Origin of the sequence: Pseudomonas sp. FP1740 (assembly GCF_030687165.1) — a bacterium.
In the GTDB taxonomy this organism is placed as follows: domain Bacteria; phylum Pseudomonadota; class Gammaproteobacteria; order Pseudomonadales; family Pseudomonadaceae; genus Aquipseudomonas.
This window is the reverse complement of the sequence record NZ_CP117461.1, coordinates 2,087,838-2,145,508: the sequence shown is the minus strand read 5'-3', so window position 1 is coordinate 2,145,508 and position 57,671 is coordinate 2,087,838. Positions and strand designations below refer to the sequence as shown.

At 58.3% G+C, this 57,671-nt stretch carries 44 protein-coding genes and 9 pseudogenes (2 of these 53 cut by a window edge); 25 read left to right on the top strand and 28 right to left on the bottom strand.

All coding sequences use genetic code 11. The features are described from left to right. The 11 genes in view from sctV to sctU are tightly spaced (at most 18 nt apart) and all read left to right on the top strand, a layout consistent with a single transcriptional unit that may run on beyond the window. A protein-coding gene (gene sctV / locus PSH69_RS09580) for a type III secretion system export apparatus subunit SctV (protein ID WP_305411779.1) crosses the window boundary here: on the top strand, nucleotides 1–1,589 show its 3' portion. 520 nt of this gene lie to the left of the window's left edge; the window shows 1,589 of its 2,109 coding nt (coding positions 521–2,109); its start codon lies beyond the left edge, outside the window; it ends in the stop codon at nucleotides 1,587–1,589. An 18-nt stretch (nucleotides 1,590–1,607) separates the two neighbouring features. Next, a complete protein-coding gene (sctD, locus tag PSH69_RS09575; protein ID WP_305411778.1) occupies nucleotides 1,608–2,585 on the top strand; it encodes a type III secretion system inner membrane ring subunit SctD in 978 nt (325 codons plus the stop codon). After that, nucleotides 2,582–3,931, top strand: coding sequence for a FliI/YscN family ATPase (locus tag PSH69_RS09570; RefSeq protein WP_305411777.1), 1,350 nt, complete (start codon nucleotides 2,582–2,584; stop codon nucleotides 3,929–3,931). The genes sctD and PSH69_RS09570 overlap by 4 nt, the downstream gene beginning before the upstream one ends. Before the next feature lie 4 nt (nucleotides 3,932–3,935). Continuing rightward, a complete protein-coding gene (locus PSH69_RS09565) occupies nucleotides 3,936–4,382 on the top strand; it encodes a YscO family type III secretion system apparatus protein (RefSeq protein ID WP_305411776.1) in 447 nt (148 codons plus the stop codon). Between the two features lie 6 nt (nucleotides 4,383–4,388). Then, nucleotides 4,389–4,940, top strand: coding sequence for a type III secretion system HrpP C-terminal domain-containing protein (locus tag PSH69_RS09560; protein ID WP_305411775.1), 552 nt, complete (start codon nucleotides 4,389–4,391; stop codon nucleotides 4,938–4,940). Further along, nucleotides 4,937–5,683, top strand: coding sequence for a type III secretion system protein (locus PSH69_RS09555; RefSeq protein WP_305411774.1), 747 nt, complete (start codon nucleotides 4,937–4,939; stop codon nucleotides 5,681–5,683). Before PSH69_RS09560 ends, PSH69_RS09555 begins: the two co-directional genes overlap by 4 nt. Then, nucleotides 5,673–6,104 carry a FliM/FliN family flagellar motor switch protein gene (locus PSH69_RS09550; protein ID WP_305411773.1) on the top strand — a complete coding sequence of 144 codons (432 nt, stop codon included), beginning with the start codon at nucleotides 5,673–5,675 and terminating at the stop codon, nucleotides 6,102–6,104. Before PSH69_RS09555 ends, PSH69_RS09550 begins: the two co-directional genes overlap by 11 nt. After that, entirely contained in the window at nucleotides 6,101–6,754 is a 654-nt protein-coding gene (gene sctR, locus PSH69_RS09545; protein WP_305411772.1) for a type III secretion system export apparatus subunit SctR, read from the top strand. Before PSH69_RS09550 ends, sctR begins: the two co-directional genes overlap by 4 nt. A 7-nt stretch (nucleotides 6,755–6,761) precedes the next feature. Then, on the top strand, nucleotides 6,762–7,028 hold the full coding sequence (sctS, locus tag PSH69_RS09540; protein WP_305411771.1) for a type III secretion system export apparatus subunit SctS: 267 nt from the start codon (nucleotides 6,762–6,764) through the stop codon (nucleotides 7,026–7,028). Beyond that, a complete protein-coding gene (gene sctT, locus PSH69_RS09535) occupies nucleotides 7,029–7,823 on the top strand; it encodes a type III secretion system export apparatus subunit SctT (RefSeq protein WP_305411770.1) in 795 nt (264 codons plus the stop codon). Beyond that, a complete protein-coding gene (sctU, locus tag PSH69_RS09530; protein WP_305411769.1) occupies nucleotides 7,820–8,896 on the top strand; it encodes a type III secretion system export apparatus subunit SctU in 1,077 nt (358 codons plus the stop codon). Before sctT ends, sctU begins: the two co-directional genes overlap by 4 nt. Before the next feature lie 174 nt (nucleotides 8,897–9,070). On the opposite strand, the gene PSH69_RS09525 is transcribed toward sctU, so the two are convergent. The 13 genes and pseudogenes from PSH69_RS09525 to PSH69_RS09465 all read right to left on the bottom strand — a co-directional run. Continuing rightward, nucleotides 9,071–9,433, bottom strand: a complete 363-nt coding sequence (locus PSH69_RS09525) for a type III secretion protein HrpV (protein ID WP_305411768.1) — start codon at nucleotides 9,431–9,433, stop codon at nucleotides 9,071–9,073. Nucleotides 9,434–9,435: 2 nt separating this feature from the next. Then, nucleotides 9,436–9,639, bottom strand: a complete 204-nt coding sequence (gene hrpT / locus PSH69_RS09520) for an HrpT family type III secretion system protein (RefSeq protein WP_305411767.1) — start codon at nucleotides 9,637–9,639, stop codon at nucleotides 9,436–9,438. Then, nucleotides 9,636–11,753, bottom strand: coding sequence for a type III secretion system outer membrane ring subunit SctC (gene sctC, locus PSH69_RS09515; protein ID WP_305411766.1), 2,118 nt, complete (start codon nucleotides 11,751–11,753; stop codon nucleotides 9,636–9,638). Before sctC ends, hrpT begins: the two co-directional genes overlap by 4 nt. Before the next feature lies 1 nt (nucleotide 11,754). Beyond that, nucleotides 11,755–12,183 (bottom strand): type III secretion protein, encoded by a 429-nt coding sequence (locus PSH69_RS09510; protein WP_305411765.1) that lies wholly within the window; start codon nucleotides 12,181–12,183, stop codon nucleotides 11,755–11,757. Continuing rightward, on the bottom strand, nucleotides 12,170–12,394 hold the full coding sequence (locus tag PSH69_RS09505) for a type III secretion protein (protein ID WP_305411764.1): 225 nt from the start codon (nucleotides 12,392–12,394) through the stop codon (nucleotides 12,170–12,172). The genes PSH69_RS09510 and PSH69_RS09505 overlap by 14 nt, the downstream gene beginning before the upstream one ends. Nucleotides 12,395–12,487: 93 nt before the next feature. Continuing rightward, nucleotides 12,488–13,069 (bottom strand): type III secretion system stator protein SctL, encoded by a 582-nt coding sequence (gene sctL / locus PSH69_RS09500; protein ID WP_305411763.1) that lies wholly within the window; start codon nucleotides 13,067–13,069, stop codon nucleotides 12,488–12,490. 38 nt (nucleotides 13,070–13,107) lie between these two features. Continuing rightward, the gene (locus tag PSH69_RS09495) at nucleotides 13,108–13,650 is read right to left on the bottom strand and encodes a type III secretion protein (protein WP_305411762.1); all 543 of its coding nucleotides are present in this window, start codon (nucleotides 13,648–13,650) and stop codon (nucleotides 13,108–13,110) included. Then, entirely contained in the window at nucleotides 13,650–14,450 is an 801-nt protein-coding gene (gene sctJ, locus PSH69_RS09490) for a type III secretion system inner membrane ring lipoprotein SctJ (protein ID WP_305411761.1), read from the bottom strand. The genes PSH69_RS09495 and sctJ overlap by 1 nt, the downstream gene beginning before the upstream one ends. A gap of 9 nt (nucleotides 14,451–14,459) precedes the next feature. Continuing rightward, nucleotides 14,460–14,834 (bottom strand): type III secretion system inner rod subunit SctI, encoded by a 375-nt coding sequence (sctI, locus tag PSH69_RS09485; protein WP_305411760.1) that lies wholly within the window; start codon nucleotides 14,832–14,834, stop codon nucleotides 14,460–14,462. 40 nt (nucleotides 14,835–14,874) lie between these two features. Next, nucleotides 14,875–15,924, bottom strand: a complete 1,050-nt coding sequence (locus PSH69_RS09480; protein ID WP_305411759.1) for a type III secretion protein HrpZ — start codon at nucleotides 15,922–15,924, stop codon at nucleotides 14,875–14,877. Between the two features lie 56 nt (nucleotides 15,925–15,980). Beyond that, on the bottom strand, nucleotides 15,981–16,442 hold the full coding sequence (locus tag PSH69_RS09475; protein WP_305411758.1) for a hypothetical protein: 462 nt from the start codon (nucleotides 16,440–16,442) through the stop codon (nucleotides 15,981–15,983). Continuing rightward, nucleotides 16,443–17,354, bottom strand: coding sequence for a sigma 54-interacting transcriptional regulator (locus PSH69_RS09470; RefSeq protein WP_305411757.1), 912 nt, complete (start codon nucleotides 17,352–17,354; stop codon nucleotides 16,443–16,445). A 79-nt stretch (nucleotides 17,355–17,433) separates the two neighbouring features. Next, a pseudogene (locus PSH69_RS09465) lies at nucleotides 17,434–18,289 on the bottom strand (sigma-54-dependent transcriptional regulator); the annotation flags it as partial. 161 nt (nucleotides 18,290–18,450) lie between these two features. Here PSH69_RS09465 and PSH69_RS09460 point away from each other — a divergent pair. The 6 genes and pseudogenes from PSH69_RS09460 (at nucleotide 18,451) to PSH69_RS09440 (ending at nucleotide 24,229) form a co-directional block, all read left to right on the top strand. After that, the gene (locus tag PSH69_RS09460) at nucleotides 18,451–19,236 is read left to right on the top strand and encodes a TetR/AcrR family transcriptional regulator (protein WP_305411756.1); all 786 of its coding nucleotides are present in this window, start codon (nucleotides 18,451–18,453) and stop codon (nucleotides 19,234–19,236) included. A 79-nt stretch (nucleotides 19,237–19,315) separates the two neighbouring features. Then, nucleotides 19,316–20,478 (top strand): annotated as a pseudogene (locus PSH69_RS09455) (IS3 family transposase). A 455-nt stretch (nucleotides 20,479–20,933) separates the two neighbouring features. After that, nucleotides 20,934–21,078 (top strand): annotated as a pseudogene (locus tag PSH69_RS30235) (type II toxin-antitoxin system RelE/ParE family toxin); the annotation flags it as partial. A gap of 155 nt (nucleotides 21,079–21,233) precedes the next feature. After that, nucleotides 21,234–21,386: pseudogene (locus PSH69_RS09450) on the top strand (Tn3 family transposase); the annotation flags it as partial. Nucleotides 21,387–21,536: 150 nt separating this feature from the next. Further along, nucleotides 21,537–22,619: pseudogene (locus PSH69_RS09445) on the top strand (transglycosylase SLT domain-containing protein); the annotation flags it as partial. Nucleotides 22,620–23,317: 698 nt separating this feature from the next. After that, complete coding sequence (locus PSH69_RS09440; protein WP_305412807.1) at nucleotides 23,318–24,229, top strand: sigma 54-interacting transcriptional regulator; 912 nt, start codon at nucleotides 23,318–23,320, stop codon at nucleotides 24,227–24,229. 235 nt (nucleotides 24,230–24,464) lie between these two features. Here the strand turns inward: PSH69_RS09440 and PSH69_RS09435 are convergent. The 11 genes and pseudogenes from PSH69_RS09435 to PSH69_RS09385 all read right to left on the bottom strand — a co-directional run. Then, nucleotides 24,465–25,030, bottom strand: a pseudogene (locus PSH69_RS09435) (transposase); the annotation flags it as partial. Nucleotides 25,031–25,184: 154 nt separating this feature from the next. Continuing rightward, complete coding sequence (locus tag PSH69_RS09430) at nucleotides 25,185–26,219, bottom strand: HlyD family secretion protein (protein ID WP_305411755.1); 1,035 nt, start codon at nucleotides 26,217–26,219, stop codon at nucleotides 25,185–25,187. A gap of 6 nt (nucleotides 26,220–26,225) precedes the next feature. Next, nucleotides 26,226–27,722: an MFS transporter gene (locus tag PSH69_RS09425; protein ID WP_305411754.1), complete on the bottom strand. Its 1,497-nt coding sequence runs from the start codon at nucleotides 27,720–27,722 to the stop codon at nucleotides 26,226–26,228. A 71-nt stretch (nucleotides 27,723–27,793) separates the two neighbouring features. Next, nucleotides 27,794–29,320: an efflux transporter outer membrane subunit gene (locus PSH69_RS09420; RefSeq protein ID WP_305411753.1), complete on the bottom strand. Its 1,527-nt coding sequence runs from the start codon at nucleotides 29,318–29,320 to the stop codon at nucleotides 27,794–27,796. A 113-nt stretch (nucleotides 29,321–29,433) separates the two neighbouring features. Next, a complete protein-coding gene (locus PSH69_RS09415) occupies nucleotides 29,434–29,835 on the bottom strand; it encodes a cupin domain-containing protein (protein WP_305411752.1) in 402 nt (133 codons plus the stop codon). Between the two features lie 199 nt (nucleotides 29,836–30,034). Next, on the bottom strand, nucleotides 30,035–30,514 hold the full coding sequence (locus PSH69_RS09410) for a carboxymuconolactone decarboxylase family protein (protein ID WP_305411751.1): 480 nt from the start codon (nucleotides 30,512–30,514) through the stop codon (nucleotides 30,035–30,037). 80 nt (nucleotides 30,515–30,594) lie between these two features. After that, on the bottom strand, nucleotides 30,595–30,843 hold the full coding sequence (locus PSH69_RS09405) for a hypothetical protein (RefSeq protein WP_305411750.1): 249 nt from the start codon (nucleotides 30,841–30,843) through the stop codon (nucleotides 30,595–30,597). A gap of 228 nt (nucleotides 30,844–31,071) precedes the next feature. Continuing rightward, nucleotides 31,072–31,722: a response regulator transcription factor gene (locus PSH69_RS09400; protein WP_305411749.1), complete on the bottom strand. Its 651-nt coding sequence runs from the start codon at nucleotides 31,720–31,722 to the stop codon at nucleotides 31,072–31,074. Nucleotides 31,723–31,805: 83 nt separating this feature from the next. Further along, complete coding sequence (locus PSH69_RS09395) at nucleotides 31,806–32,387, bottom strand: lecithin retinol acyltransferase family protein (RefSeq protein ID WP_305411748.1); 582 nt, start codon at nucleotides 32,385–32,387, stop codon at nucleotides 31,806–31,808. Between the two features lie 114 nt (nucleotides 32,388–32,501). Then, on the bottom strand, nucleotides 32,502–37,985 hold the full coding sequence (locus tag PSH69_RS09390) for a trifunctional serine/threonine-protein kinase/ATP-binding protein/sensor histidine kinase (protein ID WP_305411747.1): 5,484 nt from the start codon (nucleotides 37,983–37,985) through the stop codon (nucleotides 32,502–32,504). A 301-nt stretch (nucleotides 37,986–38,286) separates the two neighbouring features. After that, nucleotides 38,287–39,189, bottom strand: coding sequence for a LysR family transcriptional regulator (locus PSH69_RS09385; protein ID WP_305412806.1), 903 nt, complete (start codon nucleotides 39,187–39,189; stop codon nucleotides 38,287–38,289). 338 nt (nucleotides 39,190–39,527) lie between these two features. Here PSH69_RS09385 and PSH69_RS09380 point away from each other — a divergent pair, with 338 nt between their 5' ends. The 5 genes from PSH69_RS09380 to PSH69_RS09360 all read left to right on the top strand — a co-directional run bounded on the left by PSH69_RS09380 (nucleotide 39,528) and on the right by PSH69_RS09360 (nucleotide 47,074). Then, nucleotides 39,528–39,914, top strand: coding sequence for a response regulator transcription factor (locus PSH69_RS09380; protein ID WP_305411746.1), 387 nt, complete (start codon nucleotides 39,528–39,530; stop codon nucleotides 39,912–39,914). A gap of 244 nt (nucleotides 39,915–40,158) precedes the next feature. Next, a complete protein-coding gene (locus PSH69_RS09375; RefSeq protein ID WP_305411745.1) occupies nucleotides 40,159–41,361 on the top strand; it encodes an NAD(P)/FAD-dependent oxidoreductase in 1,203 nt (400 codons plus the stop codon). Between the two features lie 1,264 nt (nucleotides 41,362–42,625). Then, nucleotides 42,626–43,189, top strand: coding sequence for a hypothetical protein (locus PSH69_RS09370; protein WP_305411744.1), 564 nt, complete (start codon nucleotides 42,626–42,628; stop codon nucleotides 43,187–43,189). 426 nt (nucleotides 43,190–43,615) lie between these two features. Beyond that, a complete protein-coding gene (locus PSH69_RS09365) occupies nucleotides 43,616–45,070 on the top strand; it encodes a hypothetical protein (protein WP_305411743.1) in 1,455 nt (484 codons plus the stop codon). Between the two features lie 462 nt (nucleotides 45,071–45,532). Next, nucleotides 45,533–47,074, top strand: a complete 1,542-nt coding sequence (locus PSH69_RS09360) for a hypothetical protein (protein ID WP_305411742.1) — start codon at nucleotides 45,533–45,535, stop codon at nucleotides 47,072–47,074. A gap of 67 nt (nucleotides 47,075–47,141) precedes the next feature. Here PSH69_RS09360 and PSH69_RS09355 read toward each other — a convergent pair. From PSH69_RS09355 to PSH69_RS09340, 4 genes and pseudogenes are all read right to left on the bottom strand, one after another. After that, nucleotides 47,142–47,613, bottom strand: a pseudogene (locus PSH69_RS09355) (IS481 family transposase); the annotation flags it as partial. A 359-nt stretch (nucleotides 47,614–47,972) separates the two neighbouring features. Then, a complete protein-coding gene (locus PSH69_RS09350) occupies nucleotides 47,973–49,514 on the bottom strand; it encodes a hypothetical protein (protein ID WP_305411741.1) in 1,542 nt (513 codons plus the stop codon). A gap of 366 nt (nucleotides 49,515–49,880) precedes the next feature. Beyond that, a complete protein-coding gene (locus PSH69_RS09345) occupies nucleotides 49,881–51,152 on the bottom strand; it encodes a hypothetical protein (RefSeq protein ID WP_305411740.1) in 1,272 nt (423 codons plus the stop codon). Nucleotides 51,153–51,536: 384 nt separating this feature from the next. Continuing rightward, nucleotides 51,537–51,700 (bottom strand): annotated as a pseudogene (locus PSH69_RS09340) (IS630 family transposase); the annotation flags it as partial. Between the two features lie 137 nt (nucleotides 51,701–51,837). Here PSH69_RS09340 and PSH69_RS09335 point away from each other — a divergent pair. The 3 genes and pseudogenes from PSH69_RS09335 to istA all read left to right on the top strand — a co-directional run. Continuing rightward, nucleotides 51,838–51,984: a hypothetical protein gene (locus PSH69_RS09335; protein ID WP_305411739.1), complete on the top strand. Its 147-nt coding sequence runs from the start codon at nucleotides 51,838–51,840 to the stop codon at nucleotides 51,982–51,984. Between the two features lie 3,424 nt (nucleotides 51,985–55,408). Next, nucleotides 55,409–56,203 (top strand): hypothetical protein, encoded by a 795-nt coding sequence (locus PSH69_RS09330; RefSeq protein WP_305411738.1) that lies wholly within the window; start codon nucleotides 55,409–55,411, stop codon nucleotides 56,201–56,203. A 399-nt stretch (nucleotides 56,204–56,602) separates the two neighbouring features. Then, nucleotides 56,603–57,671: pseudogene (gene istA / locus PSH69_RS09325) on the top strand (IS21 family transposase); it runs 437 nt beyond the window's last position.

Here is a 57,671-nt window from a genome sequence, read left to right as displayed (position 1 = left end):
AAGCACGCAAACGTCGTGCGGAACTGGGCAAGGAAAGTCAGCTGTTTGGTGCCATGGATGGGGCGATGAAGTTCGTCAACGGCGATGCCATCGCCAGCCTGATCATTGTCGCCATCAACATGATCGGCGGCATCGCCATCGGCGTGGTGCAGCATGGCATGACCGCTGGCGACGCCTTGCAACTTTACACGGTACTGACCATCGGCGACGGCCTCATCGCACAGATCCCGGCACTGCTGATTTCGGTCACTTGCGGCATGATCATTACCCGCGTCCCCAGCGGAGAGAACGGCGTTGAGCCGAACATCGGCCGGGAAATCGCCGAGCAGATCACCAGCCAGCCCAAGGCCTGGATTATCGCTGCGGTGGCGATGATCGGTTTCGCTGCCCTACCCGGAATGCCAACTGTTGTCTTCATCGTCATTGCGATCATTTGCGGCGGTGGCGGACTGCTGCAACTGCAACGGGCCAGACCCTGGACCGAGCAGGCACAGGCTGCGGCGATTGCCCCGGAAATGAACGGACGTGAGGACTTGCGTACATTCTCCCCCAGTCGGCAGTTCGTTCTGCAATTTCACCCCAGCCAGAATTCGGCACAGATCGAGGAGCTGGTCAGCGAGATTCGTCAGTGTCGAAACCGTCTGGTGGTGCAGTACGGACTGACGCTACCCTCCTTCATTATCGAGCAGGCCGAACATCTACCGCCGGACGAATTTCGCTTTTCGGTGTATGAAGTACCGCTGCTCAAGGCCACCTTTACCCAGAGTCACGTCGCAGTGGATGCAAGCATGCTCGAAGAGCCCCCGGAGGCTTCAGTGTACGGCAGCGCCGAGCGTCATGAAGAACAGTGGCTGTGGCTACCGACCGATGACCCGCAGTTGCAGGATGGTCACATCGAATGGGTCGATGCCAAGACGCTGATAATCGAGCGCATGGAGCGCTCGCTGCAATCTTGCGGCCCGCAATTCATCGGCCTACAGGAAACCAAAGCGATTCTCGGCTGGCTGGAAACCGAACAGCCGGAACTTGCCCAGGAAATGCAGCGGGTGCTACCACTCGCACGCTTTTCGGCGGTACTGCAGCGGCTGGCGTCGGAATGCGTACCGTTGCGGGCGATCCGGGTCATTGCCGAAACCCTGATCGAGCACGGCCAGCACGAACGCGAAGTGACGGTTCTGACCGACTATGTGCGCATCGCGCTGAGATCACAGATCTACCATCAGTATCGCGGAGCCGAAGGGCTACTGGTCTGGGTGCTGAGTCCGGAAAGCGAAGGAATTTTGCGCGATGGACTGCGCCAGACCCAGACCGAAACGTTCTTCGCTCTGGACAACGAAATTAGTCAGTTGCTGGTTCAACAACTGCATATCGCCTTCCCATTGCGTACCGCAGAACAGGCCGTGCTCCTGGTTCCTCAGGATCTGCGCAGCCCGTTGCGGACCTTGTTGCAAGAAGAGTTCCATCACGTACCGGTGCTGTCTTTTGCCGAAGTCAGCAACGCCGCGCTAGTCAAGGTGCTGGGCCGATTCGACCTGGAAGAAGACCTGGAAGAAGACTTGGAAGCGCTGGATTACGAGTACGACGCCTGAGTCCCTGGAGAGCCGCACATGTTTGAGTTACGGGTATTGACCGGCTTGCACCAGGGAGCCGTACTGCCATTGGTGGGCGAGCAGTGGGCAATCGGTTCGAACGCTGAACAGGATCTGGCCTTGCACGACCCCGGCATCGAGCAACTGCACTGTCTCCTGCAGCGTCAGGGCGAAAGCTGGGTACTAAATGCCGCCGACGGCAGTATCTGCGACGAAGACGGCCATAGCCATGCTGCGACCGAGCTAATACCCAATGCAGCGTTCATGCTGGGTTCGGTGTGGCTTTGCGTGTCCCCGGCCGAAGACGTCTGGCCCTCGTTGCCAGCAGTCATTGGCAAACCCCGGCCTGACCTTGAGCCCGAGCCACAGGCGGATACCGTGGCCAGCACACCACCGCTGGAAAAGATCGAGTCACGCTCACGCCTGCTCAATCGCACTACCGGTGTCGTCATCAGCATGTTGCTCGGCATCGCTGGCAGCGCCTGGAGCCTGACCCGTAGCGCGTCTTCGGCACCTGAGCAACTGGCGATGAGCGCTGCCGCACAAAACATCACTCAATCAGTCAGCAGGGCGAAACCGGTAACGCAGGCAACGCACAAGCGCGTCCAGCTGGCCGATGTCGATGACATCAAACATCAGCTCAACATCATGCTCAGCGATCGTCTGATCAGCGACATCTACGTGCAGCAGACGCCCGAAGGCCTGACTTTGAGCGGTAACCTCAAGGCCGAGGCACAACTGGTTTATCAACGCATGCTCCAACGCTTCAAAGACCGCTACGACTTCCCTATAGCGCTGATTGATAACGTCACCGTCACCAGCAATGGTCTGCCATTCACCATCGTGCAGATCATCTCCGGCCCCCATGCTCATCTGGTCACCGCCGATGGTCATCGTCTTTACGTTGGCGACGAACTGGAAGGTTTACGTCTGACGCGTATCGATGACAACCGTATTCAGTTCGATGGTGAACGCCGTTACGAGGTGAACTGGTGAACTCTGCTCTCGCCCAATGGAAAAATGCGCACAGCAATCGCCTGAACAACTTTTCCGCAGTGCGGGTCAGCGGCCGCGTCAGCGCGGTCAGCGGCATTTTGCTGGAGTGCCAGATCCCTGCGGCCAAGGTGGGCGACCTCTGTGAAGTGAGCAAATCCGACGGCAGTACCATGCTCGCCGAGATCGTCGGCTTCACTCGCAATTGCACCTTGCTCAGCGCGCTCGGCACCCCGGACGGGATTCAGGTCGGCGCGCACATCCGTCCACTGGGCATAGCCCATCGCATCGGTGTCGACGACAGCCTATTGGGAAGCGTGCTCGACGGATTCGGCAGACCGCTGCTGGAAAATTCGCAGGGCGCGTACGCCCGTCCCGGTGATCGTCGGGTGACCCTGCCGGTGATCGCCGATGCACTGCCGCCGACCCAGCGTCCACGCATCACCAAAGCCCTGCCCACCGGCGTGCGCGCCATCGACAGCGCAATTCTGTTGGGCGAAGGCCAGAGGGTTGGCTTGTTTGCCGGTGCCGGTTGCGGCAAGACCACGCTGATGGCCGAACTGGCGCGCAACATGGCATGCGACGTGATCGTCTTCGGCCTGATCGGCGAGCGAGGCCGTGAGCTGCGCGAGTTCCTCGATCACGAACTGGACGCCACCCTGCGCGCCCGCTCAGTGTTGGTCTGCGCCACCTCGGACCGTTCCAGCATGGAGCGCGCACGCGCGGCATTTACCGCCACCGCAATTGCCGAGGCATATCGCGATCGAGGGATGAAAGTGCTGTTGCTGCTGGACTCGCTGACCCGTTTCGCCCGAGCTCAAAGGGAAATCGGTATTGCTGCCGGGGAGCCGCTTGGGCGCGGCGGCCTGCCCCCGTCGGTGTACACCTTGCTGCCGCGTCTGGTGGAGCGCGCCGGCATGAGCGAAACCGGCTCGATCACCGCACTCTATACCGTTCTCATCGAACAAGACTCGATGAACGATCCGGTGGCCGATGAAGTGCGCTCTCTGCTCGACGGCCATATCGTCCTGTCGCGCAAGCTGGCCGAGCGTGGCCACTATCCAGCCATCGACGTGCAAGCCAGCATCAGCCGCGTTCTCAGCAACGTCACGAGCCGCGAGCACCAGCAGGCGAACAACCGTCTACGCCGTCTGATGGCTGCTTATAGTCAAGTCGAAATGCTTCTGCGCTTAGGCGAGTATCAACCCGGTGGCGACCCCGTGACCGATTGCGCGGTACAACTGAACAAGCCAATCAACGCTTTTCTGCGCCAGGACCTGCGCGAGCCGGAGCCCTTGCAGACCACCCTCGATGCGCTTATGCAACTCACCTCGCAACTACCGGAGTGACCCTATGGAAGAAGAACTTGAAGTCGACCCCCAGACCCTGGCTATGGAACACGTGATCAGTGTGTTGACGCCATTGCGCCAACACCGCCAGGCGAGCGCAGAACGAGCGCAATGGCGGGCGCAGAAAGAGTTGGAGGAGATGCATGAACACTTGCAGCAGACTCGCGCCTCCTACTCCCAGGAGCGCGATAACCAGCGTGAACGGCGCCAGGCGCTCAACGATGCACACCTGAACAAAGCCATGGTCTTGAATGACCTCGACCGCTGGCACGAGAAGGAAAACCGCATGCTTGACCGCCTGGCTTACATCCGTCAGGACGTCGCACAGCAACGCCTGAGTATCGACGAACAGCAACAACGTCTGGAGCAAGCCAGAGACGACGCGAAAGCCTCTCAACGCGCAGTGGAAAAACTGGCCTGCTTGGCTGAAGCCATCAACGAACAAGGCTGAGTCTCGATGAATACACCTATCAAAAACACGCGGCGCCCTCAACCTCAAGCACAGCCGCACCCCGTTCAACCACAGCCTGCGCCACAAGCCGACAATCACCCGGCTCTGACCAGCCTGCGACGGGGCGACGTCGAGCGTGTGCGTCCTCTATGGAGCAAGCCGTGCCCGAATGACTCACTGAATGCCGATGGAATGTTCTTTTCCCAACTGCTGGTACCGCTGATAAGCGAAGAGACGGATCATTCCGGATTTGCTGGCAGCGGTTTCAGTAGGTTGCCACTGAGCGAAAGCGTGCCGACACAGCTGATTGACGAACTGGCACAACGACTGCCATCGCAACCGGACGGACCATTCAGCATTACCTTGCTGATGCCCAACATGGGCAAAGTCCAGGTAAACGCCAACAAACGCGACAACCAGTGGAATATCGAACTGGGCTTCACCAGACGTGGCGTACTCAAACGTATGCAACCTCATCAGCGTGCCTGCGAGAACGCGCTGACTGAAGCACTGGGGCTCGACGTCGACCTGTTTTTCCATGAAGAGCAGCAGGCATGAATGCCCTGAGATTGCGCAAAGTCGATGGAGTCGTGGCTCAGGCCACCCGCCTGCTGGGCGCTGGCGTCAGTCTGGCCTTCAGTGCTCAAGGCCTGATCGGCGAACTGACCCTACGGCCTTTACTTGATGACATTGCCGGCGAACGTCCGTTGACGTGGTTCGACAGCGCAATCGGCCCGATTGGCCTGAGCGAGGCCGAAGCCATGCTCAGCCGGCTGGGCGAACTCCCTGTCACCCTCGGCGGCGAATACCAACCCTGGTATTGGCAAGTGCTCAATCAGCGTTTGAGTCCGACCATAATGGAACTACTTTGCCCTCTGCAGCCACTCAGCGTCGTCAATGCAGCATCCGTTGCTAATGCGTCTGCTACCAGTGCTGCTGCGATCACCTGCCGGATTCAGCTACGACTGGGCGATCGATCATTGCACGGCCTGTTCAGCGCCGATGCCGTTGTCATGCTGCGGTTGCTGGATGGCCGCGGTTGGGATTTACATCGACAACCCCTCGCCGAGGACTGGCCGATCAGCCAGCCCTTGGAGTTGGGTGAATTGTCGCTGAGCCTCGATCAGCTGGCGTCGCTGCAAGCGGGTGATGTGCTGTTGCCGCTCCGCTGTCACTTCGATAGCTACGGTAACGGTCGGCTGCCACTGGCTGGCAGGCAATGGGCAGTGCAGACAGACCGTCACGAACAGCAGCTATATGTACGGCTCAGCCACGAGGAAGACCTGGGACATGACCAATGAAGAGTTGTATGAGGACGAGATCGAAACGCCTCCGGATAAGTTCGCAGCCTCTCGGGATTTGCATAAGGAACACAACAGCGAGCACGATCAGGCTGAGGAACAAGCCGAATCGCAATGGCAGGATGAAGTCGACGATGTTCACGCCGATGAGCCAGTGCTTGCCCCTCAACCCTTTGAGCAACAGCGGTTGTTGGACTCGCTGGACGAACTGCCAATGGCACTCACCCTGCGCTGCGGCAGTCTGAATCTGACTTTGGGTGACCTGCGTCGAACGGCTGCCGGAACCATCCTGCAAGTCAGTGGCATCACCCCGGGTCACGCCACTCTTTGCCATGGCGAGCGCGTGGTGGCCGAGGGTGAACTGGTGGATATCGAGGGGCGCCTCGGCCTGCAAATCACCCGGATGGCGTCTTCCGCATGATCATGGAAGGGATGAACCCAGTAATGCTGGCGCTGTTTCTAGGCGCCCTGTCGTTGATTCCATTTTTACTGATCGTCTGCACGGCCTTTCTGAAAATCTCCATGACCCTGCTGATCACGCGCAACGCCATCGGTGTGCAGCAGGTGCCGCCAAACATAGCCATGTACGGCATCGCGCTGGCAGCGACCATGTTCGTCATGGCTCCAGTGGCTCACGAGATCCAGCAACGGGTTCACGATCAGCCTCTGGAAATGGGCAGCACCGAAAAACTCCAGACTAGTGCCAACACGGTCATCGAGCCGCTGCAACGTTTCATGACCCGTAATACTGACCCGGACGTGATCGGCCATTTGCTCGATAACACTCAACGCATGTGGCCCAAGGACATGGCCGATAAGGCCAGCAAGAGCGATCTGTTGCTGGCCGTACCGGCTTTTGTACTGTCGGAGTTGCAGGCCGGATTCCAGATTGGTTTTCTGATCTACATCCCGTTTATCGTTATCGATCTGATCGTCTCCAATCTTTTACTCGCGCTGGGTATGCAAATGGTCTCGCCCATGACCATCTCCCTGCCGCTCAAGCTACTACTGTTCGTCCTTGTGCAGGGCTGGACGCGCCTGCTCGACAGCCTGTTCTATTCTTATATGTGAGGCGGTCATGGAAGCGTTGACGTTGTTCAAACAGGGCATGTTTCTAGTGGTGATCCTCACTGCCCCGCCGCTCGGAGTTGCCGTGATTGTTGGCGTGATCACCTCGCTGCTGCAAGCCCTGATGCAGATTCAGGATCAGACCCTGCCATTTGGTATCAAGCTGGCGGCGGTCGGTTTGACACTGGCGATGACCGGCCGCTGGATCGGCGTTGAACTCATCCAATTCATTAACATGGCCTTCGATCTGATCTCTCACTCCGGGGGGGCGCACTAGATGCCCTTCAACACCCAGGAACTGTTCGAACTGCTGCTCGGCATGGGTCTGGCGGCTGCCCGCCTACTGCCGTGCATGATTCTGGTTCCGGCGTTCTGCTTCAAATACCTGAAAGGCCCCTTGCGTTATGCAGTAGTGCTGGTGGTTTCGATGGTGCCTGCACCGGCCATCAGCAGTGCATTATCCTCGCTGAATGACGACTGGTTTTCCATAGGTGCGCTACTGCTCAAAGAGGCGGTGCTGGGCACCCTCCTTGGCCTGCTACTGTACGCGCCGTTCTGGATGCTCGCCTCGGTTGGCGCACTGCTCGACAGCCAGCGCGGTGCCTTGAGCGGCGGTCAGCTCAACCCCGCGCTAGGGCCGGATGCCACACCGCTGGGAGAGTTGTTTCAGGAAGCCCTGATCATGCTGGTGATTCTTTCCGGCGGGATTTCGCTGATCACCCAGGTGATCTGGGACAGCTATCAGGTCTGGCCGCCCACCGCATGGCTGCCTGGCATGACCGTAGATGGCTTGAGTGTCTTTCTTGAGCAACTGAACCAGACCCTGCAACACATGATGCTTTACGCGGCGCCATTCATTGGTTTGCTGTTGTTGATCGAGGCGGCGCTAGCGATCATCGGCCTGTATGCGCAACAACTGAACGTGTCGATTCTGGCCATGCCAGCGAAGAGCATGGCCGGTATCGCCTTCCTGCTGATCTATCTTCCGACGCTGCTGGAGCTGGGTAAAGGACAGATCCTGCAACTGGCGGATCTCAAGCATTTGCTCAGTCAGCTGGTGCGCATGCCGTGAGCGAAAAAACAGAAAAGGCCACGCCCAAACAGCAGCGCGATGCTCGCGAAAAAGGTCAGGTCGGGCAAAGCCAGGACTTGAGCAAACTCCTAGTGTTATTAGTCGTCAGCGAAATCACCCTGGGGCTGGCCGACGAAAGCGTAGCTCGCCTGCAGTACCTGATGTCGCTGCCGATCCAGGGCATTGGCAAGCCATTCATACACACCATTGAGCAGGTGGCCAGCGAAAGTATGACGGTGTTGATTGGATTCGTTCTGAGCAGCGTCGGCATGGCCATGTTGATGCGCTTGGTCGGTAGCTGGATGCAGATTGGTTTCCTGTTCGCACCCAAAGCACTGAAGATAGACATCAACAAGATCAACCCCTTCGCTCACGTCAAACAAATGTTTTCGACCCAGAACCTCACCACTCTGCTGCTCAGCATACTCAAGGCAGTGGCGATTTCGGCAACATTGTACTCGGTGGTCAAGCCATCGCTGGGCACGCTGATTTTGCTATCCAATACCGACCTGACGACCTATTGGCATGCGCTTCTGGAGGTGTTCCGGCATATTCTGCGCGCCGCGCTCGGCTTGTTGCTGGTGATCGGCCTGGTCGACTTCGCCCTGCAAAAATACTTCCACGCCAAAAAGTTGCGCATGAGTCACGAGGACATCAAGAAGGAATACAAGCAGTCCGAAGGCGACCCCCACGTCAAAGGCCATCGTAGGCAACTGGCCCACGAACTGTTGAACCAAGCGCCGACCGCTCCACCCAAGCCAGTTGAAGACGCTGACATGCTGGTGGTCAACCCGACCCACTACGCCGTGGCCCTGTACTACCGACCGGGACAAACGCCATTGCCATTGATTCATTGCAAGGGTGAAGACGACGATGCACTGTCATTGATCGCCCAAGCCAAAAAGGCCGGCATCCCGGTGGTGCAAAGCATCTGGCTGGCGCGCACGCTGTACAAGGTCAAAGCTGGCAAATACATCCCCCGCCCAACACTCCTTGCCGTGGCGCACATCTACCAGATCGTGCGCCAACTGGAGGAGGTTACCGATGAGGTGATTCGGATTGAGGAGGAGTAGTTGCGACGACGAGCCCGTTATCAATCCGTTTCCACCAAAGGCAAACCGATCATCGACCCACTTCTGCCGGACACCTAGCCTCTGAGGAATTGAGAGTGACTTGAGTTCGGTAACCAAGCTGCCTTGGGTATATAGCGCACTCATCGATTTTCCAGGCGCCCGTGCCGCAAACAGCTACTGATGATCCACATCACTCAAATGATCCAAGCCAGCCAGCATCAACTCATGCTGTCGAATGCTGTCAAGGCTGGTTTGCGAATCCGCGGCTTGAGACACGGCATGCCAGACCACAAAGTCGCGTTGCACGTCCAGGAACAGGAAGTAGTCGTTGAACAACTCTGCTTGAGAAAAGCGTCGCTCTAGAGCATCGCGCAATTGTTCCGGATGCAGGACCCGACTTTCGATATGCAAGGCGATGCCCCAGTCTTGATGTTCGCGTCGACTGACGAATGCCACCCCGGTCGCCACCGGCCAGATTGCTGCGCGCTCTGCCACGACATGAGCGTAGAACGCCGCTTTATCCGATACCCAGATCATGCTCAATCCTTCAATGGCACAACGGTGAAATCCAACTCATGATCGCGCTCGTCGATACCCTGGCGCATGTCCTCCGGCCACCAAACCACTAGCTCGCGATCGTTGGAGTCCGGGCGTTTGCAGGAGTAGCCCGAGCAGCCCCGGGTCGCGCAGCCGGCCAGGGTGGCGAAAAACAGAAACAGCATCAGAAAACCACGCAGATTCATTGTGTTGCCCCCTTGAGCAGCGAAGGTCGGTTCTGGTTGGCTTGGCTGGCGATCTGCGGCTGACGCAAGGCGATGTAGATTTCGCTCTCCGCTCCCGGCTGCAGCCAGGAATGGGGCCAGGCGCTGACACCCATGACCCAGCGCCCACCGCAACGGCTTTCGTCGATGCGCACGGGTTTGCTGGTGGTGTTTCGCGCGACGACCACAGCGATGCCCCAGTCCTTCTTCGTAAACCATTGGAAACTCTGGTTGTCAAGCACCACACCTTCGCCCGGATCACACAGACTGTTGGCTTCGAACGGCAGTGTTTCGCCACTACTGAAACCCTGAGGGGTCAGGCCATCGAGCAAATGGGTGAAAGCATCCTGCACCTCGCCACGAGTGGGTTCTTCACCACCATCGCGGCGATCCTTGATACGTTTCAACTGGTCATCAATGTCGTGAGGATTACCCTTCTCCACATAGCGCGCCGGGTTGACCTGATCGCCAATCAGGCGCGGGGTCAAGATGAACAGACGCTCGCGCTTGTTCAGCTCACGGTTACGCGACTGGAACAGCAATTTACCGATCACCGGGATGTCGCCTAGCAGAGGGATCTTGTTGACCTTGTCAGTGGTTTCCAGGCTATGCAGACCACCGACCACCAATGATCCATGCTCGGCAATTACCGCCTGAGTACTGACGTTGCCTTTGCGTACCGCAGGTTGGTCCTCGTTTATCTGCGAGGTATCGATTTGGCCGTCTTCGATGTCGACAATCAGTTGCACTTGGGATTTGCCATCCTTGTCCAGCAACCTCGGAATTACCTGCAAACTGGTGCCTGCCGTGATCGGCTGAATATTGGCTACTCGCTCGGCAGTGGCTGTCAGGTACTCGGTACGACTGAAATCGATCACCGCCGGCTGGTTTTCCAGGGTCAGGATCGACGGGTTGCCGATCACCGACGCAGCACCGTTACCTTCGAGTGCGTGAAGATCGGCAGAAAATTTGCCAGCATCCTGAATGAATAGCGTCGAGCTGGTTTGCTCCAAAAGGTTGGCGCCACCGCTGACACTTCCCGAGTTGAAGTTCCAGCGGCTGGACAGCTGCGCCAATTCGTTGCGGTCGATGTCGAGAATCACCGCGTCGATCTCGATGAGGTTACGTGGCGCATCCAACTGTTTTATCAGTTTCTGATACATCTCCATGCGCTTGGGCAGGTCATAGATCAACACAGCGTTGTTGCGCACGTCGGCACTGACACGAATCTTCGACTTATTCGAAGAACTACCGCTACTACCTTTGTTTTTTCCGGCCCCCCCCAACACCCGATCGACGTTTTGCTGCAATTGAGTGATGTCTAGGACGTTGTCGTCGGCGCCACCGTAGTTCACCCCGCCGAGGCCCGAACCTGCAAGACCGGTGCTGCTGCCCAGCCCACTGGCGGTGCCGCTACCACCTTGTAAGAGACTAACTCCGTTAATAGATGCGCCACGGGAGCGGCTTTCCAGCAGTTCCTGCAGGATACTCGCCACACCGGATACGGCGAGCTCCTGATCGCGATAGCGTATGGTGCGGTCTGCGGCGTTGGCATATTTGAGCGGGAACACCAGTACATCCTGCTTCTCGGCCTTCTCCGGTGCATCGACTTTCTTGCTGTAATTGCGCACAAAGTCAACGTACTTCACTGGCCCTTGTACCAACACCACGCCCTCATTGGGCAGCACGCCCCAGCCGAATCGCTTGTCCAGCAAGCCAACGTCGGTGAGCGCCTGCTGTAGGTCGTCCACGGCGTCGGGAGAGACCTCAAGACGTGCCGAGGTTTGTTCGTTGGTAGGGCTGACGAACAGCGTTTCATTGTAGACGAACCACTGGAAATGATACTCCTGTCCGAGACGGTCGAGGAGCTCCTGCGGATTCCGCGCTCGGATGCGCCCGTCGAGGGTGCCCTGCAAAGGTGCCATGTCCAGGCTGATGCCAAATTCCTTGGCGAAATCGCCCAACGCTGTGGCCAGATCTGTCTGCCGCGCATCGTAGGCGTAGGCTGTGTGCTTCCAAGTCTCGGGGACGGCTGCCAGCGTCGGCCCAGAAATCCCAATCATCAGCAAAGGCAACCATATAAAGGCCTTGCACATTTTACACTCCCGGTTGCCAGATATTGAGGGTCACGCGGGGCGGAAACGCCGTCACGCTGAACATCGAGGTTTGCATCAGGCTGCGCATCGCGGCACGTTGGTTGGCTAGGCTCTCCAGGCGATTGAGCAAGTGGGCCGGATCGCATGGATTGGGAAGCCAGCTGAGAAGCACCACACAGCGTGTTTCAGGGTCGATGGCCAGCGCACCATCACAGGCACAGGCCACACTCGCTCCGCCCTGCCCCAGCACTGCTTCAAGCCGCTGCGGATCACTATCGTCGTAGGGACCGAGCACATCGAGGCTCAGACGCACGCCGTTGCCAGCTGACACCAGACGCGCACTGGCTTCATCGATCCAGCACTCCAGTGGTGTAAGAGGACGCTGCTCACACCACTGAGCGAGGACCGCTGTGAATTCACTGAATTCCATCGATGATCGCTTTAGTGATGCTGTGACTGGCACGCAGACTTTCGTTATTGATGATATTGGCGATGCTGGCCTGTTGCGAGGCGTCGTTGAATGCCAACAGGTCTTCCACCGAAGGGTTTTCTGCCGCGTCTTCGATGGCATCGTCCATGTCCGATCTGGCACGGCTGTACGCGTTGTCGACGTGGCTTTCCATGGTTTTGAAATTAATCATGACAGCTGCTCTAAGTGAGGAATTCTCCTCCTGAGTGGGATCAGTCCGCGCTCGGGTTCCATAGACCGTCACGACATATCAAGGAAAAAGTCATCACTCCGCCGATATTGCGCCCAGCAGACCGCGGCGCAGGCTTGGCCAATCGATATCGAACGCGCCATTGGCATCGCTCAGGCGCAGCGTCAGCGGGGCCAGAGACTGATCGGCCTTGAGCTGCCAGCGCTCGGCGAACCGGCTGTCGGACAGCCACTGGAGTAGACTACCGTGCATCTCGGGATGGTAGCTCAACGTAGCAACTGCCTCACTGGCCTGACTGGCGGCAAGATTTCTTACTAGCGCTCGCGTACGCTCGGGAAGCGTGGTTTCATCGAGCAACTGCGCCATTGCACTGTTGAACAGATCCTCCACCGCGCTGATCGCTTCACGCTCCAGTGCCAGACGTTGCCGCTCCAGACGCTGCAAAAAAATGTTGGCGCTGTCCCAAAACTGAGCGAGCGCCTGATCCTTCTCCTGCTGCGCCTGCTCCCTAGCATCGGCCAGCAGTTGACTGGCCTGCTCTCGGGCATTGCCCAATACCTCGGTTGCCAGTTGCATATCGGCCAAGTCATCTCGTCGTAGGATCGTTTGGGTCAGCACGGCTGAAGAAGACAAGGCAAGGCTACGTTTGGCGAGCATGGTAAAGACCTGCAAAAGAGGGGAAAAACAGCCGACTGTTACGGTGTCGCAATACGCCAGAGCACCGACTGCCAGATTGTCTGTAATTTGTTTGCCGGCATGTCGATAAACGTCAGGGTTGACTCATCGGGCGACCACTGTAGTCGTAATCGCGACCAACACACTTCACCCACCCAAGCTGCCAACAACAGACGCGGATCGTAAATATCAGGATCCAACCAGAGCCCCGGTCGCAGCGCCTTGGTCACCGCACGACACCAAGCCTCATGAGCCGCCTCTACGTCTTCGACTACAACTTCGCGATGAGGGGGCAAGCAGAGTCTCCCGACCAGGGACAATGCCTGTCGTTGTCGCCCAGCATCCAGTTCAAGCCATTGCAAGAGCGGAGCAACCGGCGCCGGCGGCTGACTCGGAGCGATGCCGGCGTACTGCAAAAATACACTGTGGTAACTGCTCAACACTGCGTCACAATCGCCGGCGGAAAACCCGCATCTCTCGACAAACCGGATCTTCCAGTCGGGATGCGCCCAATGCCATGGCGCACACCACCATTGAATCCAGCGCTCGTCAGAGCCTTGCATCAGACCTCCACCGGCAGACCCGAACGCTCAGCCCGACGCAGACGAAGCAGCCGCAGCACCGCTCCGCGCCAGTCGCTGCGTACGCCAAGCAATATAAGAAATATCAGTAGCAGGCCAGCTAACGGCGCGACCCAAAGCATGATGTTCCAGAATTCCAGATGTTCGCTGCCCACCAGGAACGGCCCAAAATCAACCAGGCGTTCGGCGTCCTGGAATTCCGCGGCGGGAACAAAGACGATGACTGTTTTCTTGGAATCCAGCGCTCCCGACATACCTGGAATACTACTGGCAACCATTTGCTGGATCCGCCCGCGCACGCTGTCAGGGTCAAGCACCGAGGTATGCTTGATGAATACCGCGGCCGAAGCCGGTTGTACCGGTTCGCCAGGCGCGATACGCTCCGGGAGTACTACATGTACCCGCGCCAAGATCACCCCGTCGATCTGCGAAAGCGTCGACTCCAGCTCTTGGGATAACGCATAGATGTACCGCGCGCGCTCCTCCAGAGGCGTTGAAATCACTCCTTCTTTCTTGAATATCTCACCCAGACTGGTGCGCGAACGCCTAGGCAGTCCAGCGGCATCCAGCACCCGCACCACCCGACTGATATCGGCAGTTGCGACACTGATGACCACACCGGTTTTTTCCACACGTTTATGCGCATTGATGTGCTGGTCGGCGAGGCTTGCGACCACATCGTTGGAGTCTTGCTCCGACAGGCTGCTCAAAAGATCGGTTTCATCGCTGCAGCCACTGAACAACAGCATCAGGCACAACAGACCCGCAGTCAGATATTTCACGACAGGCCTCTATTGTAGATTGGTCAGCTTGTCGAGCGCCTGGGCGCTCTTGTTAACGACCTTGGTCGTTACCGCCGTTTGCAGTGAATACTGCGACAAGGTACGGCTCATGTGAGTGATATCCATCGGGTTATCACCGCTTGCCGCCTTTTTCATGTTGCGAATAGCGAGCTGGGAAAGCTTGTCGGTCGACCCCAGCCTTTCGGACAACGCACTAGCAATCTGCTCAGACAGATGACTCGACTGCGCAGCCATGTCTGGACGCATTGCTGCGTTGAACAGATCGACGTCCGACTGCGAAGGCCCGCGAAGCAATCCCTGATCCAAATGCTGCCCAAGATCCAGGGATGATGATTTGAGTTGATTGATATGGGAAATACTCACGGTTTTTTCTCCTGCAGACGGTGTCGATACAAACGTTTATTCAGGCCCGGGGGCTGTTACTGACACCCAGCAACGCCGAAGTGAGAGCAGACGCATACTGGGCAAGGCTGCTCGCCAGATCGTGCTTAGCGAACAACTGGTTTTGCACACCAGAACCGCTCGCCACTTCGTTGCTAGCATGATTGGCTTGCAGACCGTCCGTGATCAGGCCGCCAAGTAGTTGACCCAGATCCCGGCTAAGGCTGTTGCCCGAATTGCCTGGGACAATCGCGTTATTGAGCAGGAGCCTCCCCTGACCGCCGCCGAAGTTGCCCCCCCCCCCACCACCACTGCCCTGGTTTTTTTCTAAGCCCTGCTGCAGCAGATCACCCAACAACTGGCCCAGGCTCTGAGCCAGATTGCCGCCCTGACCACCGTATGGATTAGCAATGAGGTTGTTGCTCAGAGGGCTGTCAATACCATAGCCCCCTGTTCCCGAGCCATTTTGCTGCTGTCCGAGTTGATTACCCAACATCTCCAGGGCCGCGCGGAAAACACCCGTTTCCTTATTATTCAAGAGGTTGTCTTCTTTCAATTCGTTTTTCCACGAACCAGAGTCCGGGACCGGAAACTTGCTCGAATTCTGATCCATGAACTGTGCGACTTGATCGAGCAGCGGCATGTCGCTGGAAGAAAACTTCGATCCGTCACCCTGCTTGCACAAAAGGTCATCCAACGAAGCTTTCCCCAGACCGTTGAGCACCTGACTCATTAGATCCGGCTTGCCATAGCCCGAGCTACCGCCCAGACCGAATTCGGCCGCAGCACCGAAGTTGTCGCCAAGCTTGTCCTTGATGACTTCACCTAAAGCCGCCTTGATCATCTCAGGTGTTCCACCGTCGAGCGATGCCAGCGGATACATCGTTTCCATTTGCTTGCCGACCATCTTGCCCAGCGGCGAATCCTGGTCCAGATGACCATCTTTGGTCAGCGCCAATGCAATTTCGGCGATAACACTCTTCAGTGACTGCGGACCTTCCTGCCCACCGACACCAACGATTGAAACCACGGCGCCGACAGGCGCACTCTGCAGCGGGTTGAGACTTAGCATGAAACCTCCAGTTCAGGTGGTAGCCCCCTTCAGCGAGGGGGCATTCTGAAATCAAGTCAGTAGGAAATACCTTTCGCGGACTGGGCCGTGCTGCTGATGAATTTGTTGGCGGCATCGTTATTTGCCGACTGGATGGCATTGAGCGCGTTGGTCGCTGCGGTCTCACGTGCAGCGGCACCTTGCATTCTCGCCAGCGCGGCGTTGTTTCTGTCGTTTAGCTTGTTCTCCTCCTTGGTTGCGTTTAAAGCTTCGGTATTGCCGCCACCTGCAATCATGGCTTGCGTAGTGGCATTGGTCCCCAGGTTCTGAGCCCCCTGAGCAAAGGCACCGACACCGTTAATTGCGGCGTTGCCCATATGCAGAAACGGGTTGGTGGGTATTCCAGGAATAGGCATTTTTGTGCACCTTATGGTCGACACCAGCAACATTGCATGGTGATCATGGGTGGCATCAGATGGGGAAAAGGTTCCAGTTTTTTTACGAACTTGAGAGGGATCACACCAGCGCGTCTGCCACACTCAAACATCCAGCTCTTTCATGCGGTGATACAGCGTGCGGCGCGGAATATTCAGTTCCTCACTGACCGCATCGATGCTGTTGTTGTGACGTTTAAGTGCCGCCTGAATCAGCACTTTTTCGATGACTCGTAGCTGTGACTTCAAACCCGAGGACGACTCACCCTCCTCGCTCTGCTTGCCGCCGAGCAGCGGAAAACCAAGAACGAAGCGCTTGGCCGCAGACTTCAACTCGCGGATATTGCCTGGCCAGTCGTGATTGAGCAGAACATGACGCAGCATCGCACTGATCTCCGGCATCACTACTGCCGACTCTCGCGCCGAAGCAATGGCAAAGCGGCTGAACAGCGGAATGATCCGTGCTCGTTGAGTGCGCAGCGGCGCAAGCTTGAGAGTCAGCACATTGAGACGAAAATACAGATCACGACGAAACCGGCCCTGCTCCACTAACTCGTCCAGCGAGTGCTGGGCCGATGCAATTACACAGACATCCAGAGCAATCGGCGTCGTTGAACCCAGACGCTCAACGACCCGCGTCTCCAGCACCCGCAATAGCTTGGCCTGCAGACTCAAGGGCATGCTGTCGATTTCATCCAGATACAACGTGCCCCCCTGAGCCGCTTCGATATAACCGACCCGAGAACGATCAGCACCGGTGTATGCGCCGCTGACAACGCCAAATAACTCACTTTCGGCCAGCGATTCCGGAATCGCTGCGCAATTCACGGCGACCAGTCGCCTTTTGCGTCCTGACAAACTATGTATCCGGTTCGCAACCCTGTCCTTACCGGTGCCGGTTTCTCCCACTAGCAGCACATCAATGCCCAGTTGCGAAATACTCCGGGCAACGACCGTCAGATTTGGGACATGGCTATCGTCTTCCATTTGCTCATCAAAAAAATCGTACACACTCATCCACGACCTCTAGTGCTTTAGGGTTTCGAGACAGCAAGCGTTTCGGCGTTACAAAAACACCGCCCCCCCCAAGGCAAGTCAGGCCGTGCTCTTTCACGCGGTGATACAACGTGCGCAGGGAATTGCGAGCCCCCCCCCACACACCACGACCTCAAGACTGTGCTTGTGATGCTTCAGCGTATCTGCGATCAGCATTTTGTCGATCGCCCGTAATTGGGTTTTCAGACCGCCTTCGGCATCACAGACAAGCACTAGATCGTTGCCCTGTGATGGCAACCCAAGCACCAAGCGCTTGGCCGCCGATTTGAGTTCGCGGATGTTGCCAGGCCAGACGTGACTGAGCAGCAGCTGCTGCTGCACCAGCCCATTGTCCAGCACTGGCACCGCGCAATCTAAACCGCGGGCGATGGCCTGGGTGAACAGCTCGAACAGCGGCAGGATCTGTTCGCGACGCGTACGCAAGACAGGTATTTGAACCGTCAGCACTCTGCGGCGAAAAAAAGATCGCAACGAAACAACCCTGTTCCACGAGTCCATCCAGCGGGCGTTGTACTGAAGCGATGATCCGAAGATTTACGGGAGTGAACGCGGTGGAACCTAGTCGTTCGACTCCGCGGGTTTCCAGAATGCGCAGTAGCTTGGCTTGCAGACTTAGCGGCATACTGTCGATTTCGTCCAGATACAGCGTGCCCCCGCAAGCCGCTTCAATGGACCCCTCCCGTGATCGACCAACGCTGGTGTAAGCATCACTGACGCCCCCGAACAGCTGGCTTTCTGCCAACGATTCAGGAATGGCCGCGCAGTTCATGCCAATGAAAGCCCCTGCCCGACTGGAAAGATCATGGATGCGCTTGATCAGCGCGTCTTTCCCCGCCCCCCCCACACAAAAGCAAATCTATGCCAAAACCTGCCGTGTTCAGCGCAACCTGCTGCATATTTAGCGCCGTATATTCCCCCGAAGACGCATAGCTGCTCACATCGATTTTTTCTTTCATCGATACCTCTAGTACTCTATCGGGAAAGAATTGGCATGAGGTTGTGCGAAATCTGCATGATCACAATCTAAACCGATCGGTTCGATCAAGTCAAAATTATCATGAAATATTGGCAAAACTTGAATAAATTCCCATACGATTTTGATATAATATATCGTACCCATGGATTCATTTTCTTTACTAAATCTCTCGCTCAGTCAACTTTCGTGTCAAGGTCAATGTCCACTTCGATAACTTCCCCAAAGCCATCAAAAGCACAGCACGCCTTGTCAACAAGTGGGACGAATAAGGCCAGGATGGTCGTTTCGGGAGCGCGCGAAATTTTTCTGGCACATGGCTTCAGTGCAGCGACGACGGATATGATCCAGCGAGCTGCGGGCGTCTCGAAATCGACGGTCTACTCCTACTACCCGACAAAAGAAGCGCTCTTCGAAGCAGTCGTCGAGGCAGAATGCGAAAACTCCCTGCGGGCCGTTCGCGAGATCACTTTTTCAGAAGCTGGTATTAGCGAGGTCCTGACAGCACTAGCGCGAGCCTATATGGGGATTTTTCTTGCACCGGCCGGACTTGCATTGTTCCGGGTCATAATTGGCGAGGCCCCCCGGTTTCCTCAGTTGGCGAGGCGGTTCTATCTTGTAGGCCCGCATGCGATGAACGCGATTGTTGCGCGACATCTCGAGAAAGCAAGCCATGCAGGTGAGCTGGACGTAGCCTGCGTGGGCCTAGAAACAGCCGCTGCTACGTTTAACAATCTCGTACGCTCGGAAGCGCATATACAGTGCCTTACACACCCATTTTCACCCCCTTCAACAGCGCAGCAAGATCACTGGATCAATCTTGCCGTTCTGACATTCCTACGAGCCTTCGGTACAAAGGGACGCAGATAGTAAATAGCGGCTCTTTGTAGTGGTCTAATGAAACCGGACACCCATTTAGGCGAGAATGCTCGCCAGATCGAGGTGTCAGATGACCAAACAACGCCGTTCCTTTACTCCTGAATTCAAACGCGAGGCTGCCGACCTCGTGCTCAAGCAAAACTACAGCTACATCGAAGCCAGCCGTTCACTCGGCATTGGTGAGTCGGCATTGCGCCGCTGGGTTGACCAGATTCAGAAAGAACATAAAGGCATCACCCCGCAGAGCAAGGCGCTGACGCCGGAACAGCAAAAAATTCAGGAACTGGAGGCCCGGATCGCTCGGCTTGAGCGAGAGAAATCCATACTAAAAAAGGCTACCGCGCTCTTGATGTCGGAAGATCACGAGCGTTCGCGCTGATTGACCAGTTGAGCGTTCATGAGCCAGTTGATTGGCTGTGCAAGGTGTTTGCAGTGACTCGTTCGTGCTACTACGCCCAGCGTCTTAGGCGCCGCACGCCCGATGTTGAACGGCTTAGGTTGCGCAGCCGGGTGAGCGAGTTGTTCACGCAAAGTCGCAGTGCGGCGGGCAGCCGCAGCATCCTGTCGCTGATGCGTGAAGACGGTGAGCAGCTCGGTCGATTCAAAGTACGCAGCTTGATGCGCGAGCTTGATTTAGTCAGTAAACAACCCGGCTCACATGCCTACAAACGAGCGACAGTAGAAAGACTCGATATCCCGAATACCTTGAACCGTGAGTTTGATGTGCCAGCCCCGAATCAAGTCTGGTGCGGCGACATCACCTACATTTGGGCCCAGGGGAAATGGCATTACTTGGCGGTCGTGCTGGATCTTTGCACGCGCCGGGTGGTGGGCTGGGCGTTGTCGGAAAAGCCGGACGCTGAACTGGTGATCAAGGCCCTGGATATGGCCTACGAGCAGCGTGGCAGGCCTTCGGGTCTGCTGTTTCACTCGGATCAGGGGTCGCAATACGCAAGCCGGCTATTTCGTTAGCGATTGTGGCGTTATCGCATGCGCCAGAGCATGAGTCGCCGAGGAAATTGCTGGGACAACGCGCCAATGGAGCGCGTGTTCCGCAGCTTGAAAACGGAATGGATACCGACCACGGGCTACAGAACGGCTCAAGAAGCCCAGCGCGATATCAGCCACTTCTTGATGCATCGGTACAACTGGGTTCGACCCCATCAATTCAACGGTGGGCTGGCGCCAGCTCGGGCCGAAGAAAAACTTAACGTCGTGTCCGGGATTAGTTGACCACTACAACTTCCAGACACCGAAGTATGGAAGAGGAAAGGAACGGATAACCTATATCCCTTAGGTACTTTGACCAAGGCCTGTTCCGTTTCTACTCCATAGTCTTCCGGCAGCTCAATAGTGTGACAGGTAAGGAGATGTCGCCTCTGCTTAGTTGTTGTACGGAGTTTTAACGCAGCTCACCGTAGCGATCTAACTCGGATTGTGGCAGTACGCGTAGCTACTGTGGTCGGCCCGCTGGGCCGCATGGGGTTTATGGAATGAGGTTCAGTCTCGATACACGCTGCGGGGAGGCACTCCATACAAGTCCGCTATCGTGGCCACCTGGGCAGTTCGTTCCGGGCTTCTTTTTGGCGAGAGTTCAAGTTGTTGCCGTAATTGCAGCAACGAATCGACAGGGATGGAATTACGCCTGGTTTGAGTTCTGGTAACGGTGAATCAGTCTGCTGCCACACCAGCAACTGACGGTTACACCAACCACGCTGCTGGCCACCCCACGCATTGGGGAACGTCCAGAAGAGTTCGAACCACAGGATTCGTTACGAGATGGTCGATTCCAGCATTTACCTACTGTATTTGTGGCACCGCGAGGATCGATAGCTTGGCGGCACAGGAGTCCTAAATCAGCCATTTGTAAACAGCGTCAGCCTATCGCGATGAAATGCGAGCCGGATCGAAAGCTCACTTGCAGTTAATATGAGACCAAAAACAGGATAAATGGGAGCCAGACTATTTTCAACACGGGCCGCTACAGCCACCGGGCCAGCGACCTCAAGGTGACGGAGGCTATCGTGCAGTGGATGGAGCGGGCCGTAAACGCCTTGCGCAATCACTGCCAAGGTATGGACGACACGCTGTTGCAATATCTATCACCGCTAGGCTGGTTACACATCAACTTGACCGGCGACTAGCCGACGGCGCGACTTGACCGAACGGGCACTCACCGTCGAAGGTTGCTCATCAATAGGACATCAAGTGATCCACATCGACAGGCACTGACATGGAACCGATTGCGCGCGCGTACCACGTAGGTTAATCGTTTCCGGGACTTATCCTTCATGCCGCCTGTTTTTATCCCGCCATCGGGACCTATAAATCTTTCCCGCTCGATCCGCACAGCCTCGCTGACAGTTGCTATGTTATGTGCCGGATGTCAATCATTTGGCTATCCGCCGGACTCGAAGATCGAGCGCACGCCGCGTCTGGTGGCGGGGCTAAGTCGTAGCTCCGATGCCATTGCGCGTCCTTTGCCGGCGTACGACGGCAGCGATATCTGGGGACGGCTAGGGCGAGAGTTCAGTCTGGCGGATGACAACGGCATCAATGAGCGAATCCTGCGCCAGCGTGACTGGCTGCTGGGCAATCCTGCTTTCTTGCGCAACGCCAGTCAGCGAGCAAGTCCGTACCTGTATTTCATCGTCGAAAATCTGGTTCAGCGCGCCTTGCCGACAGAGCTTGCGTTACTGCCAATCATTGAAAGCGCCTACAACCCCAAAGCTACTTCGATCCGTGACGCTGCCGGTCTTTGGCAGTTCATGGCGGCCACGGGCCGGGATTTCAATCTACGCCAGACTGCCTGGTATGACGGTCGTCGCGACGTGGTGGCCTCAAGCAAGGCTGCCATGGATTACCTGAGACGACTTCATGATCAGTTCGGCGGCGACTGGTTACTTGCAATAGCAGCCTACAACGCAGGTGAGGGTACAGTGACCCGGGCGATTGTAGCGAACCAGCGACACGGTCTGCCGACTGATTACTGGCATTTGAGTCTGCCGCGAGAGACCCAGGACTACGTGCCACGCCTGTTGGCGCTGTCGTTGCTGGTGCGCGAGCCGACAAACTACGGCGTGCGCCTGAGTTCGGTGGCTAATACGCCTTATTTCACGGTGCTCGATCTGACCCGACCGGTGGATCTAGGGCAACTGGCGGCCGATGCAGGTATCGACGAAGCCGTGTTACTCGGCCTCAATCCAGCATTTCTGCGCAAAAAAACCATCGATGGCCCCGCGTATCTGCTCGTGCCCCGCGATCAGGCGCGGCAAGTGTCAGCCAGCCTCGAAAAAATTGGCAGCGACGTGGCACCCCTTCCTGCAGAACCGCTGGCGATCAACGCGCCGATGACGCCGGTCGTCAGTCCGACGCCGAAATCACGCGTTTTTTTTGGAAAAATCATGGTGCGGCCATGACTGCATCCGGGCGCGCAGCGCCAATACACTTCCGCCGAAGGCTCCGACGATCGACAACCGAGGCAGTACGGCTCAAGCGAGATATATCCAATTTACATAATCTAAAGCGAGCTTTTCAGATGACATGTGACTTGGCTAATACAATAAGATTTCTTACTCATTTAAACATTCCACGTCGCATCTTGTGGTGTGACACAACCTGTGTGACATCGCCGCCCCCCAATGCTACCCAATCTTCAATTGGATAATGATTGCAACAATGGCCATGAAGCTCATCCGTTTGCGAGCGTTTTTCACTTTAGAGCACGGCCGAGCTGCCATCTATGGCCCCCGAGAATATAGGGCTTTTCGAGTAAACCGAAAAACACGAGAGTTCCTGCACCCCACACTACTATTGGCTGCAAGCGCTAATTTCAAACCATCACTTTAATGCTTTACGCAAGCAATAATTGGTATAATAAACATAATCCATATTGGTATAAACAGGGTCATTTTGAAGAATTTTTCACGACACTCGGGAACTAAGGCTAAATACTATTGCCTTCGTAATGCTTGCCACTAATAACTCGCTTGCACCAATACTAGAGGTATCGATGAAAGAAAAAATCGATGTGAGCGGCTGTGCGTCTTCGGGGGAATATACGGCGCTAAATATGCAGCAGGTTGCGCTGAACACAGCAGGTTTGGGCATAGATTTGCTTTTGTGTGGGGAGACAGGGACAGGGAAAGACACGCTGGCCAAGCGCATCCATGATCTTTCCGGTCGGACAGGGTCTTTCATTGGTATGAACTGCGCGGCCATCCCGGAATCGTTGGCAGAAAGCCAGCTGTTCGGGGTCGTCAGTGGTGCTTACACCGGAGTTAGTCGATCACGGGAGGGATATATTGAAGCGGCCTGTGGGGGCACGCTGTATCTGGACGAAATCGACAGCATGCCGCTAAGTCTGCAAGCCAAGCTACTGCGTATTCTGGAAACCCGCGGAGTCGAACGACTAGGTTCCACCACGTTCACTCCCGTAAACCTTCGGATCATCGCTTCAGTACAACGCCCGCTGGATGAACTCGTGGAACAAGGGGTGTTTCGTCGTGATCTTTTTTTTCGTCTCAGCGTACTTACGATTCAAATACCAGCCTTGCGCACGCGTCGCGAACAGATCCTACCTTTGTTCGAGCAGTTCACCCAGGCTATCGCCCGCGATTTAGATTGCGCGGTGCCAGTGCTGGACAATGGGCTGGTGCAACTGCTGCTCAGTCACGCCTGGCCTGGCAACATCCGCGAACTCAAATCGGCGGCCAAGCGCTTGGTGCTTGGATTGCCATTGCTGGGCAACGATCCGGTGCCGGTCTGTGATGCCGAAGCAGGTCTGAAAACTCAGTTACGGGCGATCGAGAAAATGCTGATCGCGGATGCGCTGAAGCGTCACAAGCACAGTCTTGAGGCCGTGGTGCAGGAGCTTGCAATTTCCCGGCGCACGTTGTATCAACGCATGAAGGAGCTTGGCCTGACTTGCATTGGGGGGCGGCGTTATTGTAACGCCGAAACGCTTGCTGTCTCGAAACCTTAATCGCCCATTCATCAACTGGCAAATGAGAGTGTCATACGTTCAGGTGATTCATGAATTGAGCATTGAGGTCTGATTTTGGCAAAGAGTATATGAAAGTGCATTCATTGGCGATGGCTTCTTTACTGCTTCGAACACTCTAGACCACCCTGGTACCTGAGATTTCGATTTAGGCGTTACCATGGATGACCAGGCATTGGAATATGCTGTATTGACCTCATATGCTTGCAAAAAAGAGATGTTTCGCATCGACCGCCGTCTGCACGTTATAAACGACGATTACAACCTGTTTATCCGGCGCTTCGTTAAGCCGGGTTTCGATGACATGAATCGTTTTCTTGCAGTCGCGGTTATTGACCGCCTTTGAGTTTTCTGCCGTCGATTGCAACCAGGTTTTCTTCGAATTATCCCAACTGCTGACACATCACGGCGAACTATCGACAGCCGCCAAAATGGCTTTGCCGTTATCTTTTCTGAAGCCCGCGACAATCCTGAAGTCAGACATCAAACGACCGGTCAACCACATCAGTTCAATGTTGTACCGTGTCTCTCGCTCCATGCGCCAGGTGGATTGGATGCGATTGAGACAGCCATAAATGTAGATCTTCAGCAGGATCTCGGGATGGTAAGCAGGTTGGGCGGCACTTATTGGAATGACACCTTCAAAACCCAACTTGCCCGGGTCGAGTTCGTCGACAAAGACATCGCCTGCACGCACCGGGTTGGTATCGGTCATATGATCGTCGAGGCTCTCGGAGAGCAATGTACATTGACCCGATGTTCACCTTGGATGAAGCGCTTCATGGGCAATCCATACGATGAAATCCTCAGGGTATGAAGCGGAAGTGATTGGCGTAAGCTGACATAGGAGCCCGGTCAATGATTCGGTCCAGTGTCTCGGAAGGCTCATTACTTAGCTGGTAAGGTAAGACGTAAGCTGACCTGACGGCACGCACCGTCATTTACCGATAAGGATTTTCGGCGTCACGGACATGCCGACTCGCAGCTTCGCCGCCGCGGGCTGATCGGGATCGATGCGAATGCGTACAGGCAAGCGCTGGACGATCTTCGTGAAGTTGCCGGTGGCGTTGTGTGGCGCAACGGCGGAGTAGGTGACTCCGCTGGCCGGTCCCAGGCTGTCCACCGTTCCTTGCAGCGTCTCGCCCGGCAAGGCATCCACCTCGATATCCACGGCTTGACCCTTTTGTACGCGCGCCAGTTGCGTCTCCCTGTAGTTGGCCGTGACATAGACGGCATCGAGCGGAACAATCGCCAGCAAGGGTTTCCCTGCATTGACGAAGGCACCGATACGTACCGATTTCTGCCCGATCGTGCCGCCGATCGGCGCAGTGATGCGGGTATAGGAAAGTTTCAGCTCTGCGGTGGCTTGTGCGGCTTGCGCGTGGGCAAGAGCCGCCCTGGCTTTCTCCAGATCAGCTTTCAGGATATCCACTTGCTGCCGAGCGGCCTGTAAACCCGCCTGGCTCGTTTCCCCACGGGCCTGTTGAATGCTCAGTTGCGCTTCGGCCTGTTGCCGCGCTTGCACCGTTCCCGAGCCGTCGGTGGCCAGGTTGCGATAACGGGTCTGATTGAGGCTGGCCAGCTTGAGCGCAGCGTCGTCTGCGGCAACGGCCGCTTGGGCCTGGCGTATGGCGGTTTCCTGCTGAATCAGGTGAGCTTGCAGGCTGGCGATGCCGGCCCGGGCACTGGCGACCTCGGCCTTCGCTGCGTTCAGGGCCGCAACGAAATCACGGTCGTCAATGATCGCAAGCAGATCGCCTTTCTTGACCAGCTGGTTGTCTTCGACCATCACTGAGTCGACCGTTCCCGACACCTGCGGTGCAACCGTGGTGAAGTCGGCAAGGACGTAGGCATCGTCCGTGGACTGGGTCGATGAGCTGGATTCGAGGCGATTGAGATAGAGAACACCGCCGATCGCCACTGCAAGCAGTAGCACCGCACTGACGATCCTGGCTTTCTTTGGCAAGGCCATGATGAGTTATCCGTGTGAGGAAGATGAAGGAGAGGTAGAGGGTGAGGCCGCGCGCACGTCGGGTGCGGGGATGTAGGTCAGCCGCAGCACCAGAGGAATCAATACCAGCGCCAGAATGCCCAGCACGCGATAGGCGTCGGCGATCGACAGCACCTGCGACTGCTGGCCAATGATGCTCATCAGTTGGGACGGCTCAAACGCCAGGGCGTTGTCTGCCAGGGCCGCATGGTCCAGCAGCATTTCCCCATGGAAGCGACCGCGCACGGTCATCAGCTGTCCGACCACTGCCGCACCGGCCAGTGAACCGAAGGCGCGCAGGGTGTTGATGGTGCCGGACACATAAGGTCCTTCGGGGGGCTGCACGACGCTGGTGACCAGAAACAGCATCGATACCACCGCCATCGGCTGGCCGAACGCTTGCAGCGTTTGCACCACGACGAACTGCTCGCGGTTCCAGTCGGAGGTCAATTGCGCGCCGCAAAAGCATGCCAGTGCGATCAACAACAACCCCAACGTGAACACGATGCGCGCATCGACCCGCTTCTGATACAGCAGCAGCGCCACGACAGGCCCCAGGACCAGTTGCGGCAAGGCGACGATCAAACCGATCGATGCCATTTGCAGGGGCCGGTAGTTCTGCAAAGGGCCGAGATAACTGGCCGGCAAGAGTGAGCTGGACATCAGCACCACCAGCAGGCAGACGAACAGAATGCAGCCCAGCCCCAGATTGCGGCGGCCGAGAATCTGCAATTTGATGAACGGTGAGGGGTGATACCACTCGGTCAGCAGGTAGACGGCCAGCAGGGCCAGCCCGGCCACCAGCGATAAGGTGATCAAGGGCGAATGAAACCAGTCCAGCCGTACGCCTTGATCCAGTGCGACGGTGATCAAGCCGAGCGCGGGCACACCGCAGGCCATGCCGGACCAATTGGCCTGCCCAAAGCGTGGGATCTGGATGGGCTCTCGTGGCAATCCCCATCCGACCAACAATCCGGCGATGAGGGTCAGGGGAATGATCTGCCAGTACACCCAGCGCCAGTCGAACAGCCCATCCGTCCAGTACCCGGCCAGCCAGATCGAGAGATTGGGCGCGAAGGTCGCGGTCATCGCATACAGCGCCAGCCCATACAGCCGGATGGGCGCTGGCAGGAATTTCAGCGCCGCCATCATCAGCAGCGGGATCGTCGTGCCGCAGGCAATGCCTTGCACAAAGCGCAAGGTCAGCAGCAGGTTCAGATCGTGGATGAAGGGCAGGATCACCGCCAGCAGCGCACAACTGCCGAGCATCCACAGCTCGAAGCGCCGCAGCGAAAGGGTAATGGCAAACCACGCCGCAAAGGGCATGGCAATCAATTCCCCGGCGCTGTACGCGGTGGTCAGCCAGGAGGCATCGTCGAGGCCAAAACCGAGTGCACCGCGTACATCGGCCAACGCCAATGCGCCGACGCGGGTGTTCAAACCCGCCATCATGGCTGCGATGAAAATCCCGACGAGACCTGCCATTGGGCGTATCGAGGGTTTGGCCCCGGGCGTTGCGGTAGCAGGGACGTCCGCTGGCGACAATGCGATCCCGTTCATTGGTCGGCCTTCGAGGGTGCAGCGACCGGAGACGCGAGGGCAACCGATGGAGGTGCCGTTGAATGATCGATACCAGCCTGCGGGTCCCAACCGCCACCCAGCGACTTGTAGAGGTTGACCACGGTGAGCGTGGCGTTGGTCGCGCTGTCGTTGAGACTGGTTTGGCTGGCAAGCACATTGAGCTGCGCCGTCAGTACGCTCAGATAGTCCGTAGCGCCTTGCTGATAGCCACGTTCGGCAGACTGCAGTGCCTGCTTGTTCTGTTCATACGAATCCAGCAATTCAGCGTGCCGGCGTTGTTGGGCCGCCCAGGCATCCAGGGCGTTGTCCACTTCATGCCAGGCTCGCAATACCGTTTGCCGATAAGCCAGCGCGGCGGTTTTTTGCCGTGATTCGTTCAGGGCCAGGCGCTGCGTCAACCGTCCCCCTTGGAAGATCGGAAGGTAAACCGTCGGGCCGACGGAAAAGAAGCGCGAGTCCCAACTCGCGAGATCGCTGCTTTCAAAAGCTTCCACGCCGACTTTTCCTTTCAAGCCGATACGCGGGTAGAAATCAGCCTTGGCCACACCGATGGCGGCTGTCGCGGCATGCAGCTGGGCTTCGGCGCGCAGGATGTCGGGTCGCCGGTGAGCCAATTCCGAAGGGACGCCGACCGGTACGCGGGTCGGCAGCGAAGGCAAGGGCATGGCTTGACGCAGTTGCGCATCGAGTGTGCGTGGCTGTTCTCCCATTAACAACGCCAGAGCATTCATCAGGGCGTTGCGGCGCTGGGTCAGTTCGGGAACCAAGGCTTTGATCGTCGCCAATTGCGCGCGAGCGGACGAGGTTTCGAAGCGCGTCGCGACGCCGTTACGCTCGCGGCTTTCGGCCAGGCCGAGGGTGCGTTCGGCAATCCTCAGATTTTGCTGCGCAATGTCCAGTTGTGCCTGCGTTCCGCGCAACTGCAAATAGGTGCGCGCCACTTCGGCGGACAAAGCTACCCGTGCCGCTTCGCGGTCATACACCGTAGCTTCCAGGGTCGCTGCAGCACCTTCGCGCGTGCGCTGGGCACGGCCCCACAGGTCGAGCTCCCAACTGGCATCGAATCCAAGCTGCCAGAAGTTATCAGGGGCAGTAGGCGCTCCCAGGGCGGCGAACTTGCCATGTTCGCTAAGCCCCTCACGCGTGTAGCTGGCATTGGCCGCCACGCTGGGCAGCAACTGCGAGGAGGCGATGCCCAGTTGCGCCCGGCTTTGTTCAATGCGTTCGGAGGCTATGAGCAGATCAAGGTTGTCAGCCTGCGCACGTGATTGCAGCTCGGCGAGCACGGCGTCGTTGAACAACAACCACCACTGGGAGGGCACTGCGGCGTCGGAAGTCAGGGCGGCGCTTGAGTAGTCCTGTCTGGGCGCCAGCACCACTTCGCGAAGCTCGTTCTCAGGCTTCACGAAGTCGGGGCCGACCATGCAGCCGGCCAGCGAAACTGCGCCTAGGGTTGCGATTGCGCACTGCCGTAATTGTGAAAGCAGCCGTTGTGAGGTCATTGCAGCGTCCTGTCGAGGAAGGGATCGCCCCAGGCCGATATCGTTGAACGGATGATGTCGGCCGAGTAGGGCGTCACCGAGCACGCAGCTGGCCGCGTGTGCGGGCGGTGCTGTCAGTGCACCGGAGTAAAAATGGGCTTGCTCTTGTCCTTCAACAGGACGACCAGAAACTTGGCGGGTTTGGTGAGGCTGGCGTTGCGCCCGACCGTGTGGATGTCGTCCGGGCCTTCGTAGAAGGTCTGGCCCGGTGTCAGCGTGACGGATTCGCCACCGCGCACGCCCATCACAATCGAACCCTCCAGCACATAGATGAATCCGTGTGCATTGTGCCGATGCACGGGATCGCCTCCACCCGGTGGAAACTCCACTGTAATCATCACCGCTTCTTTGCCGGGATAGTCCGCCAGTGCTTTGGTCATCAGCGGTGTTACCTGCGCCGGTGGCAATGCCTCCTGTGCGCCGGCGGTGCCGGTGGCCAACAGCAGCCCTATGGCGAACGTTCTGAAAATGGACATGGCGTGTTCCTCGTTGTCGATCTGTCAGGGGTTAATGTCGGTCAGTCACTATGGCGAGGGGGCTTGTCGGATCGCCGCATCGCCCCGTTTGAGTGCGTAGCACTCACAAGATCTTTGGTGTGTCAGAGATTTTGGGTCTGCTTCGCAGCCCAACGGGGGCAAGCCTCCTCGCCACAGGTCACTCCCACACTGTGCGCGGTCAGGACAGGCCGGACTTGTCTACGCCGAATGCCTTGTCGTACGAGCCGGGCACGACCTGGAAGCCCACGTTGATGCGATTCCAGGCATTGATCGACATGATCAGGAAGGTCAGGTCCGATAGCTCTTTCTCGGACAGTTGTGTACGAACACGCTCATAGAGCTCATCAGGCACGCCATGGGCGGGAATCTGGGTGAGGATTTCGGTCCATGCCAAGGCCGCGCGTTCGCGTGGGCTGAACAGCGTTGACTCACGCCAGATGGCGACATGGTGGATCCTGAGCGGTCGCTCGCCATGGATCGTGGCTTCCTTCACGTGCATGTCCACGCAGAAGGCGCAGCCGTTGAGTTGCGATGCCCTGATATCCACGAGATCGCGCAGCGACTCCTCGATGGCGCATTGCTTGAAGGCAAGGCTGAACTCGACGAACTTCTTGAACAGCTCGGGGGATTGCTTCTGGTAATCGATGCGCTGGGTCATGGTGAATCCTCTGTGTGAGAAATACGTAGGTGGAGACTCGATGGCGTCCTGCCTGCCTGGCTAGCTGACTGGCGCGATCCTTAAGCCGATGTGCGGCTGAGCCAGTTCAGGAAGCGTGTCGGACCGATGTGCGCGTCGTCGCCCGCGACCAGGGATCGATCATTCAACTCATCGCCGAAGTAGCGTGCACGCACGTCGGCGATGACCTGCCGCTTGTCGTGGTGCGCGGCAAGAAACTTGCGCGCCAGTTCGTCGAGAGGGAAACGATCCGGTCCGCCCACCTCGACCATGCCATTGACCGGTACCCCGACCGCGAGATCGGCCAGCACCGCCGAGACGTCATCCGAGGCTATGGAGGTCGTCGAGGCTCACGGGAAGCAAGGTACCTTGGCCTCGATGCTCACCTTATAAAACGCTTCATGGGAGAACCCTGCGATGAAATCCTCAAAAATCATAGCAAGGGGTCGCGAAAGCGCTTCTTTTTACAACCTCGGGGCCAGCAGCAGCGAGTCAGATACGTCTAGAAAATCACGGCAAATTCAGACCTATCGTTCTGATCAACGATCATTCCCCCCCCCTAATGACTCTGCCATTCGAACCAAGTCAGCAAACGACTTTGCGTGCATTTTTTTCATTGCGTGGGCACGGTGAATTTTGACGGTGATTTCACTCAGGTTCATCTGTCCTGCGATTTGCTTGTTCATCAGACCTTTCACGGCAAGCGCCATAACCTCTCTTTCACGAGCTGTCAGCGATTGGTAGTTGGCATGCAGATATGAACGCTGTTGCTCGATTTCCCGGCGTCTAACATCGGCCTGAAGTGCGCCTGACACCGCGTCCAAAAGATCCTGTTCGCGGAACGGTTTCGCCAAAAAATCCACAGCACCGGCTTTCATCGCCCTGACGGACATCTGGATGTCTCCATGGCCGGTGATGAATATAATGGGGATATGCGCGTTTGATTCAACCAACTGCCTTTGGAAGTCCAAGCCGCTATTACCTTGAAGACGTACATCAAGTATTAAACAGCTGGCGCCCTCTGTCTTCGGCTGCCGAAGAAATTCAGCAGTGGACGCGAACGTCTCAACTCGTATCCCGGCAGAGCGTAAAAGATTCCCTAATGCATTACGTATGGAGACATCGTCGTCCACCACGTACACCATAGACCCTTGACTGCTCGGCTCATTGGATGAGGGATTACCGCTCATGTGCGATCCTCGGTGGTGATTTTGTAGAATAAAGTTTAACACAATTCGCATTGTGAGGCATGGCTGTGATTATCAGGGAGGCACTAGGCAATAAAGCATGATTCCAATGCCAAAATAAAAGAGAATAGATAACGCGGACAATGAAAGCACGCATTGACTTGAGCGCTGTAACTTATCCCAGTGATGCACCAACTGCAAAAATGCTCGCAGTTATTGGAAAAAATTCTGTATTGGCTCTCACCTATTCTTGAACACGCCCGACTGACGATTTCATTACTGGAGTATTCGCACTGCTCTTGATACATCCAGAGAGGCCTGCCATTGGCGAAGCTTTCAAGATCAGTCACTTCGATGGGACCCGGCCTGAATGAGCGGTTAAATCCAGAGTAGTGAGCAACGATTCCGCCCCCAAGATGTATTCCGTGATGTATATAAAACTTGCGGGGACTCACCAAGTGAGAGCCTATGGGCAAGCTGTCTGCCGCCCGCTCGACATTGACCAACTTCAATAAATCACTTGGCAATTTTCTGCTGCTGCGGGGGTCGCCAAACATGAGCACACCCAAGTAACCGGAAGCGCCTGCTGCTATTAGCGTCAAGCAGACAAGTGCCGCCAAACGAATCGATGAAAAACAATCAACTACCTTAACCACTAAGTTGTTCACGATAAAATCCTCCGCAACCCCTTAATATCTAATATATCGCCAGGAGCGCGGAGCTTCATTTGTACGTACGATTAATTTAAGTGACCATGAATATACCTTATCTAAACCTAAGTATTATTCAAGATGCCGAGGGAGCGTGAATTGAATGGTGGCGCCGCGGGACTGGTTGCCCCCTGCCCACATGCGGCCGCCATGCGCTTCAATGATCGAGCGACAGATAGATAAACCCATACCCAGGCCCGTAGGCTTGGTGGTGTAGAAAGAGACGAAAACCCGTTCGATACTTTCCGAGGCGAAACCCGGCCCCGAATCGCTTACACTCACAAGCACGCAGTCCGCATCGTCCAGCGCCGTGCTGATCTGCAACTGCCGCTCGCCTTCGCTCACCGCGCTCATGGCCTCGAGCGCATTCATGATCAGGTTGAGCAGCACCTGTTGCAGTTCGACACGGTCGCCTTCGATCAATGGCAAACCGTCGGTGAGTTGCGTCTCTATCGAAGCGCCACTTTTGGTGATCTGGCCTCGGCTGAACCCGATCATCTCGCTGATCGCTGCATTGATGTCCACCGGCCCCTTTTGTGGCGGCGTCTTGCGGATGTGCTGACGGATCCGACCCAACACGTCCGCTGCTCGATTGGCGTCAGTGATGAGGCAACCAAGTACCTGGCGGACTTCTTCGATCTCGGGCGGTTGGGCGTTCAGCCAGCGCTGCGCGGCATTGGCGTTGAGGATGGTTGCGGCAATCGGCTGGTTAACTTCATGAGCGATCGAGGCGACCAACTGGCCCATAGTCGCGACCCGGTTCGCGTGAGCCAATTCCGTTTGCACCTCGCGATAGCGTCGTTCGCTTTCGCGGATTTTTTCTTCGGCCTGCTTGCGCTCGGTCAGATCCACCACGAAAGCGACCCCTTCCCGGCTGCTGGCTTCGAACATGGCCAGACCGACAATGATCGGCAGGCGACTGCCATCTTTCTTGAAATATTCCTTCTCATAGGGTCGGGCGTACCCGGTCTGCACAGCCTGCTCCAGGGAACGTTCGCTGAGCTCAAGAAACTCCGGCGGCGTCAGGTCTCTCCAGCGCAGGCGGCGTGTGGCAAGATCCTCCCGCGCGTATCCGATCATGCGAAGAAAGGCATCATTGGCCTCGAGAATGTCACCGTCGGCATTCCAGAAGAGGATCCCGATGATGTTGGCGTCCACGAGGCGCCTGATCTTCGATTCGCGCTCTGCGACCTCGCGGTACAAACGGGCATTTTCCAAGGAGATGGCCGCTTGTGAGGCCACCAGTTTCAACACGGCAATCCGGGCCGGGCTGAACACACGGGCGGCCAGGTTGTTTTCGAGGTAGAGCGCGCCGACCAGCTTGGCTTGGTTCATCAACGGCAGGCAGAGAATCGAACGGGCGCGATGCTGACGGATATAAGGATCAGCGGCAAACGAGGTCTCGGCCCCGGCATCATCGAGAAAGACGCTCTCCCGGGTGCGCAGGACCTGGTAGAGAATCGACTCCGGCAGCAGCGCCGCACTCACCGGTACATCGCGCAATTGCGTTGAGTGGCCACCGGTGGTCACTTGCGCGGCAATTCGGTGTTCACCGCCATCCGACAGAATCAACAGGCCGCGTTCGGCACCAGCCTGTTCGATCGCCGTGCGCATGACCATATCGATCAGCTTTTCAAGAACGATTTCGCCCGACACGGCTTGGGACACCTTGAGTACAGTGGCCAGATCGAGGTGTTCGACCGATGTGGCCATCGTAGTCGTCGGGTCGAGCCTGGGCTCTTCGGTCCTCAATAACGGATACTTCGCCTCGAGATGGCGTACCTTGCCATCGGCACCCCAACGCAAGTAGCCATATCGGGCGTCCTGCAAATAGACGCGGGCGATCTTCCCGAGACCGCGCGCCGCGTAGAAGCGCGACGCAAGTTCGTTGGCCAGCGCTTGGATATGGACAAAACCGCTGTCCTGCGCAGTGTGAATGGCCTGCTCGTAAAGCAGCTCGGCGTCCATCACGCGCCCTTCGACGCGGGCGATTTCGGCGCCGACCAGCGCGGCACGGCTGGCGAAATTCTCCGGACACTGCTGTGCCCAGGTCTGGAGCCACCGGTGATCGGCCGCCATCGCGATCAAGTGTTGTCCATGCTCGTCCAACGGGACATCGGTGCAGCGCGCCGCCCGGGCCAGTGCGCTATAGAAGTGATATTCCGCTTCCTCAAAGAACGCCTGGCAAACCCAGAGTAATTGCTGCACCTTTTCGCCGGCTTCCAGAGCCGCGTCAGGATCGTCGGCCATGTAGCGGGCCTGTAATTTGCGGATCCAGTACAAACACTCAGCCAGTACCAGATCCGGGCTGCTGGACAAGTGGGTTTCCATGCCAAGCTCGTTTAACTCGCCATCGTCCAGGTGACCGAAGGTGGGCGTCAAACCTTGGAGCATCCGGATCAGCACCCGTTGCGTGACGATAAAGTCAATCACCAGCCCGAAGCGCACTTTCCTGGCGTAAGCCAGGCCCCGTTCGGATTCGCCTAGTACCTCGGGCAACGGCTCGCCAGCGAAGAGCAAATCGGCGGTGAGGTTGTTGCCCGCATAGGCACCATATGGCAGGTCGCCGATCCGATTCGCCGCAGCAAACGAACGGCGCAGCAGATCGCGGCATTGTCCCACTGGTTTCATCCAGCGCACGGCAAAACACGAAAAGCAAAGGTAGGTACTGGCCTCGAATCGCGTCAGACCACGTCGTTCAACGAGCTCGCAACCGAGCTGACCAAAGCGAAACCCCACCTGGTAGTCACCAAACCGACGACCGGCAACCCTGAATAAATTGGCGTAGAGCACACAGGAGGCATCACAGTTGCCCTGCTCAAGGCTCAGATTGACCGCTTTGCAGATCAACAGGTCCGCCAAGTTCGCTTCGCTCTGCAAGGCCGGGGCGAAGAGCTTGCTCAGCGCGTTGACCGTCACAAGGGACGTCGCGTCCTCCATCAACGGTAAATCGATGAGGTCCTCAATTGCGCGCCCCCCCAGTAAAGCCCCGATACGGTCGTACTCGTGGCGTACTTCATCATCGCTCGGATGGGCTGACCATTCGATACCCACATGCCGTAGGTAGGCGAGACAGACAGCAACCGCGCCGTCGCTGCGATCCTGGAGCAGGTAGACATCCATTTGCAGACACGCAACGCTGGCTCGCTCAATCACGGTCGTAGCGCGATTCGACAGCGCCGTTAGACGCTCATCCGCAACGGAGAGCTGTCCGTTCAGGAACTCGCATTCGGCCCGATTCAACTCCAGCGCGAAAATCAGTCCATGCCGACGCACCCAGCAGTCATCGTCCAACAACTGCGCCCCGGTGGTGAGATAGTTGAGCGCCGACGCATAGGCTGTCGATGCCTTGGCGCGCTGACCGGCCATCAGGTTAAACTCTGCCAACTGCTCCCGTTCGCCCGGATCGGTCAGCAGCGCGGCACCGCGATTGAGCTGACCAACAATTTCAAAAATCATTTCTTCCAGCTTTTCCGCGGGCGTCTGCACGGCGAGCAGCCGACCGATTCGCAAATGGGCTTCGGCGCGTAATTCCTTGGGAATCAGCGAATAGGTGGCTTCATGAATTCGGTCGTGAACAAACCGATAGGCGCCCTCCAGCCGCTCGACCAATTCCAGGCGAGTCGCCTCCCACAGCACCGTGCGGATCTGCGCCTTCGGCAGGTCCAGAACGGTTGAAAGCGACGAGATCCCGGCAACGTTACCCAAGCAGGCAAGCTGCTGCAGTGCCTGTTGCGTCTCAATCGGCAAGCGCGCCAGTTTGCCGACCATCAGGTCGACGATGTTGTCGGTGTAACCCTTGGCATGAATGCGATCCGGGTCCCAGGACCACTGCCGCGCGCCATGATCGAAGACCAGCAGCGTCTCGTCGGCGAGGGCTTGCAGGAACTGGATCACGAAAAACGGATTGCCCGCGGTTTTGTCCAGCACCAACTGCGCCAGGGGCTCGATGCGCTCCAGCTCTTCATGCAGCGCATCGGTGATCAACTGCTCAATGTGGGCCTTGGCCAGCGGCGCCAGGGTGATTTCGTCGATCCTGCCCCCCGCGTTACGAATGGCATGGAGTTTGCTAGTTAGCGGGTGCGTGTCATCCACCTCGTTACTGCGGTAGGCGCCTACCAGCATCAAGTGGCGCACATCCGAGTTGGTCAGCAGGTCTTCAAGCAGGTCGAGCGTTGCCGCATCGAGCCATTGCAGATCGTCGAGAAACAGCGCGAGCGGATGGTCTTCCCGGGCAAACACACCAATAAAGCGCCGGAACACCAGAAGGAAACGGTGTTGCGCCTGTTGCGGATCGAGGGGCGGCACCTGCGGCGGCTCGCCGATGATCAGCTTCAGTTCGGGAATGAGGTCGGTCATGAGCCGCGCATTCGCATCAAGCGCTTCTTGCAACGCGTCACGCCAGTGCGCCAGTTCCGTGTCGGACTTGCCCAGCAGCGTGTGCACCAGACTCTGAAAGGCCTGCACCAGCGTCGAATAAGGGATGTCGCGCCGGTATTGATCAAACTTCCCGGACGCGAAGAGCCCTCGCGGCGGCACCAGCACTTTGTGCAGCTCATTGACCACCGATGACTTGCCAATGCCGGAATAGCCGGTGACCAACACCAGTTCCGGTGCGCCGCTTCGAATGATCCGGTCGAACGCGGCGACCAGGGTCTCGACCTCTCGCTCGCGCCCATAGAGCTTCTCGGGAATCAGCAGCCGATCGGAGGTGCCGTGCTCGCCGAGTGCGAAGGCGTTGATGTGGCACAGTTGCTGCCAGTCTGTCAGGCAGCGCCGCAAATCATGCTCGACCGCCGCGGCCGTCTGATAGCGCTCCTCCGCCGTCTTGGCGAGCAATTTCATGACGATATCGGAGAGTGCTTCGGGGATGGTTTCGATCCGCTCGTTGGGTGGTAGCGGTTGTTTGGCGATATGGCAATGCACCCACTCGATCGGGTCCGAAGCCTTGAACGGCAGCGAGCCGGTCAGCATCTCGTACAGCGTGACGCCGAAGGAATAGAGGTCGCTGCGCGAATCGATCGAGCGATTCATCCTGCCAGTCTGCTCAGGTGCCATGTAGGCGAGCGTGCCGGCGATGGTCTCGGGCGCCTGCCGCTCGCGCGGCAGTCGCGATGCGAGGCCGAATCCTGTGAGCCGGGCCTGGCCGTCGGCGCAGTCCACCAGGATATGGCTGGGTTTGATGTCTTTATGGACGAACCCGCGCTGGTGCAGCTTGCCCAGTACCACCGCAATGCTGATCGCCAGACGCAAAAAAGTGGTGGTTTCCATGGGCGCCACCAGCAAATGCACCAGCGGCTCGCCGCCAGGATCCCCGAGCACCAGTTGCACCTGACCACCTTCGCGCACCATCTCAAGCGGTTGAACCGCCCACGTGCCATCCAGTTCGTCCTTCAGGCCAAACTCGTGAGCGAGTCGGCCAAGGCAGGCTGGGAGAGGTTGTTCCGCGGCGGGCCTTGCGACCAGCACATGGCTGTCGTTGCCGAAATCGGCGCGTTGCTCCCGACAGAAGATACGCTCACCGTCGTCCCATAATATCTGCGTGTTGTTATTCATCGGCGGGGGAACACTATGGAGTTTCTTATATGCCGCACTTTGCCGTCTGGCTGTCGTCCAATGTCACGCCGGAATTGCCGATGCCGCCACGAGGGCGGCTTCCGTGGCTACGGTTGGATGCCTAATGGTGATGATTTTCGGGTGGCTTCCAGAGCGGGCCGTGTTTTCGTCGAAAAGTTTACTCCCTACGGAAGTCTTTCGCAGTCACTTCATTGAAGTTCAGCTTGAATATCATGGGACCGCAGCCGCGTCACGCAAAACAACGTTTCCGCCCCCTGGTTCAAGCTACGGGCCGTTCCTATTATTGGCCGAGATAACGACTGAAGCACGAGCGCAACCAACTTTCACCCGGGTCACTGTGAATCGCACCGCGCCAGGCCATGGACAGATCCGGCGTCGGCAGCTCCAACGGAGCAAACTCGGCGCGCATTCCTTCCAGTCGCACCATGGCCTGGGCGACGTAGTCTGGGACGATCGCCACCATGTCGCTGCCGGCGAGCAATGCAGGTAAGGCGCTGAACTGCGGTACCGCCAGCACCACCTTGCGCTGCCTTCCGACCAGCCCCAGAGCGTGATCAGCATCATCGATGACATTCCCCATTGAGGACACCACCACATGAGGGCGCCTGCAGAAGTCATCCAGTTTCAAGGGGCCAGGCACCGAATCGGCGCGCAGGAGCATGGGCTGCATGGGTCGCAGGCACTTGCAATGGGCACTGGCAGGCAACGCCTGAGCCAAGCTGATACCCACGGAAATTTCACCGGAGGCGAACAGTTGGGGTAATTGCCGTTGGTCCACCCGGCGCACCACCAAAGTGATGTTTGGCGCCTCATCCCGCAGGTGCCTCATCATACATGGAAGCAGTGCGTACTCGACATCGTCAGAGAGTCCGACATGGAAGGTTCCGTCACTGGTCAGCGGATCGAACGTCTGAGTGCAGCTCAAGGCGACGGCAATGCCATCCAAGGCCGGTGCCAGCCGCGCATGGATCTCCTCTGCCCGCGCAGTCGGTTCCATAACCCGGCCAGTGCGGATGAACAGCGGATCATTGAACATCGAACGCAGTCGCCCGAGGGCGCAGCTGATCGTGGTCTGGCCCAGGAACAGCCTCTCGCCGGCCCGGGTAACGTTGCGTTCACGCATCATGGTTTCGAAGACAACCAGCAGATTGATGTCGGCATGTCGCAGGTCATTTCTGTTCATCATGTTCGCCGCCAGGGTAATTGGATATCGAACGACAGCTCGCAGCGCGCCCCGTGTCGTCGGAGGTCAACGATGCAGTTCCACCCTATGCGGGCCAACAACCAGACGTCACTTGTACCTGGGTACAGACGACGTATCTCATGGTTGCACGCCGTAGTACGTGGGTATGCCTTATCAAAGGAAACGACGACGCCTGACATATCATATCAACGGCACTTCGGAGCGCACATCCAACATCGACCCTTTGGTCTTAGCGCCCTATACGTAGGTATAACTATTCCACCTTGTAAGACCGCGTATCTTGTAATGACAACGGGCTCTGTTACGGAGCGAACCAGATGAATCGATACGCTGAAATGCACAATACGATTATTGCGATTGTCGATGATGACAACGCCGTCCGGACAGCGCTGAAAAGTTTATTGCGGTCCAGCGGCTATAAAGTTCAAACCTATTGCAGCGCTTTGGAGTTTCTCGCGAGTGCCCCCGCTGAAACCCACTGCCTGATTTCCGATATCCAGATGCCGGGAATGAGTGGAGTAGAGATGCATAAGCAGCTCGTCGCGATGGGTTTGTGCATCCCCACCATACTCATCACCGGCTACCCTGAAGCAGCGGCACATCTTGCCGCGGATACGCCGAGCCTGGTTGCCATTCTGCCTAAACCCTGTCAAGCCGACAGGCTGCTGAGCTGCATCGAAACCGCCCTCCTCCAGCGGCACTGAGAATACTCTGAGCGTTTCTCGTCGCCCCCACCGACAACACCTTCGTATATATCCTTCGCACTGACGTATGGGTTTGCTGAACCGATGTAGAAGTGAGCTCTGAAGAATCCAGTAATAACATCAACTCACAGCGGACGACTCGCTGTCATGAGTACAAGTTCCTTCATTTCGGCGCGCAGACTCCATCCCGCCAAACGTGAAGAACAACTTCAAATTATTGACCACTTCATCTGAGGCACAATTCATGAAACAGCAAATTCTGGTTATTGGCGCTGGGTTCGGTGGTGTATGGAGCGCATTAAGCGCCGCCCGTCTGCTGGACATGCACAATCGTAACGACGTTGAAATCACCCTGCTGGCACCCCAGGCGGAATTGCGCATACGTCCTCGGTTCTACGAAACCGACGTGCATAAGATGTTCGCCCCCCTGGACGCGCTGTTTGACTCGGTGGGGGTGCATTTCATCAAAGGCACCGCCGAGCGCATCGACGAACTGACAAAGACCGTTGGCTACCGCGATGAGGATGGCCGCCAGGGTACGTTGGCTTACGATCGTCTGGTGCTTGCGGCCGGCAGCCAGTTAGCTCGCCCGACAGTGCCCGGCCTTGCCGTCCACGCCTTCGACGTGGATCAGATCGAAGCGGCGGTACGCCTGGAGAACCACCTGAAATCCCTCAAGAACCGGCCTGCCAGCGATGCCCGCAATACGGTGGTGGTCGCTGGCGGCGGTTTTACCGGTATCGAAACCGGCACCGAGATGCCGGCACGTCTGCAGTCTGTGCTCGGTGACGATCAGAATATCCGCATAATCATCATCGACCGTGCGCCTCAGATCGGCGCGACCATGGGTGACGGGATTCGTCCGTCGATCATCGAGGCATCCGAACACCTGGGCATCGAATGGGTGGTCAACGCCAGTGTCGCGGCGATAGATGCCAACGGCGTGACCCTCGCCGATGGTCGCCGTATCCAGAGCCATACGGTGATCTGGACCGTCGGTTTCCGCGCTAACCCGTTGACCGAACATCTGAACAGCGTCCGCGATGGCCAGGGGCGCTTGCACGTCGATGTGAACCTGAAGGTATTGGGCCAGGAGCACATCTACGCCGCCGGGGACGTTGCCTATGCCGCCACCGACGACCTCGGCAACTTCGCGGCAATGTCCTGCCAGCATGCGATCTCCCTGGGCCGCCACGCCGGGAACAACGTCGTCGCCGATCTGCTCGGTGTCGCGCCAATCCCCTATCGTCAGCCCAAGTACGTGACCTGTCTCGATCTGGGCGTCTGGGGCGCGGTGTACACCGAAGGCTGGGATCGCCAGCTCAAGCTGGTCAAGGAGCCGGCCAAGGAGCTCAAAACGCAGATCAACACCCAATGGATCTACCCTCCGGCCGCTGATCGGACCACCGCTCTGGCAGCGGCCGACCCGATGATTCCGGTGGCCTGACTCAGCCTGAAGAGGCGTCTGTGACAGCATGACGGGCGCCTGCCGAACAACGCTGTCTTTTGAGAGAGCTAAACATGTTCGCTTTGCTCAAGTCCCCCAACGTATCCTCAAACTATCCAGACAATTACTTGTAGGCGCCATGGCGATGCCGGCAATCGGGACTCTGATGGTCTACAGCTTTACCGCCTCAAGATGCGCATGTGAACTGCACTCGAATGCCCCCCCTCAAATCCCGCCTGGTGGCCCAGCAGCAATAGGTACTGGCGGGCGCTTCTTCATCTAGCAGGGTACGTGCCGATTACAACGTCCGCTTTGGTCGCCACCCGCCGACCATATCCCTATCGCGGGGTCAAAGTCCGCAAAGTTTCTGGCGCTCCTTTTGAAGGATACGAACAAGCCAGCTGTGAATAGGTTCAAGCTGATTCGATACGCTCGACCCGGCCGGCGTGGTATTGCATGAACGCCTCGACCACACCTATACCCTAGCCTTTATCGGCCTTGCTAAGTTGCGGATATGGCGTTGTTTGATTAAGTCTGGTGCATCGCCAATAGCCCGCGCCGTGTTGTCGAACAGCCCCGCTGTTGATCCGAGGCCATCAAACGGAACAGATCACTTAGTGTCTGTTCTCGAATCAGCGCACCCGTGAGGCAATGGCCTCACAAACTAATGGATAGATTATTCGAGAGCGGCACACTAGGTGCCTTTGCCAGGCAGGTACGGTGATCACGGATTTATAGGGCTGTCCAATAGCCTGCTGACTTCTGTAGCCGTTCATGTTGAAAGGAAGTTCAAATTTATGGGAACCAGGCAGTCTGGAAGCAACACTAAACCAAGTAACTACTTTGAAATTTTAACATCAACCTGGCTATCACCGCTTATTGCAGCTGAGGCCATTTGACATCATTGCAAGGAGATATAAATGGGTGCGTGTCTTTCACGAGAAGCCTGATCTCATGGTACCTCTCTCCACAGCGCCACAACCGACAGCAGCCCCTGCGCCCCCTTGACTCCCCGCAAACCGGAAGGTACGGATGCGAACGGAGCACTGATTCGGACGGGCAAGTTTTCACAAAAAACTTCGTTGTCCCAGGTGGCCCTTAAGGCGGCCCTTGATCGATCGGGCATATCGCCCAAGACCGGACTCCAGGACCTTCCCGTAGAGGTGGTAGGCTATTATCCGTGGTATAGCAGCCAGTGACTCGGCGGGTGATACAGCCGGTGGGCTGCACCCCATCATGTTGAGCAACAAGTTTTTCGTCAGTATTGGGTGAGCAGTCGGTCAAGGAGCATTACCTTTTTCTACAACCGTTGATCGGCGCCTTCAAAGCGCTCAAACCCCACCTGCCGATTCATGAGATAAATAGCCAGATGCTGGCGTTGATGGGGCCTAAACAGCGCCAGGAGCAGGTCACGGCCGTCCTCGGTTTGGCCCACGAGCTTGAAAAGACCTACGCGATCGCCAGGTTGGGCGCCGGGCTGGCGGCTCTCGAACGGTCGCAACTGCAGGCGCTGGTCACGGCCGCCCTCGGCCTGCCCGACGGCTGGCACAAAGCCCGGGCGATCGCCGGGTTGGGCGCGAGGCTGGCGCATCTGAGCGAGTCGCAGCGGCAGGCGCTGGTCACCGCCCCCCTCAGCCTGGCCGACGACAGGAACAAGACCCTGGCGATCGCCGGGTTGGGTGCCGGGTTGGTGGCTCTCGAACGGCCAAAACAGCAAGAGCTGGTCACGGCCTCCCTCGGCCCGGCCGACGGGTTGCAAAAGGCTCAGGTGATCGCCGAACTGGTCAATGGTTATCAAGTTTCGAGGGTTCGTGACTATCTTCGTTGAGGGGCTGGCCGATCCCATGACACGCTGATTAATCGCTGGGTCCGCGAAGAAGGCGACACCCGAGCCTCAAGGCTATTTGCGCGACAACGCGCAAATAGCCCTCGCCAGTATTCAGTTCATGACGACCCCATACATTCGCCCCTGCGCTTCATGAGCCAGGGTGATTTCCCCTCGGGTCGGTAGCTTTGACCGGAACTCGAACCGCGCTCAGACCACTCAAGACTCTCGACACAAGGCCGTGAGTCAACCCAGGGTTACGTCGCCGGCTTCCGTGTGCCCGGCCGTCTCCAATAAGGGTCTATATCGATGAAACTCTCTATTTTCAGCTGCTGGTCACCCGCCCCTGTGGAGGTAGACGCGACACCCCCCGCAGTCGCCCCCATTTCGACTTCAACGACAGCGACACCAGGACCACCCGGGAAGCGTATGGATCGTACGGATGCGAGCGGGGCACCGATCAAACCGGGCAAGTCCTCACAAAAAACTTCGTTGTCCCAGGTGGCCCTTGAGGCGGCCCTTGACCGATCGGGCACATCGCCCAAGAGCGGATTCCAGGACCTTCCCGTGGAGTTGGTACAGGCTATTAGCCGTCAGGTCGCCAGTGGCTCAGCGGGTGATGCGGCCGCGGGGCTGCATGCCCTCATGTTGAGCAACAAGTTTTTAAAGGGGGCGATATTGGCTGAGACGTCGGTCAAGGAGCATTACGAATTTCTGCAACCGTTGATAGGCGCCTTCAAAGCGCTCAAACCCCGCTTGGCGATTCACCTGGTAAGTAGCCACATGCTGGCATCAATGGCGGCGTTGATGGGGCCTAAACAGCGCCAGGGGCTGGTCGCGGCCGCCCTCAACCTGACCGAGGAGTCGCCCAAGGCCCAGGCGATCGCCGGGCTGGGTGCCGGGTTGGCGACTCTCGAACGGTCGCAACAACAGGCGCTGGTCACCGCCGCCCTCGGCCTGGCCGACGAGAGGCACAAGACCCTGGCGATCAGCGGGCTGGGTGCCGGGCTGACGGCTCTCGAACGGCCGCAGCAGGAGGCGCTGGTCACCGCCGCCCTCGGCCTGGCCGACGCGAGGGACAAGGCCGAGGCGATCGCCGTGTTGGGTGCCGGGCTGGCGGCTCTCGAACCGCCGCAGCAGGAGGAGCTGGTCACTGCCATCCTCGGCCTGGCCGAAGGTTTTCAAAAGGCCCGGACGATCGCCGGGTTGGGCGCCGGGCTGGCGGCTCTCGAACCACCGCTGCAGCAGGCGCTGGTCAAGGCCGCCCTTGACCTGACCAGCGGGCTTCTAAAGGCCGAGTCGATTGCCGGGCTGGGCGCCGGGCTGGCAGCTCTCGACGGGACGCAGCAGCAGGCGCTGGTGACCGCCGCCCTCGATCTGACCGACGAGTGGCACAAGTCCATGGCGATCGCCGGGCTGGGCCCCGGGCTGGCGGCTCTGGAACGGCCACAGCAGCAGGTGCTGGTCACGGCCGCCCTCGGCCTGGCCGACGGGGAGGACAAGGCCCAGGCGATCGCCGGACTGGGTGCCGGGCTGGCGGCTCTCGAACGGTCGCAGCAGGAGGCCCTGGTCACCGCCGTCCTCCGCCTGGCCGACGACGACTACAAGGCCCAGGCGATCGCCGGGCTGGGTGCGGGGCTGGCGGCTCTCGAACAGCCGCAGCAGCAGGCGCTGGTCACGGCAGCCCTCCGCCTGGCCAACGAGGGGTACAAGTCTCAGGCGATCGCCGGGCTGGGTGCCGGGCTGGCGGCTCTCGAACCGGCGCAGCAGCAGGCGCTGGTCGCGGCCGCCCTCGGCTTGGCTGGCGACTGGAACAAGGCTCGGGCGCTCGCCGGACTGGTCAATGGTTATCAAGCTTCGAAGGTTCGTGACTATCTTCGTTGAGGGGCTGGCCGATCCCAGGCGAGGACACGCCGGTTAATCGCTGGGTCCGCGAAAAGGGCGGCACCCTCTGCGGGTGCCTGGCGAACACCAACCCTCAAGGCTATTTGCGCGACAACGCGGAAATAGCCATCGCCAGCATTCAGTTCATGACGACCCCATACATTCGCCCCTGCGCTTCATGAGCCAGGGTGATTTCCCCTCGGGTCGGTAGCTTTGACCGGAACTCGAACCGCGCTCAGACCACTCAAGACTCTCGACACACAGGACCGTGAGTCAATCCACGGTTACGCCGCCGGCTTCCGTGTGCCGGCCGTCAACTGAACCGCAAGGAATCTATAACCAATGACGCGTATTTCCTCTGCCAGCCCGCCGCCACCCGCTGTTGTGCCAGACGTAACACCCTCTGCAGTCGCCTCCATTTCGACTTCAACGACAGCGACACCAGAGCCACCCGAGAAGCGCATGGATCGTACGGATGCGACAGGGACACCGATCAAACCGGGCAAGTCCTCACAAAAAACTTCGTTGTCCTCGGCGATCCTTGAGGCGGCCCTTGACCGATCGGGCACATCGCCCAAGACCGGGCTCCGGAACCTTCCCGTGGAGTTGCTACAGGAGATTATCCGTCGGGTCGCCAGTGGCTCAGCAGGTGATACGGCCGGGGGGCTGCGCGCCATCATGTTGAGCAACAGGTTTTTAAAGGAGTCGGTATTGAATGGGAAGTCGGTCAAGGCGCATTACGAATTTCTGAAACCGTTGATAGGCGCCTTCAACGCGCTCAAACCCCAGCTGGCGATTCACCAGATAAATAGCCAGATGCTGGCGTTGATGGGGCCTCATCAGCGCCAGGGGCTGGTCACGGCCGCTCTCGACCTGGCCGAGACAATGAAGACCCTAGCGATCGCCGGGTTGGGCGCCGGACTGGGGGCTCTCGAACGGTCGCAGCAGGAGGCGCTGGTCACCGCCACCCTCGGCCTGACCAACGAGGGGTACAAGGCCCGGACGATTGCCGGGTTGGGCGCCGGGTTGAGGGCTCTCGAACGATCGCAACAGCAGGCGCTGGTCACGGCCGCCCTCGGCCTGGCCGGCGGGGAGCATAAGGCCCGGGCAATCGCCGGATTGGGTGCCGGACTGGCAGCTCTCGAACGGCCACAGCAGGAGGCGCTAGTTATGGCCGCCCTCGGCCTGGCCCACGGGTGGGACAAGTCCCAGGCGATTGCCGGGTTGAGCGCCGGGCTGGCGCACCTGAGCAAGTCGCAGCGCGAGGATCTGGTCACTGCCGCCCTCGGCCTGACCGGCGAGGGGGAAAAGGCCGAGGCGATCGCCGGGCTGGGCGCCGGACTGGCGGCTCTCGAACGGCCACAGCAGGAGGCGCTGGTCACGGCAGCCCTCCGCCTGGCCGACGGATTTCAAAAGGCCGTGGCGATCGCCGGGCTGGGCGCCGGGCTGGGGGCTCTCGAACGGTCGCAGAAGAAGGCGCTGCTCGCGGCTGCCTTCGGTCTGGCCGACGGGTTTCAAAAGGCCCGGGCGCTCGCCGGGCTGGGTGCCGGGCTGGCAGTCCTCGAACGGCCGCAGCAGCAGGCGCTGGTCGCGGCCGCCCTCGGCCTGCTGGTCGGGTGGCAAAAAGGCCAGGCGATCGCCGGGTTCGGCGCCGGGCTGGTGGCTCTCGAACGCTCGCAGCAGCAGGCGCTGGTCAAGGCTGCCCTCGACCTGGACGACGGGTTGCACAAGGCCCAGGCGATCGCCAGGTTGGGCAGCGGGCTGGCAGCTCTCGAACGGCCGCAGCAGGAGGCGCTGGTCACCGCAGCCCTCGGCCTGACCGGCTGGCACAAGGGCCAGGCGATCACCGGGTTGAGTACCGGGCTAGCAGCTCTCGAATGGCCGCAGCAGCAGGCGCTGGTCTTGGCTGCCCTCGGCCTGCCCGGCGGGTTGCACAAGGCCCAAGCGATCGCCGGGCTGGTCAATTGCTATCAAGCTTCGAGGGTTCGTGACTATCTTCGCTGAGGGGCTGGCCGATACCATGCGCAGCTGGGTGGCCAAGCCTGCCCCTCAGAAAGTTCTGTCACTCCAGATAGGCTTCTTTTACCGTATGGAACGGACGCTCAACCTTCCCCTTTGAACGGCTAGTGGTACGCGTTCCATCCTTGCCAGCACCCGAATGACGTTCTGGAGGACTCGGCGCTTGGCGACCGGGCCATTGTCCAGATAGATCATCTTTGGACGGCCTTGAGATGGAAAGCTCGGATCAGCCTTCAGCGCCATTGCATTGAACAAGAATACGCAGCGCAAACTCCGCGTCCTCTCCTGATAAGTCATACCACTGCGGTCATCCCCCCACTGAACAGCATCAGCGTCGGCATCCCCCTACTCGGATAGATCCAGTCTGGTTTGTAGATATACTTCAGGTCCGAGGATGACAGGTCAAACTGCCAACAGTCGTTGCTGTTTTCCGCTTGAAAACGTGTGACCGGTGGCTGCCGCGACAGGCGAGTTTGATCCAGTCCCCACAAGGATAAGTAGTGGTCGATAGTCGGACGTCTCAGCAGATATTGAAAATTCGAAACTGTTTCTGGACACGGACAATGCGATTTCGGGAGTTCAAGATTCATCCCCCCTAGCGTCCAATACACAAACGTTTGATGGACAACCCATTAATCGCAAACAAAAGTGAGCACGCAGAAATGAAAATGCATGCAAAGGACGCTGAATGCAAGTTCAGTCACAGTTAATGCGAGTACAGATACTGCTTCAATCGCAATTATTCCGAGCCTGAAATAGCGTTGATTACAAGAATGGCCGTTTTCGATTGCAAGCCGCTAAAGCTACCCGACCCGCCCCCCTGTTCATGAAGCGCAGAGGCGAATGTATTGGCGTCAGTTTGCGCGTGGTATAGAACAGCCCCTCAACGAAGATAGTCACGAACTCTCGAAGCTTGATATCCATTGACCAGCCCGGCGATCGCCTGAGCCTTGTGCCTTTCGTCGGCCAGGCCGAGGGCGGCCAAGACCAGCGCCTGCTGCTGTGGCCGTTCGAGAGCCGTCAGCCCGGCACCCAGCTCGGCGATCGCCTCGGCCTTGTCCCCCTCGATGGTCAGACCGAGGGCGGCCGTGACCAGCGCCTCCTGCTGTGGACGTTCGAGAGCCCCCAGCCCGGCACTCAGCCCAGCGATCGCCTCGGCTTTGCCCCACTCGTCGGTCAGGCCGAGGGCCGCCGTGACCAGCGCCTGCTGCTGGGACCGTTCGAGAACCGCCAGCCCGGCGCCCAACCCGGCGATCACCCGGGCCTTTTCCCCCTCGTCGGCCAGATTGAGGGCGGCCGTGACCAGCGCCTGCTGCTGGGACCGTTCGAGAGCCACCAACCCGGCGCCCAACCCAGCGATCGCCAAGGCCTTGCCCCTTTCGTCGGCCAAGCCGAGGGCGGCCATGACCAGCTTCTCCTGCAGCGGCCCTTCGAGAGCCGCCAGCCCGGCGCCCAACCCAGCAATCGCCCGGGCCTTGTACCCCTCGTTGGCCAGATTGAGGGCGGCCATGACCAGCGCCTGCTGTTGCGATCGTTCGAGAGCCCTCAACCCGGCGCCCAGTCCGGCGATCGCCTTGGCCTTGTCCCACCCGCCGGCCAGGCCGAGGGCGGCCGTGATCAGCACCTGCCGCTGCGGCCGTTCGAGAGCCGTCAGCCCGGCACCCAACCCGGCGATCGCATGGGCCTTGTGCAAGCCGCGGGCCAGGTCGAGGACGGCGGTGACCAGCTCCTCGCGCTGCGACTCGCTCAGGTGCGCCAACCCAGCACCCAACCCGGCGATCGCCTTAGTCTTGTTCCCCTCGTTGGCCAGGTTGAGGGCGGCCGTGACCAGCGCCTGTTGCTGCGACCGTTCGAGAGCCCCCAGCCCGGAGCCCAACACGGCGATCGCCGTGGCCTTCATCATCTCAGGCAGGCCAAGGGCGGCCGTGACCAGCGCCTGCTGTTGCGATCGTTCGAGAGTCATCAGTCCGGCACCCAACCTGACGATCGCCTGGGCCTTGTTCCAGCCGCCGTCGGCCAGGCCGAGGGCGGCCGTGACTTGCCCCCGGCGCTGTTTAGGCCCCATCAACGCCAGCATCTGGCTATTTACCTGGTGAATCGCCAAGTGGGGTTTGAGCGCGTTAAAGGCGCCTATCAGCGGTTGCAGAAATTCGTAATGTTCCTCGACCGACTGCTCACCCAATACCGCTCCCTTTAAAAACTTGTTGCTCAACATGATGGCACGCAGCCCCACGGCCGTATCACCCGCCGAGCCACTGGCTGCTACACCACGGATAATATCCTGTACCAACTCCACGGGAAGGTCCCGGAGTCCGGTCTTGGGCGAGGTGTCCGATCGATCAAGGGCCGCCTTAAGGGCCACCTGGGACAGCGAAGTTTTTTGTGAGGACTTGCCCGCCCGAATCAGCGCCCCGTTCGCGTCCATACGTTCCGGATTGCGGGGAGTCAACGGGTAGGTGGGTGGTGTGGGCGCAGGGGCAGGTGTCGGTTGTGGCACTGTGAAGAGAGGTGTCACGAGGTCAGGCCCCATCTTGTCTCGCGAAATACAGCCACCCATTTGTATCTCCTTGCAATGATGCCAAAATGGCTTCAACTGCCATAAACGGTGATAACCAGGTTGAGTTAAAATTTCAAAGTAGTTACTTGGTTTAGTGTTGCCTAGTTCCCATAAGTTTTAACTTCCATCAACATGAACGGCTACAGAGGTCAACAGGTTATTGGACAGCCCTATAAACCCATGATCACCGTATCCATCTGGCAAAGGCACCTAGTGTGCCGTTCTCGAAATAATCTACTTGGCACCCAACACGGCAATCACCCGGGCCTTTTGCTCGTCGTCGGCCAAGCCGAGGGCGGCCGTGACCAGCGCCTGCTGCTGCGACCGTTCAAGAGCCGCCACCCCGGCACCCAACCCGGCGAGCACCCGAGCCTTGTCCCTCTCGTCGGCCAGGCCGAGGGCGGCCGTGACCAGCGCCTGCTGCTGCGACCGTTCGAGAAACGCCAACCCGGCACCCAACCCGGCGATTGCCTCGGCCTTGTCTCTCTCGATGGCCAGGCCAAGGGCGGCCGTGACCAGCGCCTGCTGCTGCGACCGTTCGAGAGTCGCCAACCCGGAGCCCAGCCCGGCGATCGCCCAGGCCTTGTACCCCTCGTTGGCCAGGCCGAGGGCGGCCGTGACCAGCGCCTGCTGCTGCAACCGTTCGAGAAACCTCAGCCCGGCGCCCAATCCGGCGATCGCCCGGGCCTTGTGAAACCTGTCGGCCAGGCCGAGGGCGGCTGCGACCAGCGCCTGCTGCTGCAGCCGTTCGAGAGCCGCCAGCCCTGCGCCCAACCCGGCGATCGCCATAGACTTGTGCCACTCGTCGGTCAGGTCGAGGGCGGCTGTGACCAGCGCCTGCTGCTGCAGCCGTTCGAGAGCCGTCAATCCGGCACCCAACCCGGCGATCGCGTGGGCCTTGTGCAACCCGCGGGCCAGGCCGAGGGCGGCCGTGACCAGCGCCTGCTGCTGCGACCGTTCGAGAGCCGCCAGCCCGACACCCAAGCCGGCGATCGCCCGGGCCTTGTCCCCCTCGTCGGCCAAGCCGAGGGCGGCCGCGACCAGCGCCTGCTGCTGCGACTGTTCGAGAGTCCCCAGTCCCGTGCCCAACGCGACGATCGCCGTGGCTTTCATCGTCTCGGGCAGGCCGAGGGCGGCCGCGACCAGCACCTGCGGTTGCGGTCGTTCGAGAACCCCCAGACCGGCGCCTAACGCGACAATCGCTTTGGCCTTGTTCCAGGAGTTGGACAGGTCGAGGGCGGCCGTGACCAGCTTCTGGCGTTGTTTAGGCCCCATCAACGCCAGCATGTGGCGATTCATCTGGTGAATCGCCAAGTGGGGTTTGAGCGCGTTGAAGGCGCCTATCAACGGTTGCAGAAATTCGTAATACTCCTTGACCGACTGCTCACCCAATACCGACGCCTTTAAAAACTTGTTGCTCAACATGAGGGCACGCAGCCCTCCGGCCGCATCACCCGCCGAGTCACTGGCTGCTACCCCACGAATAATAGCCTGTACCAACTCCACGGGAAGGTCCCGGAGTCCGGTCTTGGGCGATGTGCCCGATCGGTCAAGGGCCGCCGCAAGGGCCGCCGAGGACAACGAAGTTTTTTGTGAGGCGCTGCCCGCCCGAATCAGCGCCCCGTTCGCATCCGTACGTTCCAGATTGCGGGGAGTCAAGGTGTGTGTGGGTGATGTGGGCGCAGAGGCAGGTGTCGATTGTGACACTGTGGAGAGAGACGCCATGAACTCAGGCCTCATGGCGTTTCGTGAAATCCATCCACCCATTTATATCCCCTTGTAATGATCTCAAATGGCTTCAACCCCATAAACGGTGATAGCCAGGTTGAGGTTAAAAATTCAAAATAGTTACTTGGTTTAGTGTTGCTTCCAGCCTGCCTGGTTCCCCCCATTCCAGACATACTGAGTCGGTTGTGCATTTTGCAAGGTCAGGAATGTGGTCATCGAGGTCTCCAGCTCGCGTAACGAACTGACGCTGCCCTCTCGCAAAGACACGCACTGGAAGTCGGGGTGAAATGCAGGTGGAAGCGTTTATGTGTCTTCAGCCACGCCTGATGTTGATATTGAATACTGTTGATCAAGCGTTTCTAAAGATAGTTCTGAGCCATGAACGCTGCCATGACGCACAAATCATGCGACTGTTCCCAGTGGTAACCAGGCTGGGGATGTTCAGTGCGCGACGACCGTCGCGATGGCTGATGGTGAACGTACACGCCGGCTTGGCTCGGCCTTCCACAAGCCGGAAATCGAAGCGCAGGCCAACGAAGGGTTGATGCGTTACCTGGTGCGCACCTACAACGTGCAGCCCCCATCGCAGCGAGCCACATTCGCGGATTGAGAACTGGCAGCCCAATCTACTCGAGGGGAGCATTCGCGAGATGTGTACCTGGAAGCAATTCTGCTGCATTGCCCGCGAGCCCGAACGGCGCAAGGCGGGTGTCGATACACAGGTCACGGCTGATCGCACCGCTGTTGCATCGGTACCGAGCGTTCAAGCGTGGCAAAGTCGATGAGCGATCCGACAACTTCCATACACTGGCCGATCAGTTGGGCTTGCCCGTCACTGCGCGGCCGGTAACGATGTGCGGCTGACGCCTTGAACTGTTTCGGTGGAACTGCTACGTCTCCCTTTCAATGCCGACGCGCACGAGTCTCACTTTCCAGCGCCATTACGCCAAGCTTGCCATTTCCGAGGAACTCGCGCGGCCCTTATCCAAACTCTCGACTGAGGATCAAGCTTTCATTCCACAAGGCGCTGAATAAAACACTGACACGCCGTATTGTTTTGGAGCGCATCAGGACCTATTTCTGCCTCAAAAAAAGCAGGAGACGAACATGCGGGTTGAAGTGGTGCAGCACTACGGGTTGACGTTACCGCTGAGCCAAATCGGTTATTTTGAACCGCGCACCATCAGCAACTGATCAAAGACATTGGGGGTGTGATCTTCGAAGGGCGTTTGATTGCACTGTGTGGTGTCATCAGCAGAGGCAAAACGTAATGCTACACCGCCTTCAACAGATGATGGAGGGGGAAAAAGAAGGTCACCGCTTCCAAGTCCTTCGCCATTGAGAAGCACAGCATCAAGCTGGACACCTTCATCGCTGCGTTTTATACGATTTGCTCATCGAAATCAGGAGTGCTGGCTGGCCATCCCAAGCTACGATGGAGGAAAACGGTTTTCGCTCGACGGCATCACCGGTAGTCAGCGCGAATACATTCACCCCACCGAGTTGCGCACGCCCTTACAGATTCAACTGCATCTGAGCTGTCCCTAGAGGCCGGTTACCTGACCGAGGAGAAACCTGCCTCGGCGGAGCCGGTTGAGTCGGTACTGTCGCGTCAACTGGATGATCTGGAACCTACACAGCGCTGATCCGGCCCCGAGGCATGGCCGACAGAGGGAGGGCAGGCTTAGGTTTAGCGGCTTGCAATCGAAAACGGCCATGCTCACATTTACTGCAATTAAACGGCGGGAACGTGCATATTACCCAATGTCGCCCAAATAGCCGGCCGCTATGTTAAATCTGCGACACTGTTGCACTACTCCGGCCGCCCGAGCCGTCCGAACCCCGCCAACCCGTCGCCCAGTCCGCTGATGGATGTCGGACTCGCCCCATCCAGGGTTGGAGGCCGCCAAAGAGTCGCCGGAGGGCGTACTGGCAGGTTAGCTGCTCCTGGCTGAGTAGTTGCTCTTTGTAGAGTGCTGTGTAAATCCCGCAGTGCATTCGCCAATAGCAGATAGGTCTGCTCGTCGCTTAGGTGCCCTCCCTCTACCTTCTCTTCAAGCGCTATCATCGCCTCTTCGGCTTGTAACGGGCTCGTGATCGTACGCCAGTGATCTCTAGCCTGATCAACGGTTTCTATCTTTAATGGAACTGTCTCAGACGCCTGACTTGGGCTGTGTTGGATGGAGGCAGTCGGCGAAGCAGAGGCTCTATTTATCCCGCTTATTGCTCTAAGAAACTAATGAGTGGCGTTTCGAACTTTTGAGTTCCATGGACAAGTGAAATTTAGTCGCAGTTCATGCGAGCACAGGGGCTGCTTCAATCGCAATTAATCTGAGCCTGAAATAGCATTGGTTGCAAGCATGGCCGCTTTCGATTGCAAGCCGCTTCAGGTAGGCATATGGATATAATGACATGACCTGTATCGCAGTACGAAATTGTCGATTGCGCAGTCATTTTGACTCTCCTGCCCCGCCGCGCCGCCATTATCCGGCCTGCAACTCATTAATTTTGCGTATCTTCACATTTCAGGTTGAGCGCCCCCCCCCCGAACATGCTTAACGTGCTTTAAATTCCGTTTTCTGATGCACTTCCATGCTGGTCGTAATCGCTCGCGCCTCCAAAAGTTGGGTGAGTACCGGCAAGGAACGGTTTTCGCCTGAGAGCCTCCAGCCCGGCACCCAACCCGGACGATCGCCATGGACGTGTTCCCGTCGCCGGGCTGGCCGAGGCGGCCGTGACCAGCGCCTGCTGCTGCGATCCTTTGGTCGAACAGGCTCATGACGTTGGCGTTTCAACTCATCCCGAATAGCCAACAGTGTTGTACACATTTGCGTCTTGGCCGTCAGTCGCAGGATTTGAGATCCACCGCTTCTGTCGGCACTGCAACAATGCGTGAAGCCCAGGACGTCAAACGCCTCCGGTCTGTATAAACCTCGCTTCCTACGATTTCTCGCAGCAAAACGACCAAACTCAATCAGTCGTGTTTTCGAGGCATTGGCGTATAACGCCATGCTCCGGATTGCCTTCCAGCGTCGCTTAACAGCATCGGCCTCCCGGATTCCTGATGACGCGGCTCAATGGCAGGCCCATCGGCTTCCCGTGCCCTGGAACCCAACTCGCCCCCAGACCACCCAACAGGCTATGCACGTGGCCGTGGTTTGCATTCGGTCGAACGATCTTTGGCAGGAGACTGCCTGCTACTCGTCCCTAAAGGAGAGAAGAGTGCGCCCCCTTTCCCCATATTCTGCATACCTCGCCAACTTCGCTGCATCGGCCCCGGCTCCCAATGCCACCCTCCCACCCGGAGGCCCTGGCGATTTAGCGCCATTGAAGTCTATACGCAATCGGCTTTTGGACCAGATCATTTGCCGAACACCATAGAGGACGTGCAACAGTACCTTCTCGCCGAGTTCACGAGCTCATCGCGCAGAGAGCTCTCACCTTTCTCAAAGGACTATCTGCATTCATTGCCGTCCGAGGACTACGCTCTACCCAACCCAAAGACGGTTGTGCTGGAGAAGTTGAATCGGCAACGGGCTCAGAATAGCTCCGACAGCACGAATTATACCCTCGCGGATATAACACCCGTCGTGACTGACTTACTGCTAACTCGCCACCTGACTTCTGACGACTTCCTCCGCGCGCGCTCACGCTCAGAGGCGCAACTGCGCAATGCTTTGATTCAGAGACGGAGTCCGCAGGACATCTCGGGGTCTCCCCTGCCGTCGGACAGCACGACCGAGAGCCGCGAGACGACGTCGAGCAAGGCCTCACGAGACTCCGATCACTCTGAGCCACACTGGGCACCGCCGCCGCTGCTTGACGAAGGCGCACATCCTTTTGGGCACATTGTGTCCGGAGCCGACGCCGCGTCGGCCCCATCCACCTCAGGCGTTTCCCGCACTCGCAGGGGCAAGGAACGGGCTGCCCCCCCCTATCCATCGTCGACCCAGCCCTCTGGCCCCTCGCGCGCGCTGCCATCCACCGCCCCCACGCGGCGAGTCGGATCATTACTGGCCGAACACCGAACCGTGATGGCGCAACTGCCTGAAAGCCTCTCCTCGACATACCGCTCTAATATTTCACGATTTCTGTGCCATCTCGAGCAACAGGGTCAGCGCTGGTCTGCGCTGGCGCCTGCTGCCGGCGACAGGCGCCCAGCAGCGTTGGAGGCGACGGTCAATACGGCCATGCAGCACCACAGACTTGACCGAGGCACGCGCGCGGCACTTAACCTGAGCTTCAATTTGCTTCTGCAGAGGCCTTCCGGTCAGGTCCGACTGGCACCAGTACAGCCCGAACACCAAACAGTGATGGCGCAACTGCCCGAAAGCCTTGGCCGGAAACAACGCTCTTATATTTCACGATTTCTGCGCGATCTCGAGCAGCAGGGTCAGCGCTGGTCCACGCTGGCGCCTGCTGCGGGCGAAGTGCGCCCAGCAGCGTTGGAGGCAGCGGTCAATACGGCCATACAGCACCACGGACTTAACACAAGCACGCGCGCGGCACTTAACCACGGCTTCAATCTGGCTCTGCTGGGGCCTTCCGGTCGGGTCCAACTGACACCTGGGCTGCCCGAACACCAAACAGTGATGGCGCAACTGCCCCAAACCCTTACCCCGTCATACCGCTCAAATATTTCACGATTTCTGTGCCATCTCGAGCAGCAGAATCAGCGCTGGGCCGCGCTGGCACCTGCTGCGGGCGAAGAGCGCCCAGCAGCGTTGGAGGCGGCGGTCAATACGGCCATTCAGGACCACGGACTTGACCGAGGCACGCGCGCGGCAATTAACCGGGGCTTCCAGTTGAAGCTGAAAGCGCCCTCATAGGCGACAAGGCTTGCGCGACGCCGGTAGAAGGCGACGGTGTCATCGCTGCGGGGGTATTCCTCTACTGCCTTGCACAGAGAGGCCGTAAGAGGATCATGTTGCTGAACAATGCCTTGAATTCGTGTGCTATAGCGTTGAACTGCCCCACAAGGTCTTTCATGCGATAGCCATTGCGCGTCAACGTAGGCTCCAGATCATTGATGTGCCGGGATAGTACTTGGGCGCTCACCGGTCTGATACCCGGCTTCGAATGCCAACGTATCGTAACCTGCGGATTCCACGGGCATCCGGCCACCCATTCCACGGCCATCAAGCCACCCATAAGGCAGGCAGCTACGCAGATTAATTCACTACCATCGACCTCTTTTATCGAAGCAGAGAGGTCGTCGTGGAGCGGTTATCCATGAAGTGCTACGTCTCAAATTCGAGGTCGGCCTGTCTGCTCGCCAGATCGCTGTCAGCTTGGAAGTGGGTCGCGCGACCATCGGTGAGTACCTCAATCGCTTTGCTGCCAGCGGGCTGATCTGGCCGTGTGCTTTGAGTGACGTTGAGTTGCAACGGCGCCTTTTTCCGCCTCCGCCCGATGTTCCCAGCGACCAACGCCCGATGCCGGACTGGGCTCATGTTCACGCCGAGTTACGCCGCCCCGGCGTAACCCTGGCCCTGCCCTGGCAAGAGTACCGACTCATCCATCCGCAAGGCTTCCAATACAGCTGGTTCTGCGAACACTACCGCCTCTGGGCCGCCAAGGTCGATGTGGTCATGCGCCAGGAACATCGCGCCGGCGAAAAGCTGTTTGTCGACTACGCCGGCCAGACCGTGCCGGTCATCGACCGGCGAACCGGCGAGATCCGCCAGCCCCAGATCTTCGTCGCCGTCCTCGGCGCGTCCAGCTACACCTTCGCCGAGGCCACTTGGTCGCAGAAGCTCCCTGACTGGCTGGGCTCGCACGTGCGCTGCTTCGCCTTTCTCGGCGGTACATCGCAGATCCTGGTACCGGACAATCTGCGCAGCGGCGTTACCAAAGCGCATCGTTACGAGCCCGGCATCAACCCCAGTTACCGCGACCTGGCCGAACATTACGGCTTGGCCGTGCTACCTGCTCGATCCCGCAAGCCTAGGGACAAAGCCAAGGTCGAAGTCGGCGTACAGGTGGTCGAGCGCTGGATCCTGGCGGTGCTGCGCAACCGCCAGTTCTTCTCGCTGGGCGAACTCAACACGGCGATCGGCGTGCTGCTGGATCGGCTCAATCAAAAGCCCTTCAAGAAGCTGCCCGGCTCACGCCGGTCAGCCTTCGAGAGCATCGATCAACCCGCGCTGCAATCGCTGCCAGCGCATCCTTATGTCTACGCCGAATGGAAAAAGGTACGGGTACATTTCGACTACCACGTCGAAGTCGACGGCCATTACTACTCGGTGCCGTACCAGTTGGTGAAGCACCAACTCGAAGTACGGCTCACCGCGCAGA

Coding starts and splice junctions, on each gene's coding strand:
- PSH69_RS09330 (WP_305411738.1), top strand. CDS start 55,409: ATGGCGCAACTGCCTGAAAGCCTCTCCTCGACATACCGCTCTAATATT.
- PSH69_RS09470 (WP_305411757.1), bottom strand. CDS start 17,354: ATGAGTGTGTACGATTTTTTTGATGAGCAAATGGAAGACGATAGCCAT.
- PSH69_RS09380 (WP_305411746.1), top strand. CDS start 39,528: ATGAATCGATACGCTGAAATGCACAATACGATTATTGCGATTGTCGAT.
- PSH69_RS09420 (WP_305411753.1), bottom strand. CDS start 29,320: ATGACCTCACAACGGCTGCTTTCACAATTACGGCAGTGCGCAATCGCA.
- sctL (WP_305411763.1), bottom strand. CDS start 13,069: ATGCTCGCCAAACGTAGCCTTGCCTTGTCTTCTTCAGCCGTGCTGACC.
- PSH69_RS09505 (WP_305411764.1), bottom strand. CDS start 12,394: ATGATTAATTTCAAAACCATGGAAAGCCACGTCGACAACGCGTACAGC.
- PSH69_RS09460 (WP_305411756.1), top strand. CDS start 18,451: ATGAAATATTGGCAAAACTTGAATAAATTCCCATACGATTTTGATATA.
- PSH69_RS09375 (WP_305411745.1), top strand. CDS start 40,159: ATGAAACAGCAAATTCTGGTTATTGGCGCTGGGTTCGGTGGTGTATGG.
- sctT (WP_305411770.1), top strand. CDS start 7,029: ATGCCCTTCAACACCCAGGAACTGTTCGAACTGCTGCTCGGCATGGGT.
- sctC (WP_305411766.1), bottom strand. CDS start 11,753: ATGTGCAAGGCCTTTATATGGTTGCCTTTGCTGATGATTGGGATTTCT.
- PSH69_RS09495 (WP_305411762.1), bottom strand. CDS start 13,650: ATGCAAGGCTCTGACGAGCGCTGGATTCAATGGTGGTGTGCGCCATGG.
- PSH69_RS09390 (WP_305411747.1), bottom strand. CDS start 37,985: ATGAATAACAACACGCAGATATTATGGGACGACGGTGAGCGTATCTTC.
- PSH69_RS09560 (WP_305411775.1), top strand. CDS start 4,389: ATGAATACACCTATCAAAAACACGCGGCGCCCTCAACCTCAAGCACAG.
- PSH69_RS09565 (WP_305411776.1), top strand. CDS start 3,936: ATGGAAGAAGAACTTGAAGTCGACCCCCAGACCCTGGCTATGGAACAC.
- PSH69_RS09525 (WP_305411768.1), bottom strand. CDS start 9,433: ATGATCTGGGTATCGGATAAAGCGGCGTTCTACGCTCATGTCGTGGCA.
- PSH69_RS09335 (WP_305411739.1), top strand. CDS start 51,838: ATGGCTGATGGTGAACGTACACGCCGGCTTGGCTCGGCCTTCCACAAG.
- sctS (WP_305411771.1), top strand. CDS start 6,762: ATGGAAGCGTTGACGTTGTTCAAACAGGGCATGTTTCTAGTGGTGATC.
- PSH69_RS09365 (WP_305411743.1), top strand. CDS start 43,616: ATGGATCGTACGGATGCGAGCGGGGCACCGATCAAACCGGGCAAGTCC.
- PSH69_RS09425 (WP_305411754.1), bottom strand. CDS start 27,722: ATGGCAGGTCTCGTCGGGATTTTCATCGCAGCCATGATGGCGGGTTTG.
- hrpT (WP_305411767.1), bottom strand. CDS start 9,639: ATGAATCTGCGTGGTTTTCTGATGCTGTTTCTGTTTTTCGCCACCCTG.
- PSH69_RS09555 (WP_305411774.1), top strand. CDS start 4,937: ATGAATGCCCTGAGATTGCGCAAAGTCGATGGAGTCGTGGCTCAGGCC.
- PSH69_RS09410 (WP_305411751.1), bottom strand. CDS start 30,514: ATGACCCAGCGCATCGATTACCAGAAGCAATCCCCCGAGCTGTTCAAG.
- PSH69_RS09415 (WP_305411752.1), bottom strand. CDS start 29,835: ATGTCCATTTTCAGAACGTTCGCCATAGGGCTGCTGTTGGCCACCGGC.
- sctR (WP_305411772.1), top strand. CDS start 6,101: ATGATCATGGAAGGGATGAACCCAGTAATGCTGGCGCTGTTTCTAGGC.
- PSH69_RS09350 (WP_305411741.1), bottom strand. CDS start 49,514: ATGGACGCGAACGGGGCGCTGATTCGGGCGGGCAAGTCCTCACAAAAA.
- PSH69_RS09385 (WP_305412806.1), bottom strand. CDS start 39,189: ATGAACAGAAATGACCTGCGACATGCCGACATCAATCTGCTGGTTGTC.
- PSH69_RS09480 (WP_305411759.1), bottom strand. CDS start 15,924: ATGCTAAGTCTCAACCCGCTGCAGAGTGCGCCTGTCGGCGCCGTGGTT.
- sctD (WP_305411778.1), top strand. CDS start 1,608: ATGTTTGAGTTACGGGTATTGACCGGCTTGCACCAGGGAGCCGTACTG.
- PSH69_RS09550 (WP_305411773.1), top strand. CDS start 5,673: ATGACCAATGAAGAGTTGTATGAGGACGAGATCGAAACGCCTCCGGAT.
- PSH69_RS09400 (WP_305411749.1), bottom strand. CDS start 31,722: ATGAGCGGTAATCCCTCATCCAATGAGCCGAGCAGTCAAGGGTCTATG.
- PSH69_RS09510 (WP_305411765.1), bottom strand. CDS start 12,183: ATGGAATTCAGTGAATTCACAGCGGTCCTCGCTCAGTGGTGTGAGCAG.
- PSH69_RS09430 (WP_305411755.1), bottom strand. CDS start 26,219: ATGGCCTTGCCAAAGAAAGCCAGGATCGTCAGTGCGGTGCTACTGCTT.
- PSH69_RS09360 (WP_305411742.1), top strand. CDS start 45,533: ATGGATCGTACGGATGCGACAGGGACACCGATCAAACCGGGCAAGTCC.
- PSH69_RS09440 (WP_305412807.1), top strand. CDS start 23,318: ATGCAGCAGGTTGCGCTGAACACAGCAGGTTTGGGCATAGATTTGCTT.